General features: G+C 67.9%; 51 protein-coding genes and 3 pseudogenes (2 of these 54 only partly in view). 22 read left to right on the top strand and 32 right to left on the bottom strand.

Annotated features, from left to right (window positions below):
• On the top strand, positions 1-32 hold the 3' portion of the coding sequence (locus tag K309_RS35815; RefSeq protein ID WP_051320303.1) for a LysR family transcriptional regulator. The gene continues 877 nt to the left of window position 1, outside the view; the window shows 32 of its 909 coding nt (coding positions 878-909); its start codon lies off the left edge, out of view; the stop codon is at positions 30-32.
• A gap of 18 nt (positions 33-50) precedes the next feature.
• Here the strand turns inward: K309_RS35815 and K309_RS35810 are convergent, their stop codons facing one another.
• The 8 genes from K309_RS35810 to K309_RS0102685 all read right to left on the bottom strand — a co-directional run bounded on the left by K309_RS35810 (position 51) and on the right by K309_RS0102685 (position 7,947).
• Positions 51-1,088 carry a LacI family DNA-binding transcriptional regulator gene (locus K309_RS35810; protein WP_035876597.1) on the bottom strand — a complete coding sequence of 346 codons (1,038 nt, stop codon included), beginning with the start codon at positions 1,086-1,088 and terminating at the stop codon, positions 51-53.
• 593 nt (positions 1,089-1,681) lie between these two features.
• Positions 1,682-2,674, bottom strand: a complete 993-nt coding sequence (locus K309_RS0102715; RefSeq protein WP_029044984.1) for a tripartite tricarboxylate transporter substrate binding protein — start codon at positions 2,672-2,674, stop codon at positions 1,682-1,684.
• 42 nt (positions 2,675-2,716) lie between these two features.
• Complete coding sequence (locus K309_RS0102710; RefSeq protein ID WP_029044983.1) at positions 2,717-3,820, bottom strand: porin; 1,104 nt, start codon at positions 3,818-3,820, stop codon at positions 2,717-2,719.
• Between the two features lie 101 nt (positions 3,821-3,921).
• A complete protein-coding gene (locus tag K309_RS0102705) occupies positions 3,922-4,263 on the bottom strand; it encodes a cupin domain-containing protein (RefSeq protein WP_029044982.1) in 342 nt (113 codons plus the stop codon).
• Entirely contained in the window at positions 4,260-5,237 is a 978-nt protein-coding gene (locus tag K309_RS0102700; RefSeq protein WP_029044981.1) for a quinone oxidoreductase family protein, read from the bottom strand. Before K309_RS0102700 ends, K309_RS0102705 begins: the two co-directional genes overlap by 4 nt.
• A gap of 42 nt (positions 5,238-5,279) precedes the next feature.
• Positions 5,280-6,164, bottom strand: a complete 885-nt coding sequence (locus K309_RS0102695; RefSeq protein WP_029044980.1) for a beta-keto acid cleavage family enzyme — start codon at positions 6,162-6,164, stop codon at positions 5,280-5,282.
• A gap of 47 nt (positions 6,165-6,211) precedes the next feature.
• Positions 6,212-6,961: an SDR family NAD(P)-dependent oxidoreductase gene (locus K309_RS0102690; RefSeq protein WP_029044979.1), complete on the bottom strand. Its 750-nt coding sequence runs from the start codon at positions 6,959-6,961 to the stop codon at positions 6,212-6,214.
• 41 nt (positions 6,962-7,002) lie between these two features.
• On the bottom strand, positions 7,003-7,947 hold the full coding sequence (locus tag K309_RS0102685) for a dioxygenase family protein (protein ID WP_029044978.1): 945 nt from the start codon (positions 7,945-7,947) through the stop codon (positions 7,003-7,005).
• Positions 7,948-8,423: 476 nt separating this feature from the next.
• On the opposite strand from K309_RS0102685, the gene cqsA reads away from it, so the two are divergent.
• Together cqsA and K309_RS0102675 are read left to right on the top strand one after the other, a co-directional pair.
• Positions 8,424-9,728: an alpha-hydroxyketone-type quorum-sensing autoinducer synthase gene (cqsA, locus tag K309_RS0102680; RefSeq protein ID WP_029044977.1), complete on the top strand. Its 1,305-nt coding sequence runs from the start codon at positions 8,424-8,426 to the stop codon at positions 9,726-9,728.
• 9 nt (positions 9,729-9,737) lie between these two features.
• Positions 9,738-11,060: a sensor histidine kinase gene (locus K309_RS0102675; protein WP_029044976.1), complete on the top strand. Its 1,323-nt coding sequence runs from the start codon at positions 9,738-9,740 to the stop codon at positions 11,058-11,060.
• A gap of 19 nt (positions 11,061-11,079) precedes the next feature.
• Here the strand turns inward: K309_RS0102675 and K309_RS0102670 are convergent, their stop codons facing one another.
• The 3 genes from K309_RS0102670 to K309_RS0102660 form a co-directional block, all read right to left on the bottom strand.
• Complete coding sequence (locus K309_RS0102670) at positions 11,080-11,691, bottom strand: uracil-DNA glycosylase family protein (protein WP_369796389.1); 612 nt, start codon at positions 11,689-11,691, stop codon at positions 11,080-11,082.
• 102 nt (positions 11,692-11,793) lie between these two features.
• Positions 11,794-12,933: a DSD1 family PLP-dependent enzyme gene (locus tag K309_RS0102665; RefSeq protein WP_029044974.1), complete on the bottom strand. Its 1,140-nt coding sequence runs from the start codon at positions 12,931-12,933 to the stop codon at positions 11,794-11,796.
• A 91-nt stretch (positions 12,934-13,024) separates the two neighbouring features.
• Positions 13,025-13,783, bottom strand: a complete 759-nt coding sequence (locus K309_RS0102660) for a BON domain-containing protein (RefSeq protein ID WP_029044973.1) — start codon at positions 13,781-13,783, stop codon at positions 13,025-13,027.
• Positions 13,784-14,469: 686 nt separating this feature from the next.
• Between K309_RS0102660 and K309_RS0102655 the strand changes: the two genes are divergently transcribed.
• From K309_RS0102655 to K309_RS0102645, 3 genes are all read left to right on the top strand, one after another.
• Positions 14,470-16,929, top strand: a complete 2,460-nt coding sequence (locus K309_RS0102655) for a DUF3772 domain-containing protein (RefSeq protein WP_035876657.1) — start codon at positions 14,470-14,472, stop codon at positions 16,927-16,929.
• Positions 16,930-17,116: 187 nt separating this feature from the next.
• Entirely contained in the window at positions 17,117-17,497 is a 381-nt protein-coding gene (locus tag K309_RS0102650; protein WP_084402334.1) for a mechanosensitive ion channel protein MscS, read from the top strand.
• A 2-nt stretch (positions 17,498-17,499) separates the two neighbouring features.
• Positions 17,500-18,084, top strand: coding sequence for an SAM-dependent methyltransferase (locus K309_RS0102645; RefSeq protein WP_029044970.1), 585 nt, complete (start codon positions 17,500-17,502; stop codon positions 18,082-18,084).
• Between the two features lie 133 nt (positions 18,085-18,217).
• Here K309_RS0102645 and K309_RS0102640 read toward each other — a convergent pair whose 3' ends face one another.
• The 7 genes and pseudogenes from K309_RS0102640 to K309_RS39700 form a co-directional block, all read right to left on the bottom strand.
• Positions 18,218-21,334 carry an efflux RND transporter permease subunit gene (locus tag K309_RS0102640; protein WP_029044969.1) on the bottom strand — a complete coding sequence of 1,039 codons (3,117 nt, stop codon included), beginning with the start codon at positions 21,332-21,334 and terminating at the stop codon, positions 18,218-18,220.
• A gap of 6 nt (positions 21,335-21,340) precedes the next feature.
• Entirely contained in the window at positions 21,341-22,501 is a 1,161-nt protein-coding gene (locus tag K309_RS0102635; protein WP_029044968.1) for an efflux RND transporter periplasmic adaptor subunit, read from the bottom strand.
• Positions 22,502-22,503: 2 nt separating this feature from the next.
• Positions 22,504-23,979, bottom strand: coding sequence for a TolC family protein (locus tag K309_RS0102630; protein ID WP_029044967.1), 1,476 nt, complete (start codon positions 23,977-23,979; stop codon positions 22,504-22,506).
• A gap of 213 nt (positions 23,980-24,192) precedes the next feature.
• A complete protein-coding gene (locus K309_RS0102625; protein ID WP_029044966.1) occupies positions 24,193-24,597 on the bottom strand; it encodes a hypothetical protein in 405 nt (134 codons plus the stop codon).
• Positions 24,598-24,834: 237 nt separating this feature from the next.
• Positions 24,835-26,472, bottom strand: coding sequence for a rhodanese-related sulfurtransferase (locus K309_RS0102620; protein ID WP_035876595.1), 1,638 nt, complete (start codon positions 26,470-26,472; stop codon positions 24,835-24,837).
• Positions 26,473-26,477: 5 nt separating this feature from the next.
• The gene (locus K309_RS0102615) at positions 26,478-27,086 is read right to left on the bottom strand and encodes a cysteine dioxygenase family protein (RefSeq protein WP_029044964.1); all 609 of its coding nucleotides are present in this window, start codon (positions 27,084-27,086) and stop codon (positions 26,478-26,480) included.
• A 133-nt stretch (positions 27,087-27,219) separates the two neighbouring features.
• Positions 27,220-27,557: pseudogene (locus tag K309_RS39700) on the bottom strand (acyl-CoA dehydrogenase family protein); the annotation flags it as partial.
• Between K309_RS39700 and K309_RS42795 the strand changes: the two are divergent.
• Together K309_RS42795 and K309_RS0102600 are read left to right on the top strand one after the other, a co-directional pair.
• Positions 27,558-27,662, top strand: a pseudogene (locus K309_RS42795) (ABC transporter permease); the annotation flags it as partial.
• A gap of 232 nt (positions 27,663-27,894) precedes the next feature.
• Positions 27,895-28,806 (top strand): DMT family transporter, encoded by a 912-nt coding sequence (locus K309_RS0102600; RefSeq protein WP_029044962.1) that lies wholly within the window; start codon positions 27,895-27,897, stop codon positions 28,804-28,806.
• A gap of 56 nt (positions 28,807-28,862) precedes the next feature.
• Here the strand turns inward: K309_RS0102600 and K309_RS35805 are convergent.
• Positions 28,863-29,708, bottom strand: a pseudogene (locus K309_RS35805) (sugar phosphate isomerase/epimerase family protein); the annotation flags it as partial.
• Between the two features lie 134 nt (positions 29,709-29,842).
• Here K309_RS35805 and K309_RS0102590 point away from each other — a divergent pair.
• Complete coding sequence (locus tag K309_RS0102590; RefSeq protein WP_029044961.1) at positions 29,843-30,610, top strand: IclR family transcriptional regulator domain-containing protein; 768 nt, start codon at positions 29,843-29,845, stop codon at positions 30,608-30,610.
• A 5-nt stretch (positions 30,611-30,615) separates the two neighbouring features.
• On the opposite strand, the gene K309_RS0102585 is transcribed toward K309_RS0102590, so the two are convergent.
• On the bottom strand, positions 30,616-31,569 hold the full coding sequence (locus tag K309_RS0102585) for a LysR family transcriptional regulator (RefSeq protein WP_029044960.1): 954 nt from the start codon (positions 31,567-31,569) through the stop codon (positions 30,616-30,618).
• 94 nt (positions 31,570-31,663) lie between these two features.
• Between K309_RS0102585 and aroQ the strand changes: the two genes are divergently transcribed.
• On the top strand, positions 31,664-32,137 hold the full coding sequence (gene aroQ, locus K309_RS0102580; protein WP_029044959.1) for a type II 3-dehydroquinate dehydratase: 474 nt from the start codon (positions 31,664-31,666) through the stop codon (positions 32,135-32,137).
• A 100-nt stretch (positions 32,138-32,237) separates the two neighbouring features.
• On the opposite strand, the gene K309_RS0102575 is transcribed toward aroQ, so the two are convergent.
• The 3 genes from K309_RS0102575 to K309_RS0102565 all read right to left on the bottom strand — a co-directional run bounded on the left by K309_RS0102575 (position 32,238) and on the right by K309_RS0102565 (position 35,639).
• Positions 32,238-33,302: a porin gene (locus tag K309_RS0102575; protein WP_029044958.1), complete on the bottom strand. Its 1,065-nt coding sequence runs from the start codon at positions 33,300-33,302 to the stop codon at positions 32,238-32,240.
• Between the two features lie 63 nt (positions 33,303-33,365).
• Positions 33,366-34,694: an MFS transporter gene (locus tag K309_RS0102570; RefSeq protein WP_029044957.1), complete on the bottom strand. Its 1,329-nt coding sequence runs from the start codon at positions 34,692-34,694 to the stop codon at positions 33,366-33,368.
• A 111-nt stretch (positions 34,695-34,805) separates the two neighbouring features.
• Positions 34,806-35,639 (bottom strand): shikimate dehydrogenase family protein, encoded by an 834-nt coding sequence (locus K309_RS0102565; RefSeq protein WP_029044956.1) that lies wholly within the window; start codon positions 35,637-35,639, stop codon positions 34,806-34,808.
• A 337-nt stretch (positions 35,640-35,976) separates the two neighbouring features.
• Here K309_RS0102565 and K309_RS0102560 point away from each other — a divergent pair, with 337 nt between their 5' ends.
• The 4 genes from K309_RS0102560 (at position 35,977) to K309_RS0102545 (ending at position 41,207) form a co-directional block, all read left to right on the top strand.
• Positions 35,977-37,047 carry a 4-hydroxyphenylpyruvate dioxygenase family protein gene (locus K309_RS0102560; protein ID WP_029044955.1) on the top strand — a complete coding sequence of 357 codons (1,071 nt, stop codon included), beginning with the start codon at positions 35,977-35,979 and terminating at the stop codon, positions 37,045-37,047.
• Positions 37,048-37,420: 373 nt separating this feature from the next.
• Positions 37,421-39,187, top strand: coding sequence for a sulfoacetaldehyde acetyltransferase (gene xsc, locus K309_RS0102555; protein WP_035876651.1), 1,767 nt, complete (start codon positions 37,421-37,423; stop codon positions 39,185-39,187).
• A gap of 221 nt (positions 39,188-39,408) precedes the next feature.
• Positions 39,409-40,440, top strand: a complete 1,032-nt coding sequence (gene pta / locus K309_RS0102550; RefSeq protein ID WP_029044953.1) for a phosphate acetyltransferase — start codon at positions 39,409-39,411, stop codon at positions 40,438-40,440.
• Entirely contained in the window at positions 40,437-41,207 is a 771-nt protein-coding gene (locus K309_RS0102545) for a sulfite exporter TauE/SafE family protein (protein ID WP_029044952.1), read from the top strand. The genes pta and K309_RS0102545 overlap by 4 nt, the downstream gene beginning before the upstream one ends.
• Before the next feature lie 47 nt (positions 41,208-41,254).
• Here K309_RS0102545 and K309_RS0102540 read toward each other — a convergent pair whose 3' ends face one another.
• On the bottom strand, positions 41,255-42,559 hold the full coding sequence (locus K309_RS0102540) for an MFS transporter (RefSeq protein WP_029044951.1): 1,305 nt from the start codon (positions 42,557-42,559) through the stop codon (positions 41,255-41,257).
• Between the two features lie 35 nt (positions 42,560-42,594).
• Complete coding sequence (locus K309_RS0102535; protein ID WP_029044950.1) at positions 42,595-44,091, bottom strand: amidase; 1,497 nt, start codon at positions 44,089-44,091, stop codon at positions 42,595-42,597.
• Positions 44,092-44,343: 252 nt separating this feature from the next.
• Between K309_RS0102535 and K309_RS41515 the strand changes: the two genes are divergently transcribed.
• On the top strand, positions 44,344-44,529 hold the full coding sequence (locus K309_RS41515) for a hypothetical protein (protein ID WP_035876594.1): 186 nt from the start codon (positions 44,344-44,346) through the stop codon (positions 44,527-44,529).
• 150 nt (positions 44,530-44,679) lie between these two features.
• Here the strand turns inward: K309_RS41515 and K309_RS0102525 are convergent, their stop codons facing one another.
• The 7 genes from K309_RS0102525 to K309_RS0102495 all read right to left on the bottom strand — a co-directional run bounded on the left by K309_RS0102525 (position 44,680) and on the right by K309_RS0102495 (position 51,128).
• Positions 44,680-45,387, bottom strand: coding sequence for a GntR family transcriptional regulator (locus tag K309_RS0102525; protein ID WP_029044949.1), 708 nt, complete (start codon positions 45,385-45,387; stop codon positions 44,680-44,682).
• 72 nt (positions 45,388-45,459) lie between these two features.
• Positions 45,460-46,461 carry a 2Fe-2S iron-sulfur cluster-binding protein gene (locus K309_RS0102520; protein ID WP_029044948.1) on the bottom strand — a complete coding sequence of 334 codons (1,002 nt, stop codon included), beginning with the start codon at positions 46,459-46,461 and terminating at the stop codon, positions 45,460-45,462.
• A gap of 27 nt (positions 46,462-46,488) precedes the next feature.
• Positions 46,489-46,968, bottom strand: coding sequence for a GlcG/HbpS family heme-binding protein (locus K309_RS0102515; protein ID WP_013953475.1), 480 nt, complete (start codon positions 46,966-46,968; stop codon positions 46,489-46,491).
• Between the two features lie 27 nt (positions 46,969-46,995).
• Positions 46,996-48,441 carry an aldehyde dehydrogenase family protein gene (locus K309_RS0102510; protein WP_029044947.1) on the bottom strand — a complete coding sequence of 482 codons (1,446 nt, stop codon included), beginning with the start codon at positions 48,439-48,441 and terminating at the stop codon, positions 46,996-46,998.
• Between the two features lie 25 nt (positions 48,442-48,466).
• Complete coding sequence (locus K309_RS0102505) at positions 48,467-49,198, bottom strand: iron-containing redox enzyme family protein (protein WP_029044946.1); 732 nt, start codon at positions 49,196-49,198, stop codon at positions 48,467-48,469.
• A gap of 175 nt (positions 49,199-49,373) precedes the next feature.
• Positions 49,374-50,306, bottom strand: coding sequence for an ornithine cyclodeaminase family protein (locus K309_RS0102500; protein WP_029044945.1), 933 nt, complete (start codon positions 50,304-50,306; stop codon positions 49,374-49,376).
• Positions 50,307-50,372: 66 nt separating this feature from the next.
• Positions 50,373-51,128, bottom strand: coding sequence for a sulfite exporter TauE/SafE family protein (locus K309_RS0102495; protein ID WP_232232301.1), 756 nt, complete (start codon positions 51,126-51,128; stop codon positions 50,373-50,375).
• 382 nt (positions 51,129-51,510) lie between these two features.
• Between K309_RS0102495 and K309_RS0102490 the strand changes: the two genes are divergently transcribed.
• The 7 genes from K309_RS0102490 to K309_RS0102460 form a co-directional block, all read left to right on the top strand.
• Complete coding sequence (locus K309_RS0102490; protein WP_029044943.1) at positions 51,511-53,049, top strand: hypothetical protein; 1,539 nt, start codon at positions 51,511-51,513, stop codon at positions 53,047-53,049.
• A gap of 57 nt (positions 53,050-53,106) precedes the next feature.
• Positions 53,107-53,442 carry a 2Fe-2S iron-sulfur cluster-binding protein gene (locus K309_RS0102485; RefSeq protein ID WP_029044942.1) on the top strand — a complete coding sequence of 112 codons (336 nt, stop codon included), beginning with the start codon at positions 53,107-53,109 and terminating at the stop codon, positions 53,440-53,442.
• Position 53,443: 1 nt separating this feature from the next.
• A complete protein-coding gene (locus K309_RS35795) occupies positions 53,444-53,797 on the top strand; it encodes a hypothetical protein (protein WP_051320301.1) in 354 nt (117 codons plus the stop codon).
• Positions 53,794-54,123, top strand: coding sequence for a 2Fe-2S iron-sulfur cluster-binding protein (locus tag K309_RS0102475; RefSeq protein ID WP_029044941.1), 330 nt, complete (start codon positions 53,794-53,796; stop codon positions 54,121-54,123). Before K309_RS35795 ends, K309_RS0102475 begins: the two co-directional genes overlap by 4 nt.
• A gap of 386 nt (positions 54,124-54,509) precedes the next feature.
• Entirely contained in the window at positions 54,510-55,400 is an 891-nt protein-coding gene (locus K309_RS0102470; protein ID WP_029044940.1) for an MBL fold metallo-hydrolase, read from the top strand.
• An 84-nt stretch (positions 55,401-55,484) separates the two neighbouring features.
• Positions 55,485-56,399, top strand: coding sequence for a LysR family transcriptional regulator (locus K309_RS0102465; protein WP_029044939.1), 915 nt, complete (start codon positions 55,485-55,487; stop codon positions 56,397-56,399).
• Positions 56,400-56,515: 116 nt separating this feature from the next.
• Positions 56,516-56,649 carry the beginning of a 3-oxoacid CoA-transferase subunit A gene (locus tag K309_RS0102460; RefSeq protein ID WP_029044938.1) on the top strand. It continues 565 nt past the right edge of the window, so 134 of the gene's 699 nt are visible here — the first part of the coding sequence; it begins with the start codon at positions 56,516-56,518; the stop codon falls past the right edge of the window.

The raw sequence follows: 56,649 nt of genomic DNA, 5'->3' as shown, positions 1-56,649 counted from the left end.
TCATGGCGGCACTGGTGGCGGCGGCACGCTAGAGCTGCCGTCCTCCCAGGCTAAGAGGCGCTGTCGTGCGGCGCAGCGGTGGAGCCGCGCACGATCAGCTGCGGCGTCAGCTGCACGGTGACGGCATCGGATCCCGGCTTGTCGATCTGGCGGAGCAGCAGCCGCGCAGCCTCCTCGCCCATTTCATGGACGGCGATGCGCACCGTGGTCAGCGGCGGGGTCAGCGCATCGGCGAACGGCATGTCGTTGTGGCCCACCACCGAAATGTCGGCGGGGCAATCCAGTCCGCGTTCGCGCAGCAGGTCGTAGCAGCCCATCGCCACCAGGTCGTTGCCGGCGGCGATGGCGGTAACCGCCGGAAAGGCTTCCAGCAGTTGCGCGCACGCCAGCTTGCCGGCCTCGCGCGAATAGCTGGCGGCCTCGATCACGTGCCAGGCGTCACGGCGCAGGCGATGCCGCCTGACCGCCTGGACAAAGCCCTCGCGCCGCAGGAAGCCGGTCGACAGCGCGGCCGGGCCCGCGATATGGCCGATATGGCGATGGCCGAGGCCGACCAGGTGGTCTACCGTCAGCCGCATCGCCAGCAAGTTGTCGCTGACCACGCACGAGACCCGTCCCGCCTCTTCGCCGCGGTTGACCGTGACGACCGGGATATGCTGCCGGATGCAGTAGTCGAGCACCGCGTCCTCGCGCTCCGCCGTCGCCAGCACCAGCCCTTCGACCTGCCGGCCGATCATCTGGTCGATGATGAAGCGCTGCCGGCTCTTGTCAGTGCCTGCGTTGACGACGATGGGCACGTAGCCCTGTTGCGCCAGCACCGACTCGATCCCCGCCAGGATTGGCGGGAACACCGGGTTGGCGATATCGGGCAGCACCACGCCTACCAGCCCCGAACGCTGCGTGCGCAAACCCGCGGCGATGCGGTTCGGGCGGAAGCCGCGCGCCTCGGCCACCTCCAGGATGCGCGCCGCCACGTCCTGCGCGACCAGGTGCCGCGTGGCCGGATTCATGACCCGCGAGACCGTCGAGTAATGCACGTCGATCTCGGCGGCCAGGTCTTTGAGGGTGAGGCGCTTGCGCTCGGACATGACGGCAGGTGGCTGGGCGGCGGCCCGGGAATGGTGGGATGCGACATTTTACGGTGCATTAGCCGTGGGAATGAATTCCAGCGCTTCACTTGTAGGACATGGTCTGCTCTTGCGTCCTGGCGTCGCTGCGGGTGGGCATCTGATGGCTATTTGATATGCCCAGGTTTCGCCCCTGAAGGGGCGAGTCACTTTTGCCCGAGCGGCAAAAGTAACCAAAAGCGCGTTTTTTGCCCTGGGCGGGCGGCCACTTTTATCGTCTTGTGCCCGGGCTTTCGTACGGGGCTGGGCTTCGTCGCGTGCAGGGCTGCCTGCCGCAAGGTGCACCACGGCGCTTGGGATTGACGCGGTGATTGAACGAGCCCGGAGCTGTGCGTGGCCCCTGCTGCTGATGTCAACGTAGGAACGCCTACGGCTGCGCTGCGCACCGGCAGTATCTCAGGTCACTGGCCCTGGCACGGAACGCATCGCTGCGCTCGCTAGGCGCTATCGCTGGTGAACCCAACAGCTTGTCCTGACTGCTTGTTTGCTCCCCTCTCCCGCTTGCGGGAGAGGGGCCGGGGGTGAGGGCCGGGGCTTCCACGAAGTGCAGCGCGTTACTCTCCCGCCCTCACGCCGGACTGCCGCACCACCGGCGCCAGCTTGCCGATTTCCGCCTGGATATGCGCGGCAAACTCCTGCGGCGACGAACGCCGCGGCTCGGCGCCCTGCGCGGCCAGGCGCTCGCGCACGTCGGGGGACGACAGCGCCTTGCCGATCTCGGCATTGAGGGCGTCGACGATCTCGCGCGGCGTTCCGGCCGGCGCAAGGATGCCGAACCAGGAATCGAAGGCATAGGCGGGGAAGCCCGATTCCGCGACGGTCGGGATATCCGGCAGCGCGCTGGCCCGCCTGGCCGTGGTCACCGCCAGCGCGCGCAGCTTGCCTTGCCTGACGAATGGCATGGCCGAGACCGTCGGCGCAAACATCATGTCGCCGCGGCCGGCCATGACGTCGGTCAGCGCTTCGCCGGTGCCCTTGTACGGGATATGCGTGATGTCGATACCGGCCTGCATCTTGAACATCTCGCCGCTCAGGTGCGTGGAGCTGCCGGAGCCCGCGGAGTCGAAGTTCAGTGCGCCCGGCGTGGCCTTGGCCGCCGCCACCACGTCGCGCACCGACTTGTACTTGCTGGCCGCATTGACCACCAGCACGTTGGGCACGCTCGCCACCAGCGAGACCGGCGCGAAGTCCTTCACCGTGTCATAGCCGAGTTTCGGATACAGCGTGGCGTTGATCGCGTGCCCGACCGACACCAGGATCAGCGTGTAGCCGTCCGGCGCCGCCTTGGCCACGCCGGTGGCGCCGACGGTGCCGCCCGCGCCGGGCCGGTTGTCGACGATCACCTGGTAGCTGCCGCCCTCGGCCATCTTGCTGCCGAGGATGCGCGCCAGGATATCGGTGGCGCTGCCGGCGGAAAACGGCACCACCAGCCGGATCGGCTTGCTGGGGTACTGGGGCTGCATACTGGCGGCGGAGGCGGCGGGGGCGGCCGCCAGCATCAACGTCGAAGTCAGCGCCAGCACGGCGCCCTGGATGGATCGAATCATTCTTTGTCTCCTCATTGCCGGTTGGGGCGCGTGTGCCGCGCCTCAGAAGAAATGCCGCATGCCGAGCGCGACGGTCTGCGGGTCGGCGCCCGCGCTTACGCCCAGCTCATTGATGGCGAAGTCATAGATGGCGTTGCGCTTGTTGTTGATGCGGCTGTAGTACGCATACAGCGCGGTGCGCTTGGACAACGGATAGTCGTAGCCCACCGTGACCTGCGTCGCGCCCGTCTCCGCGCCGCTGCGAAAGAAGCCGACGGTCTCGGTGGCATTGCCGGCGCCGTTGCTGGCCAGGCCAAAGCCGACCCGCACGCTGCCGGGCCCGAGCTTCTGCACGACCGACGCGTAGTAGCCGTTGCGCGTCAGGTCGCCGGTGGCGGTGCGGTAGTGCAGCCGTTCATAGAGCAACGCGACGGTGGTGCTCGGGAACTTGTAGGAAACGCCCGCCTTCATCGCATCGTCGTTGCGGCCCGCGGTCTGGTAATGCTGGTGGATCTCATAGGCCAGCACCACGTTGAGCGGACCGTTGTCGTAGGCGGCGGAGAACGAGTACAGCCCCGGATTGCGCGGCACCGTGGTCTTTTCCTCGTTGATGCCCCACGCGGCCGCGCCGCTGAAGCCCGCCAGCGACGGCGTCTTGTAGACGATGATGTTTTTCTGCCGGCGGTCGAACGCGCTGGTGTCCTGCACGTTGTCCGAGCTCGACGTGGAGCCGTTGCCGATCAGCGCCATATAGCCGGCGGTGGTCGGGTAATACGGATCGTAGGTCGACGTCGCCTCGGTATAAGGCGTCTGCCAGTGCCCCATGAACAGCGTGCCGGCGCTGCCCTGCAGCCCGATGCGCGAGTTGCGCCCGGCAATCTGGCCCTGGCCGGTGTCGAGCGAGACGTTGCTCTCGATCTGCCAGATCGCCTTGAGGCTTCCGCCCAACCCTTCCTCGCCGCGCATGCCGAACACGGAGCGGTTGTTGGTCAGGCGGCCCACGCCGCCAAGGCGCGTGCCGTCGGTCGCCGTATTGGCATAGGAATACTCCAGCGCGGTGTTCAGGCGCCCGTACAGCGTCACGGACGACTGCGCGCCAGCGTGGCCGCTGCAGGCCGCGCCCATGGCAAGCAGCAGCAAGCGGTACCGCTTCGGAACGGATGTCATTGGTCTACCCCTTTGGTTGTGGTCATTCTTCTTGTAGTCACTTCTGTGGTCAGTACTGTGTACGTTCGGCACTGCAATCGTTTGCATTCCGGGGCAAGGAATCACGCCTTCGGATATGGCATCGCCAGCAGCAGCATGGCAGGCCGGTTGCCGGGATTGGACACCTGCCGCGCCTCGCCCGGCGCGAGCCGCACCGAGTCGTACTGTCCCAGAGTGACGGCCTGTTCCGGCGTGCGCACGCAGACTTCGCCTTCGAGCACGACGTAGTGCTTTTCCACCGGTGAGGCATCCAGCGCGGTATGGCCGCCTGGCAGCAGCACCGAGACCCCGAGCCACAGTGCCTCCGACGGCCCGGCCTCGTGCCCCTGCAGCCGCAGGCAATGCATGCCGTCGTGGTTGGGCGGGAAATACGCCGGCGCCTGGACAAACCGGGTCGTGTTCATGGCTTGAGCACCACGCGCTCGGTGGCGCCTTGCAGGACCGCGCGGTACGCGTCCTTGGCATTGGCCAGGGCATAGGTGTAATCGGACAGCACCGGGAACGGCCGCAGCGCGCCCGAGGCGAACATCGGCGCAAGCTGGTCCAGGATCTGCGCGCAGGCGCCGCTGTCCAGCGCCAGCGTGTCGACACCGACATAGGTATGCTGGCCACGGTAGAAGGCGAAGATGTCGAACGGCACCGGCTTCTCGATGGTCGAGATGAAGATCTGCGTCGCGCCGACGGCCATCGCCTGGTTGGCCTGTTCGAAGTACGGGCTGCCGACGGTGTTGTACACGATGTCGGCACCATGGCCGCCGGTCTCGTCGCGCACCACCTCGGCGATCGCTTCGCGGCTGGCATCGATCATGCGCACTTCGCCGCTGGCATGGCCGCGGTAAGTCTCGGCCGTGCGCTCGACGGCAAAGACGCGCGCGCCCAGTGCCGTGGCGATCTGGATGGTGGCCTGCCCGACCTTGCCGTTGCCGCCGCAGACCAGCACGGTGCTGCCGGCCTGCGGCATGCCGGCGCGGCGCAGGCCCTCATAGGCCGTGATGAACGGCACGCCGACGGCTCCGGCCTCCAGCAGCGACACCGAGGCCGGCTTGGCGCGCACCGCGCTGGCCTGGATGCGCAGGTATTTGCCATGCGTGCCGTCGCGGCGGATGCCCAGCTCTCCGCCGCTGCCCCACACCTGCAGGCCCAGCAGCGCCGCGGGCCCGTCGACCACCAGGCCGGCATAGTCGCGGCCCGGCGTGCGCGGCCACACCGCATGCGGCATCAGGCCCAGCGTTGCCTTCACGTCGCTGGGATTGACCCCGGCACTGGCGACTTCAATGATGCATTGGTCCGCCGCGGCATCGGGGCGCGCCACGCCGAGCAGTTCGATCTGTAGCGCTTCGATGTCGGCGGCTTTCTGGTTCACTCGGATGGTGTTCATAAGGTTTGTCCTTTCAGGGTTCGGCAATACGGTTGGCGGGACTCAGGCTTCGCGCAGCCCCAGCGTGCGGCGCGCCTCCGCCGGCGACGCGATTTCGCCGCCGAGCGAGCGCACGATGTCGCGGGCCTTGGCGACCAGCGCGGCGTTGCTGGGTGCCAGCACACCCTTCTCCAGGTAAATGTTGTCTTCCAGCCCGACACGCACGTGGCCGCCGGCCAGCCATGCCTGCGCCACGACGGGGAACTCGGCGCGGCCGATGCCGAAGGCAGACCAGTGCGCGCCGGCGGGCAGCATGTTGCGCGCGTAGAAGATCGTCTCGGGCGTGGGCGCGAAGCCGTACTTGACGCCCAGCACGAAGGTCCACAGGCCGGGCCCTTCAAGCACGCCGTCGCGGATGAAATCGAGCGCCATGTTGAGGTCGCCCGAATCGAAGATCTCCAGTTCCGGCATGACGCCGGCGGCGCGGATCGCGGCAGCCATCTTGCGTACGTTGGCGGGCGTGTTGATGACCACGTCGCCGCCGGAATTCATGGTGTTGAGGTCGAGCGAACACACGTCCGGGCGCAACGCGGTGATGTGCTCGACGCGCTTTGCCGGATGCAGCAGCGTGGTGCCCGGCGCCGCCACGCGTGGCTCGTCTTCGCTGGGCACGAAGCGGCCGCCGGGACCCGTGGTGAGATTGATAATGAGCGTGCGGTTGCGCGCGCGGATGCGGTCGATGACATCCGCGTAGTACTCGAGCGCCATCGACGGGCGGCCCGTTTCGGGATCGCGCACGTGGATGTGGGCGGCGGCGGCGCCGGCTTCGGCGGCTTCGAGCGCGGCATCGGCGATCTGCGCCGGCGTGACCGGCAGGCCGGGATGCTGCTCGGGTGTGACGATATTGCCGGTCACCGCGCAGGTGATGATGGTCTTGCGTGCGTGCATGAGCGAACGTTGGTTAAGGACAAGAGAAAAAGGAGCGTGGCGCCGGCCTAGCCGAGTTGCCGGCCGCCGTCGACGACGATGGTGGTGCCGGTGGCAAAGCGCAGCGAGGTCGCGCACGCGGCGATGGCATCGGCCACGTCCTGCGCCTGGCCGATACGCTGCAGCGGCGTCGTCCTCGCGGCGCGCTCATTGAAGCCGCTGTCGCGGCCGGGCACGAACGCGCTGTCGACCACGCCGGGCGAGACATTCAGCACGCGGATCTGCGGCGCCAGTGCGCGCCCGAGCGACATTGCCATGACGTCGAGCCCCGCCTTGGCCGCGCAGTACGCCACGTTGCTGCCCTGCCCGTTGCGCCCCGCGATGGAGCCGACATTGACCACCAGCCCGTCGCCGTTGGCGCGCAGGTGCGGCGCAAAGGCGCGGATCGCGGCGAACTGGCCGCGCCAGTTGATGGTGAAGAGTTCGTCGATCAGCGCGTCGTCGAGCGCGTCGAGGTCGGCATGCGGGATCGCCCGCGTAAAGCCGGCGGTATTGACCAGCATGTCGACGCGGCCGTAATGGCACATGACTTCGTCGGCCAGCGCGCGCAGCGAGGCGCTGTCGGCGATTTCCGCGACGGCGGCAAGGTGGTTGCCGGCCGGCAGCGCGGCCGCCGCGCTGGCCGCCTTGTCGGCGCCGCGGCCAGCCAGGACGATGCACGCGCCGAGGCGGGCCAGCGTTTCACCGGCGGCAAAGCCGATGCTGCCGGTGCCGCCGAGGATCACGGCAACCTTGCCGGAAAGTGGGGATGGGCTCATGTTCGGAGTTGAAATTCACGTGAAAGAAGATCGGCCGACGCTCAGTCGATCGGCGGCTTGGGGAACGTCTGCTGCCCCGGCTCCAGCGTGAAGTCGAAGTCCAGCGTGTAGAACGGCGCCGGCACCTCGCCCCACGGGCTGCGGCCCTGGTCGTGCAGCTGCAGGGTGCCGACCAGTTGCCGGTGCACGCCGAAGGTGACATCCGAGGCGAGCTTGTCGGGCTCGTCCGCAAACACCTGCGTCACCAGGGTCCGATAACCCGGCGCCGCGACGATGAAGTGGATATGCGCCGGCCGGTACGGATGGCGCTGTTGCGCGGCCAGCAGCGCGCCGACCGGGCCATCGGTCGGCACCGGATAGCCGGCCGGGCGCACGGTGCGGAAGCGATAGCCGCCGTCGGCATCGGCATGGAAGCAGCCGCGCAAATTGCGGTCGGGCTGGGTCGGGTCCTGGTTGTCGTACAAGCCCACCGGAGAGGCCTGCCATACCTCGACCAGCGCGCCGGCCAGCGGTGCGCCGTCGGTACCACGCACGGTGCCGCTGACCAGCAGCGGCAGGCCGGGCGCATCGTCCTGCACTACGCAGTCGCCGCAGGCATAGCGCGGCGCGTTGGCGCGGTAGAACGGTCCCAGCAAGGCACCCGGCGTGCGGCCGTCGCGGGTGCTGTTGTTCATCACCGTCACCAGCGTCGACAAACCCAGCACATCGGCCGCGAGCACAACCTCGTTGTGCGTGGCGTGCGTAGCCTGGCCAATGCTGGCGAGCCATTCCAGCGCGAACTCGAACTCTTCATCGGTCAGGCGCGCCTCGCGCAGGAAGCCGTGCAGATGCCGGACCAGCGTGTCCATGACGAAGCGCAGGCGCGGGCTGGCGGTGCCCGCCATCGCCGCCTGGACGATGCCGGTGACCGAATGCTCGTCGTCTATCAGCGTGGGGCGCGGGGCCGGCCATACCGGCGATCCCTGCCGCGCGATCGATGTCTCCATGTCATACCTCCTTTGCAAACGTTTGCAGTGATTTGCAGCATTATCGGCGGCCGGCGCCGGAGGTCAAGGCAAAAGTTCGGCCAGGTGGCCGCCCGAGGCCCCTCGCGTCGCCAGAAATCGCAATCAAAACAAGCCGCTACGCGTTGTTTTCAGGACAAACCCTAGGCGGGTTCCGCCTGGGCGGAGGGTGGTATTTGTGAGTACAACTGCCTATATATGCCTTAACAGGCACTCATTGACGAATCGGGATGAACTGACATGCCAGCGAGCGCCGGCCGCGCCACAATGCAACGGCAGCGTGGCCCTTCCCGCTCAAACAAGCGTTGAACTGGTGGAAGCCGGGTCACAATCGACACCGAGGACTTGCCACAGTGATCGCTGACGTGCAGACGCCCCGACTTGCCTGCAATCCCCAGGTCCCTGGCAATGCCGCCAGCGATCCTCTCCGACAAGCCCTACCTATCAGAGGAAATCCGATGTTCTCTGCCGTCCAGCGTCCGCAGCCGACTCACCCCGTTCCCTGCTCCCCCCGCAGCGTGGCCACGCCGCCGCTGCCGCAGTGGATCGCAGCCCGCATGTCAGAGCACTTCGATGCCCGGCTGGGCAAGCTGTGGGGCGGCGACCACCTGCTGCACGGGCGCAAGCCGGGTTCCGACGCGCTGCACCTGAGCAGCAACGACTACCTGTGCCTGCTGGGCGAGCGGCCGCTGCTGGAGGCGCAGGCCCGCGCGCTGCTGGATGAGCCGCCCGAGCTGCTGATGTCGTCCGTGTTCCAGTACGGCGAGACGCCGCAGCGCCACGTCGAGCGCAAGCTGGCCAACCTGATGCAGGCGGAGGATGGGCTGATCGCGCAGTCCGGCTGGGCCGCCAACGTCGGCCTGGTGCAATGCATCGCCGGGCCGGGGGTGCCGGTCTATATCGACATGAACGGCCACGCCTCGCTGTGGGAAGGCATCACCGCCGCCGGCGCGCAGGCCGTGCCGATCCGCCACAACGACGTGGGCCATGCGCGCCGCCAGGCCGAGCGCTTTGGCCCCGGCGTGATCATGGTCGACGCGGTGTACTCCACCACCGGCAGCGTAGCGCCGCTGGAGGAATACGTCGCGGTGGCGGAAGCGTCGGGTTCGGTGCTGGTCGTGGATGAGTCGCACTCGCTCGGCACCCACGGGCCGTCGGGCGGCGGGCTGGTGCCGGCGCTGGGGCTGTCGGAGCGGGTGCATTTCCGCACCGCGTCGCTGGCCAAGGCCTTCGCCGGGCGCGCTGGCTTCGTCACCTGCTCCAGCATGTTCAAGGACTTCTTCGCGGTCGAATCGCGGCCGGCCATTTTCAGTTCGGGGCTGCTGCGCCACGAGATCGCGTGGTTCGACGGCGCCATCGACTTCATCGCCGCGGCGGACCACCGGCGCGAACAGCTGCATGCGATCACCCGCGCAACCCGCGAAGCGATCAGTGCCCTGGGATACAACATCAGCGACGGCTCCGAGCAGATCATCGGGCTGGAGGCCGGCACCGAGCCGCAGGTGATGGTCCTGCGCAACGCGCTGCAGCAGCGCGGCATCTTCGGCGCGGTATTCTGCTCGCCGGCAACCCCCAAAAATCGGGCATTGATGCGACTTACCCTGCATGCGAAACTTAGCGCCGGTGAAATCGACCGGCTGGTCAGCGTTCTCGCCAGTATCCGCGACGAGGTGCGTCTGGAAGAATGGTCATCGACGCGCCGCAGCCGGCGCAAATCCCCCAATCCCAAGGAGGAGCTCGCCGCAAGCTCCCGCGAGGAGTAGCCGTTGGAGATGGAAGCAGAGTTGGCGGACCCGGGCGGCCGCAAGCGCCGCGCCGGCCTGTCAGGACTTGCCGGCCTCGCCCGCCGGACCTGGCAGTTGGTGTTCGATACCGCGGCACGGGCCATCCTGCTCGACGAGGAGAGCGTCATCCGCCTGCGGCGGATCCAGATGGTGGGCGCGCTGGGGGTCATCGGCCACCCGCTCTACTACCTGATCTGGTCGTATGTATTCCCGCAGCCCTACGAGAACCTGTGGCTGCGCCTGGTCTGCACCGCGCTGTTCGTGCCGCTGCTGTTTGCGAGGGCGTTCTCGCACCGGCGCTGGCTGCCGCCGTACGCGCTGTTTGCGATCACGGTGGGCATGCCGTTCGCCTTCATCTTCCTGTACCTGGAGAACGGCGGGTCGATGGCCTGGGCGGAGTCGGTCATCATTGCCGTGGTGATCCTCTATCACTTCAATACGGCGTTCGCGACCATCTCGCTGCTGTCCGGCGCCGCGGCCGCGGTGGCGCTGTTCGTGCTGGCCGGCAATTCCATGGGCGGGATCCCATGGCAGCCGGTGCTGCTGCAGCTGCCGATCATCGGCTTCGTGATCTCGGTGCTGGTGGTGATCAAGCTCGACCGCCAGTTGCTGGTCGAGCAGAAGCGGCGCGGCATGGCGGCGGCGCTGGCCACCGTCGCGCATGAGCTGCGTACGCCGCTGACCAGCCTGAGCATCAGCGCGAGCGGCCTCAAGGCGCGGCTGCCGGCAGCGCTGGACCAGGACGCGCCGCGCCGCGAGGGGCTGATGCAGGCGGTGGCGCGCATGGAGTCCGACATCGCGCACATCAGCAACAGCATCGAACTGCTGGTGGCCAACTCCAAGAATCCGGAAAAGGCCACGCGAGAGCTGTTCGATCTGGGGGGCGTGATCCGCGACACCATCGCCCGGTTTCCGTTCGATGAACCAGGCCGCGACATCGTCACGTTCGATCTGCCCGGCCCGGTGCGCGTTTTCGGCAACGCGCAGCTGTTCGGGCTGGTCATGACCAACCTGCTGAAGAACGCGCTCGAAGCGATCAAGCGCGCCGGCAAGGGTGATATCCGGATCCACTGCGAGGTGCGGCCGGACGGGGTGCACGTCACCTTCCGCGACACCGCGACGGGGGTGCCGCCGAAGGTGCTGGCGCGCATGTTCCAGCCCTTCTTCTCCTACCCGGCGCACCGTGGCACCGGCATCGGGCTGGCGTTCTGCCAGAACGTGCTGACCAGCTGGGGGGCCGGCATCAGTTGCCGTTCCGTCGAGCACGAGTTCACGGAGTTCGACATCCGCTTCCCGCACAAGGACTACTGAGAAGGACCACTGAGCGGCGTCAGCCGGACAGCGCCAGCGCCACCTGCTGCCGCAGCAGTGGCAGCACGTCGGTGTCGAACCACGGGTGGCGCCGCAGCCAGAAGCGGTTGCGCGGGCTGGGGTGCGGCAGCGGGAAGAATGCCGGCAGGTAGTCGGCGCAGGCGGCGACGGTATCGGCCAGCGTCGCTCCGGCCCGGCTGCCGAGGTAGCAGGCCTGTGCGTGGCGGCCGACCAGCAGCGTCAGCCGGATATCCGGCATGGACGCCAGCAGCGGCGCATGCCACAGCGGCGCGCATTCGCGCCGCGGCGGCAGGTCGCCGCTGGCACCCTTGCCCGGATAACACAGCCCCATCGGCACGATCGCCACCTTGCCGGCGTCATAGAACTGCTCCGGCGTCAGCTGCAGCCAGCTGCGCAGCAGGTCGCCGGAAGGGTCGTTCCAGGGGATGCCGGTTTCATGCACGCGCCGTCCGGGCGCCTGGCCGACGATCAGCAGGCGCGCATGGGCGCCGGCCTGCACCACCGGCCGCGGTTCGTGCGGCAAGGCGCAGGCGCGGCAGGAAGCGATGTCGGCGAGGAGCCGGTCAAGCCCGGCGGATCGGGGTCGAGGCAAATCGGAGGGCCGGGTCAATGCGGGTCAATGCGGGTCAATGCGAAAGGCTTCCCAGTGTAAGCGCGTCTCCCGCCAGGGCACGTTCGCCCGCCACGGTGCGCTGAGCGCACCAGGCAAGCATCAACGGCTGAGCCCGCGCGCTTCGATGGCCCATACCGCTTCCACGCGCTCGCCGCGCACGCAGGCATAGGCATCGTGCAGGTTGGCGGTGGGATCGCAATGGCCCGGCACCAGCCACAGCCGCTCGCCCAGCAGGTCACGGCTGTCGGCGCCGGTTACCGCCAGCACGCCGTGCTCGTCGTTGGCGGCAACGTACTCCAGCCCGCCATCGGCATCGCGCGGCCACACGTGCGGCAGGCCGGAATCGACCGCGACCGACTTCAGGCCCACATCGCACACGGCCACGCCAGCGCGCGCCGCGCTCATCACGGTCGATGCCACGAACAGGGAATGCAGCGGCCGCAGCGCGCCTTCCCATTCGAGCGAGCCGTAATGGCCGTCGAGAAACAGGTACGAGCCCGGCTGGATTTCGGTGTAGACGCCGCTCTCCAGGTCGAACTCGGCGGTGCCGGTGCCGCCGCCGGTCACCACCGGGCAGCGCAGCCCGCGCCGCTCCAGCGCGCGCAGGTAGCCGGCGGTGGCCTCGGCCGCGCGCTGAGCGGCCTCGCGCCGCTGTGCCCATGCCTCGATATGCTGGATGCCGCCGTGATAGCCCTGCAGGCCGCCAAAATCCAGCGCGTCTTCGGCGTCGATCGCGTCGATCAGCGCCAGCAAGGCCTCGTCGCTGGCCACGCCGCAGCGGCCCTGCCCCACGTCGACCTCAGGCAATACCGCGATGCGAACGCCGGCGCGCGCCGCGGCGACGCCGGCCTGGCTGACCTGGCGCACATCGTCCACGCAGATCGACAGGCGCGTGTGGCGGGCCAGTTCGGCCGCCATCGCGGCCTTGTCGGCGCCAACGAATTCATTGCTCAGGTGGATGCTGCCGATGCCGGCGGCGGCAAAGGGATACGCCTCGGACAGCTTCTGGCAGCAGATGCCGACCGCGCCCGCATCGACCTGCCGCTGCGCGATCGCCACGGACTTGTGCGCCTTGGCATGGGGGCGCAGCGCCACGCCGGCGCGTTCGGCAAGTTCCGCCATGCGCGCCAGGTTGGCTTCAAAGGCATCGAGCTCGATCAGCAGCGCGGGCGTAGACAGCGCTGACAACGATTGGCCTGGCGCCGCGTGCGGCGGCCTGAGAACGCTGGCTTCATGCATGGTGTGAGGGCCCGGTGGCGGCAGAGCTTGCCGTGAGCCCTCACGATAACACCGGCGTGGCCTTGCGCACAGGCTTGCGCGCGCAGCAGCGCTAGCGGCGCGTGGCCAGCAGGCGGTAGCCGCGTCCGCAGTGCTCGGCGGCAGCGGCGCGGGCCACGTCGGCATCGTCGAACAGGCCGGCCTGCGCGATCGACTTCACCATCACCCCCTCGCCGCGCTCGTTGGCGAGGAACCGCCCGTCCCAGCCTTGCACGATGTACAGCACGTCGCCGGCCGGGGAGCCGACCTGCCGGCGCTCGCCGGTGGACTGGCCGACCCGCTGCTCACCCTGGCCCTGGCCCTCGCCATGCGCTGCGCCGCCGCCCCGCTCGCCGATCTTGCCCATGCCGCCGCTGTCGGCGCTGCTGCCCGGCCGCGCCATCTGGATGTTGTTGCGCACTTCACTGACGCCCAGCACATCCTCGGCCATCTGCTCGATGTGGAACTTGGCGTCGCGGTCCCGGACGGTGCCGGCCAGCGTGACGATGCCCGAGACGACGTCGACGGTGACATCCGAGACATCGTCATCGGCGTGTGCGAGCCGTTCGCACAGATCATCGCGAATGCGGGCGTCGGTGCGCTGGTAGCCCCTGGGCATGCGGCGCGACCCCGCTTGCGCGGCCCAGCGCGAAGGACGCGTGGGCCGCTCGTCGTCTTCATCCTCCATGCCATAGCGGGCCTCGCCATAGCCATACGGCGAGCCGCCGGTGTCGCCACTGCGCCAGTGGCGTGCCTGGCGGGTATCGTCGGGCTCATCGTAGCCGCGGTGGCGCCAGGTTCCCCGGATTTCCGACGGTGGGTAGTCTTTCATGGATTGCCTCCGATCTGACGTCCTAGCCTGATACCGGAAGCAGGAAACATGCCCTTGCGCCGATGCGGCCGCGTGGCGCTCCGGCGAGCGCCGCGGGACGCAGTTTTTACACAATGCGCAACAACGTCATGCGCTTCGTCCGTCCGCGGCGGGCCGGTCGAGATACTGGCCGACAATGCGCACCAGGCAACGGCAGCTTGCCGGTACTCCCATGAATGCTCCTTGCACTGTCGCTGCGGGCCGCCGGCCCGCGAATGCCGTGATGGTAGTGTGATTGTGGCGAACATGCCGCCCGCGTCAGCGCTGCGCCCGGCGCCGTTGCGCAAAATTCTGCCCCGCGGTGCTTCATGCGCCGCCCGTACGGGGCATGTGACCTGAACGCTTTCGTATAATGGCCCGAGCCGCGGCGGCTCCGGGGAACGGACCTGCCGCGATCGGTCAGCACGACCCGTGCCACGCATTGCCGGCTTGCGGCTTCGCCCGCAGGCCTTTCTCGTGGCTGACCCAAATTCGCCGAAGCGATGGACTGTACGCAGCCCTCGCTTCCCGTGTTCATCGCCGGTGTCCCGGCCGTTCCGCAGCGCAATCGCGACGCAGCGCCATGTGGCCCTGCCCGCAACGTGCCTTGCCATTTCCATCCGCCGCCGGAGCGCCCGCAAGCCGTCACCATCCGCCGAGAATCCGCCATGAACAAAGCTTCACGGCTCGCACTGGGCGTTGCGCTCGCTGCGCTATGCCACCTGATGCCGGTCACGCTGCCCGCCGCCTATGCCGCAGAGACCGCATCGGAAGCCGAGGCCGCCGCGCAAGCGCCCGCGCTGACCCACGCCGAGGCCACCGCCGAACTCAAGCGCCTGCAGACCGAGCAGGACAGCGTCAAGCAGCAGGCTTCAGACCCCGACGGGAATACCAAGCTGCATGACCTGCAAGAGACGCTGCGGCAGCTGGATGCCGACGCCGACAAGCTCAGCGCGGCCCTGGCGCCACAACGCGAGCAGTTGCAGGCACAGCTCGACGTGCTCGGTCCGCCGCCGGTCGACGGCACCACCAGGGAAGCCCCCGCGGTGGTAAAGCAGCGCGCCGGACTGAACACGCGCCGCACGCAGCTCGACGCGCATCTCAAGCAGGCGGCGGAGAGCAAGAAGAATATCGCCAACCTGAGCGAACAGCTGGCTCGCCTGGAGCGCGGCCACCTGAAAGACCAGCTCGCGCTGCGCTCGGAAAGCATCCTGAACCCGCAGTTCTGGCAGCCGCTGTTCAGCCCGCCGCCGGAGGACCAGGCGCGCCTGGACGGCTTCCGCGACCAGGTGGTGCCGATGCTGCAGCTGGCGTGGCAGCCGTCGCAGCGCGCGGCCACGGTGGCGCTGCTGCTGCTCGCGCTGGCGGTATGGACGCTGGGACGGCGCCTGGCCGAGCGCGCGCTGGCGTGGTTCTGCCTGACCCGGCTGCCCGAGACGCGCCTGCGCCGCAGCGCGCTGGCGCTGGCGACCACGCTGGCGACGGTCTGCACCACCGGGCTGGCGGTGCAGTTGGTCTACCACGCCTTCGCGCGCAACTATGAATTGCCGCCCGACGTGATGGCAATCTATGCGCAGCTGGTCAAGCTGACGCTGACCAGCGCGCTGATCGTCGGGCTGGGGCGCGCGTTGCTGTGCACGCGGCATCCCAGCTGGCGCCTGCCCGCGCTGGCCGATCCGGTCGCGCTGGCGATGAAGCCATTCCCCGCCGTGCTGGCCGGCCTGTTGCTGCTGGCCGGCACGCTCGAGCAGATCAACCGCATCGCCGACACCACCGTGCAGGTCACGCTGCTGGGCCGCGGGCTGGTGTCGCTTGTGGTGGTGCTGACTATCGGCGCGGCGCTGCTGCGCGCCAACCGCGTGCGCAACGAACTCGCCGCCGCGGGCGAACGCCCGGAGGCGCGCGCCACGCTGGCCGGCATGATCCACGCCGCCGTGACGGTGCTGGTGATTGTGTCGATGGTCGCGCTGCTGGCCGGCTATATCAGCTTCGCGCGCTTCCTGACCTATGAGCTGGTCTGGTTCGACATCGTACTGTGCAGCCTGTACCTGCTGACGCAGGTCACGCGCGATGTGTGCGAGGCCGTGCTGTCGACCAACCACGCCAGCGGCCGCGTCATCAAGCAGCTGTTCGGCGTCGACGATTCGCACCTGGAGCAGGCCTCGACCATCCTGTCCGGCATCGGCGCCAGCGTGCTGCTGCTGGTCGCGGTGGTGGCGCTGCTGACCGGTGGCTTCGGCACCACGCCGGCGGACCTGCTCAACAGCCTGCTGATGGTGCTGGGCGGCGAAAAGCTGCGCAGCCTGAACATCATGCCGGAGCGCATCCTGAATGCGGTGCTGGCGCTCGGCGTGGGCATCTGGCTGCTGCGTTCGGTGCGGCGCTGGCTCGACGCGGAGCTCCTGCCCAAGGTGTGCAAGGAGCCGGGGCTGCGCGCCTCGCTGATCACGCTGTTCAGCAATGTCGGCTATGTGCTGCTGGTGCTGCTGACGCTGTCGCTGCTGGGCGTGCGCTGGGACAACCTGGCCTGGATCGTCAGCGCGCTGTCGGTGGGCATCGGCTTTGGCCTGCAGGAGATCGTGAAGAACTTTGTCTCGGGCCTGATCCTGCTGACCGAGCGCCCGGTCAAGGTCGGCGACATGGTCAGCCTGTCCGGCGTGGAGGGCGACATCCGCCGCATCAACGTGCGCGCAACCGAGATCCAGCTGGGCGATCGCTCGACCGTGATCGTGCCCAATTCGCAGCTGATCTCGCAGAACGTGCGCAACGTGACCATGAGCAACAGCACGCAGGGCGTGGCGTCGCTGCAGCTGACGTTCCCGCTCAATACCGATCCGGAACAGCTGCGCGACCTGCTGATCGATGTCTACAAGGAAAACGAATCCATCCTGGACGTGCCGGCGCCGTCGGTCATGTTCAGCCAGCTGGCGCCCAACGGCATTACGCTGTCGGTGACGGGCTACGTCAGCAGCCCGCGCATCGCCGCGACTACGCGCAGCGACCTGCTGTTCGAGATCCTCAAGCGGTTGCGCGCAGCCGACATTGCGCTGACCGAACCGCAATCGCTGCGGCTGGAGAACCTGCCGCCGTTCGGTGAAGCATCGCAGCGCGCGTACGCGGCGGGATAAGTCCGCCGCTCGCTGTGCCCCGCTGGTCCGGCTCAGAACATCGGTACGCCCGCCCTGCGCGGGCGCGCGCGGGCTGGCCCAAACCCTGAGAGAGGGCTTCCGGACAGGGCCCGTTAGAGGGGGTGTATTACAGCCCGTTAAAAACCGGTCCGGTAAAAAGCCCCTGTTACAAAGCTAACAAGTCGGCATCCGCGGCGAAACACCTCGCCGGGCAGTTTGCATCCATCATTCAGGAACACGAGCTGCATCACTAGGAGTCCGACATGCGCCCCTCCACCCGAATCGTCGCCGCGGCCGCCATCATGGCGGCGGGTCGAATGCCGGCGCGGTCCTCGCCGTCGGCGCACTGGTCGGCCTGGCCTTCGGTGCGGCGCTTGCATCGGCGCCAGTCGTGGCCGCCCCGGTCGCGGTGGCGCCGCCGCCGGTCACCTACGCCCCCGCGCCGGTCTCGTATGCGGCGCCGGCGGTGCCGCCGGGCTATTGCTACCGCGACTACGACCGCGCGTACGTGCCGTGCGGCCCGCAGCCGTCCGGCTACTACCAGCAGGCGCCGTACTACGGCTATTGATCATGCCGGTCGACCGCGATTATTTCAGCCGGCTGTATGGCCGGCAGGACGACCCCTGGGGCATGGGCACGCGCTGGTACGAGGCACGCAAGCGCGCGCTGCTGATGGCCACGCTGCCGCGCGAACGCTTCGCACGCGCGTTCGAGCCCGGCTGCGGCGGCGGGCATCTTACCGTTGAGCTGGCACCGCGCTGCGATGCGCTGGTGGCAATGGAACTGGCCGACAGCGCGGCCGGGCAGGCGCGCCAACGCGTGGCGGAGTTTGCGCACGTGCAGGTGCTGACGGGGGAACTGCCGCAGCAATGGCCCGAGGGCTCATTCGATCTGATCGTGTTTTCCGAACTGGGGTATTACTTCCCGAAGTCCGACTGGCATGAGGTCGCGGCGCTTGCGGCGGGGGCATTGAGCGAAGATGGCGTCGTTGTCGCCTGCCATTTCCGGCACCTGTTCGCGGAGCAGCAGATCACTGCGCAGGCGGTGCATGATGCGATCGGTGCGCAGCCTGGGTTGTATCGGCATATTCATCATCAGGAGCCGGATTTCACGATGGATTTGTGGTCCAGGCGGTTGGAGATGAGGTTGGCTTGAGGGGGGAATTTGGGGCTCGGGCTCGGGCTCGGGCTGCGGCTGCCAAGCCGCAAGGCACCAAAACCCAGCAAAAAAAACGCCCCACACACAACCAGCGCATAGGGCGTTCCACGACATAAACACAAGGCAAACCTTAAACCGGCACATCCCTCGTCGGATCCGGCTTGCTGTCATCGAACCACCGGTACAGCGTGGGCACCATCACCAGCGTCAGCAGCGTCGACGTAATCAGCCCGCCGATCACCACCACCGCCAGCGGACGCTGCACCTCGGATCCGGGGCCGGTAGAGAACAGGAACGGCACCAGGCCCAGCATCGCGATGGTCGCGGTCATCATCACCGGACGGAATCGCTGCGTCGCGCCCTGCACCACCGCCTCGTCGAGCGACAAGCCCGAATCGCGCAGCGAACGGATATACGACACCAGCACCACGCCGTTCAACACCGCCATGCCCCACAGCGCGATAAAGCCCACCGAGGCCGGCACCGACAGGTATTCGCCGGTGACGAACAGCCCGATGATGCCGCCGATCGATGCGAACGGCAGCACCGTGATGATCAGCGTGGCAAAGCGCAGCGAGTTGAACAGCAGGAACAGCAGGAAGAAGATCGCGGCGATGGTGACCGGCACGATGATCTTCAGGTGGCCCATGGCGCGTTCCATGTTCTGGAACTGGCCGCCCCATTCGAGGTAGTAGCCTTCCGGCAGCTTGACCTTGGATGCCGTGGCCTGCTGCAGCTCGGCCACGAAGCCGCCGAGGTCGCGGTCCTTCACGTTGATCATCACCACGACGCGGCGCTTGGCCATTTCGCGGCTGATCTGGGCCGGGCCGTCGTTGACCTCGATCTTCGCCACGCTCTGCAGCGGCACCTGCATGCCGGCAGGGGTGTTCACCAGCAGTTGGCGGATCGCCTGGACATTGTTGCGGAAATCGTCCGGCAAGCGCACCGACGCTGCAAAGCGGCGTTCGCCTTCGAAGATATCCGTGGCGCGCTTGCCACCGATCGCGATCTCGATCACATCGTGGATGTCGGAGACGTTCAGCCCGTAGCGCGCGATCGCCTGGCGGTCGATCTCGATCGACAGGTACTGCTGGCCCGAGACGCGCTCGATACGGATATCCTGCGACCCCTGGATGCCGCCGGCCACGCGCGAGATCTCGCCGGCCAGCTCGCGCAGCTTGTCCAGGTCGTCGCCGAACACCTTCACCGCCACGTCCGAGCGCACCCCGCTGACCATTTCGTCGACGCGGTCCGAGATCGGCTGCGCCATCACGATCTGCACGCCGGGGATGGCCTTGAGCTTCTCGCGGATCGCGTTGGCGATATCGTCCTGGGTCCAGCCGTCGGGCCACTGGTCGCGGTCCTTCAGGCTGGCGATCGGGGTCGATTCGTTCTGGCCCTGCGGGTCGGCCGGGCTTTCGCCGCGGCCCACGCCGGACACCACCGACTTGACGCCCGGCACGCCCAGCACCAGCTTGTTGGCTTCCTTCTCCAGCTTGATCGACTCTTCCAGCGAGATGTTCGGCACGCGGTCGATCGCGGGAACGATCGAGCCTTCCTTCATCTCGGGGATGAACGAGGTACCCAGCAGCGGCACGATCAGCAGCGTGGCGACAAACGCGCCCACCGCGCTGAGCACGGTCTTGCGGCTGTTGCCCAGCGCCCAGTGCAGCATCCGCAGGTAGTGGCGCTTCATGAAGGCAATCAGGAACGTGTCATGCTCGGCGCCGCCCTTGAGCAGGTACGACGACAGCACCGGCGACAGCGTCAGCGACAGGAACAGCGAGATCGCCAGCGCGATCGAGATGGTGAACGCCAGCGGCGCGAACATCTTGCCTTCCATGCCGGACAGCGTCATCAGCGGCAGGAACACCAGGATGATGATGCCCACGCCGACGATCACCGGCGTGGCCACTTCCTGCACGGCCTTCACCAGGATCTCGGTCTTGGTCAGCCCCGGCTCCTTGTGCCCCAATCGCTCGAACGCGTTCTCGACCACCACCACCGAGCCGTCGACCATCAGGCCGATAGCGATCGCCAGCCCCCCCAATGACATCAGGTTGGCCGACAGCCCGACGTGGTTCATCACCATGAAGGTCAGCAATGGCGTCAGCACCAGCGTGGCCAGCACGATGACCGACGAGCGCACGTCGCCCAGGAACAGGAACAGCACGATCACCACCAGCACCACGCCTTCGAGCAGCACCTTGGTCACGGTCCACAGCGCGGCATCGACCAGCTCGCTGCGGTCGTAGTACGGCACGATCTGCAGCTTGCCGGGCAGCATGCCGCGCTCGTTGATCTCGGCCACGCGCGCCTTCACGCGGCTGACCACTTCCTTGGCATTGCCGCCGCGCATCATCATGACGATGCCGCCGACGGCTTCGGTCTGGCCGTTCTTGACCAGCGCGCCCTGCCGCACCTCATGGCCGATGGTGACATTGGCCACGTCGCGCAGGTAGACCGGCGTGCCGTCGACTTCCTTCAGCACGATGCTGCCGAGGTCCTCCACGCCCTTGGCCAGGCCGACGCCGCGGATCAGGTACTGCTCGGCGTAATGCGGCAGCACGCCACCGCCGGAGTTGGCGTTGTTGCGCGCCAGCGCCTGGTAGACCTGCTGGATCGACACACCGTAGTGGCGCATGCGCTCCGGGTTGACCAGCGCCTGGTACTGCCGCACGTAGCCGCCCTGCGAGTTGATCTCGGCCACGCCCGGGATCGAGCGCAGCAGCGGGCGCACCACCCAGTCCTGGGCGATGCGGCGCTCGGCCAGCTCTTCCTGGGTCAGTTCGCGGTTGCCGTCATCGGCACGATCCAGCGTGTACTGGTAGACCTCGCCCAGGCCGGTCGAGACCGGGCCCAGCACCGGCGACACGCCTTCCGGCATGCGCCCGCCCACTTCGATCAGGCGCTCCATCACCAGCTGGCGTGCAAAGTACACGTCGGTGGCGTCGGTAAAGACCAGCGTGATCAGCGACAGGCCCGCCTTGTTCAGCGAGCGCATCTCTTCCAGGCCGGGCAGGCCCGTCATCGCCATTTCCACCGGTACGGTGACAAAGCGCTCGACTTCCTCGGGCGAACGGCCCGCGGCTTCGGTGGCGATCTGCACCTGCACGTTGGTCACATCGGGGAAGGCGTCCACCGACAGCTTGGTGGCAGCGCGCAGGCCGAAGAAGAACAGCACCACGGCCAGCACGCAAACCACCAGCCGCTGCTTGATGGCGGCTTCGACTAGGGATTTCATCATGTCCGATTACCCTTGCTCGATGCGCTTGCGCTCGTTGTCCAGGTGGAACGCGCCATCGACCACGATGCGGTCGCCGGCCTTCACGCCGTTCTGCACCACGCGCATGCCGTCGCTCTCGGCGCCCAGCTTGACCTTGGTCAGGCGGAACTTGTTGCCCGGCATCTCGACATAGACCAGCTCGTCGTTGCCTTCGCGCACCACCGCGGCGGCGGGAATCACCAGCTGGTCCTGCGGCTTGCCGGCGATCAGCATGCTGGCCAGCATGGCGGGCTTCAGGCGCCCTTCGCGGTTCTCCAGCTCGGTACGGACCAGCACCGTGCGCGACTGCGGGCTGACCGTGCGGCCCACGTAGATCAGCTTGCCGGTGATGGTGTTGCCGCCCTTGCCGTTGGCCAGCGACGGCACCTCGATCTCCACGCTCTGCCCTTCGGCGACCTGCGCGGCCTGCTGCTCGGGCACCTCGGCCACGACCCACACGCGCGACAGGTCTGCCACGGTGTAGAGCGCGTCGGCCGGCTGCACCACCTGGCCCTGCGCCACGTTGCGCTCGACCACGGTGCCGCTGATGCTCGAATACACCGGCGAATGCGAGTTGATGCTGCCATTCTTCGCCAGCTCGGCGATCGAGCCTTGCGACATGCCGAGCACGCGCAGCTGGTCGCGGTAGGCGCGCATCTCGGCGGAGGCGATCGCCAGTTCGCTCTCGCGGCGCTGCAGCTCGCCGCGGCCGATCACGTCGGCGGCAAACAGCTGGCGTGCGCGCTCGGCGTTGCGCACCTGCAGGTCGTGCTGCGCCTCGCTCTTCAGGAACGACATCTGCGCCGCGCCCAGCTCGCTGCTGTGCAGGCGCGCCAGCACCTGGCCGGCCTTCACTTCCTGGCCGAGCGTGGCATACAGGTCGGTGACGCGGCCGGTCACGCTGGCGCCGATACGCGATACGCGCTGTTCGTCGAAGTCGATGCGGCCGGCCACGCGCAGCATCTCGCTGAACGGGGACGTGGTGACCGGCGCCACCTTCAGCGACTGCTGCAGGTTGCCTTCCGGCTGGATCACGCCGGGCGGCAGCTTGGGCGCCTCGGCAACGGGTTCAGGCTTGTCGGAACAGGCCGCCAGGCTGAACGTCAGGACGGCAGCGGCCGTCAGCGAAAGCAGGAAATTGGGACGCATGGTTATTTCTGTTCGATGGTGGAGGTCGGCGGCAGGCCTGGCGCGGCGGTGGCGCCCGGGGCGGTCGACATGAGCTTTTCGATCTGGATGGCGGCCAGCTGCTGCTCGTACTGGGCGGCGATCAGCTCGTTGCGCGCACTGCGCAGCACGCGCTGGGCATCGATGAAGTCAAGGATGCCGCGCTCGCCGAAGCGGTAGGCGGCCTCGGCCACGCCCAGCGCCGACTCGGCCTCACGCACGATGCCGGACTCCAGCGCGGTCACCTGCGCCTGCGTGATCTCGTACTGGCGGTAGGCGGATTCCAGTTCCTGCGCCAGCTCGAACTCGCGCATTTCCAGCGCGCTCTGCGCCTGCGTCGCCTGCGCAGTGGCCTCGCCCATCGGGCCGCGGCGGCGGTCCCACAGCGGGATGGTCATGACCAGGCCGATCTGCGAGACGTTGTTGTCGGGCTGGCGGTCGGTGCTGGCGCGCACCGCCACTTCCGGCCAGCGCAGCGAGCGCTGGTAGTCGACGCCCAGGCGGGCGCGCTCCAGTTCCGTGCGGCGCTGGACCAGCTCGGCATTGCTCGCGGTCATGGTGTCGCGCAGCACCGGCAGCGGCGGCACGTCCGGCGACTGTGCCAGCGTGCCGTCCAGCGAGAACTGGCCCGGCATGGCGCCGCCGACCTGCTGGCGCAGCGCGGCCTTGGCCTGGTTCACGCGCAACTCGGCGGTCTGCTGGTTCTTCTGCGAGGCCAGCAGTTCAGTCTCGGCCTTGATCAGTTCATAGCGCGGCGCTTCGCCCACCTCCACGCGCAGGCGTGCGCGCGAATGGATCTGCCGCATCATCGCCAGGTCTTCCTCGGCGGCATGCAGCTCGCTTTCGCGCCGCAGCACGTCGTAGTAGGAGGTCTTGACGCGCGCGGCGAGGTCGGCGCGGAAACCCTGGCGGGCCGCCTGCGACGACTCCAGGCCGCGCGAGGCCATGGCCTCGCGCAGGCTGCGCTGGTGCGGGTAGTCCAGCTTCTGCACCACGGCGTAGCTCGGCGCATTGCCGCTGGTCACGCCGGGTTGCTTGCCGGACAGGCGGCCGTACATCACTTCGACCTGCGGATTGGGATAGGCGCGCGCGCTGCTGATGGCGGCGCTGGCGGCATCGACATTGGCCTCGGCCACGGCGACGCCCTTGTTGGTCGACTGCGCCATGTCGAGCAGTTGCGGCAGCGAGAAAGCGGGGCCAGCCGCGGCACCCGCGGGGCGTGCGGAGGCAGCCTTGGGCACGGCCGTGGCGGCCAGCAGCTCGGCGCCGGGAGTGGGCGCCGTGGCGGCGGAAGTCCTCGAAGAAGGCTTGGAGAGCGGTGCGGCCGGGGCGGCGGGCACGGTGCCCGCCGCCCCCGCGGCCTTCGCCGTGGCGGCGCCCTGCTCACCGGCATGGGCCGGGGCAGCGGCGAACGCGAGCAGCGAAAGCGACGCGATCAGGGTCAGCTTGGTTGTTGTCATGAGTCCGGAATGCAAGCAATGCGACGCCTGCGCCATGCCGCCGCGCGCCCCGGCGCGAGTCACGGCGGGACGAACTACGGCAGCGGCTTGCCCGCGCGCGATGGCGGCGGGCAGGCTGGCGATATCAGGCAAGGGGGCGCGGCCCGCGGCACGGCGGCTGCGGAGGCAGCGCGTGCGTGCGGGGGAGCGGCAAGGCGTGTGAACGCCCGGCGCTCAGGAGCGGGAAATTGGCGGCCGGAAGAAGGCCGAAGGCGGCGGTTCGGCGCGGCCGTGGGGATGTTGCGCGACCTCCCCGGCGGGCAGCAGAAACTTCACCGGGGGCAAGGCAATAAGGGCGCTGGATTCCTCGATTTCATCCAGCAGGTCCAGCGGATCGAGCAGGTCGGCCGACCAGATATTGCAGTACCCGGGCGGCGGCTCTGCGCAGATGTCGTCGTCACTCAGGCCATCGTCGCCAGGAACGATGACGCGGCCCATGTCGTCCACCGACTGCAGCGCGGCCAGTTCGTTACTGGCTGCCTGGACCTCCGGCTGCACGGACGCGCGCGCGTCCGCCACCGCTCCAAAGGAGAGCAGTGACAGGCACATGGCAGTCAGCAGCAGGAACAACAATCGCATGGGTCGGGGGCGTCGGGCACGAGGCGGCCGCGCCGTTTCGGACGGGCGCCGGTCGTGCTGCGGGACAGCATTGTAACGTAGCGATTACGATTGACAGAGAATCGTTACGTTCGTTCCGCAATGCAGCGAAAAGATGCATGTCAATAGGCGAATTTTACCAGCAGATCGTTGGAGGGCCCGGGATAACCCTAGGCCGGGCGTTTCGGACAGCGCGCGCCCCCCGGAGAACCAGGTTTGCTATACCACCCTGAACCCATGTGTGCCGTCGCGCTCCAGTTGCGAGATCAGCCCGAACTCCCAGTCGAGATAGCCCTGCATCGCTTCCCGCGGATTGTCGGTGCCTTCGTACGGCCGGCGATAGCGGTCGGTGCGCTCTGACGCCAGGTGCGTCTCGCCAGACTCCAGCGGCAGCCCGGCCGCGATCCACGCCCGCGTGCCGCCTTCCAGCACCGCCACCTCCGCGTCCGTCAGCCGCTGCAGGTCGGCGGCGGCAAAGCGCGCGAGCAGGCTGGAGCCGCACGTCAGCACATAGCGCCGTGCCTGCGGGATGCGCGCCAGCGCGTCGGCCAGCTGCGCGCGGATGACGAAGTACGCGCCCGGGACATGGTGCTTGACGTAGTTGGCGCTGGCGGTGAAATCGAGCACCACGGTGCCGCCGTCCGCGTTCTTGCCGAGCCACGCCGCCAGTTCGGCGGGCGTCACCGTCGGCACCTCTGGCGGCACCGGCACATTGGCCGCCACCGCGCCGGCCTCGCCGCGCGCGGTGGCATCGACCGGCTCCACCACCCAGACCTCCCAGCCCATCTGCGCCAGCCATGAGCTGGTCATGCTGGCGCGCACGTCGTCGTCATCGGCGAGCACGATGCGCGCGCCGCGCACGGGGGCGTTGTGGTCGGTTTCCTGCACCAGCTGCCCGCCCGGCGCATTGACGAAGCCCGGGAGGTGGCCCTCGGCAAATTCCTCTGGCGTGCGCACGTCGAAGCGGTACACGGTACGGCCGGGCTCCTGCAGCGAAGGCAACGCGGCCAGCGCAATGCGGCGCACGCCGGCGCGGTCGGCGATCTCGCGTGCGCCGCGACGGGCGCTGTCGCGGTTGTCGGCGCCGACCGCGGCAGGCGCGCGGCGGCTGGCGCCGTGGTCGAGCTGCTGCCCCGCCAGTGTCCAGCCGATGGTGCCGTTGCGCAGCGCCGCCACCGGGTTGGGAATGCCGGCGTTGACCAGCGACTGCGTGCCGATGATGCTGCGCGTGCGGCCGGCGCAGTTGACGATCACCTGCGTGCGCGGGTCGGGCGCCAGCTCGCGCACGCGCAGCACCAGTTCGGCACCGGGCACGCTGGTGGCAGTGGGAATGCTCATGGTCTGGTACTCGTCGAAGCGGCGCGCGTCGATGATCACCGCATCGGCCTTGCTGTCGATCAGCGCCTGCACTTCCTCGGCGGACAGGGACGGCGTATGGCGCTTTGCCTCGACCACTTCACCGAACGACTTGCTCGGCACGTTGACGTCGCGGAACACTTCACCGCCGCCGGCGATCCAGGCCGCCAGTCCGCCTTCAAGCCGGTGCACGTTGGTATAGCCCAGCGTTTGCAGCACCGACGCAGCGCGCGGCGCCAGGTCCTCCCCGGCATGTTCGCCGTAGACCACGATCAGCGTGTCGCGGCGCGGGATGCGCGGCCACGCTTCCAGTTCGAGCTTCGACAGCGGGAAGTTCGCGGCCCACAGCGGATGCTCCTGCGCGAAAGGATCTTCCTCGCGCACGTCGATCAGCGCAATCTCGGCGCCGGCCAGCAGGGCCTGGCGCACCTGCGCGCGGGTGAAGGTCGGGAATGCCGTGGTAGCTGGCGTGGCGGCTGGCGTGGCGTGCTGGATGGTCATGACTTCTAGGCTTCGCGGGAACGGTCCCAAAGGTTGGGCAGGGTCGGGTTGGAATACCCGGAAATAAAGGGCTTGCGGGTGCCGTCCTCGGCGTAGACCGAGCGGCGCACCGCGCCGATATTGGCGCCGTACACGTGGATGCTGACCGAGACGCGGTCGTCGTGCACGTTGTTGACGCGATGGATATCGCCTAGCGTCGGCGACACGGCTTCGACCTGCCCGGGCAGCAATCGCACCGGTTCGCCCTTCGGCACGGGGCGGCCTGCGGCGTCGAGCACGAAGGGCTGCGACTCCTCCGCCCCGCGCAGCATGCCGATTAGCCCCCACACGGTGTGGTCGTGGATGGGCGTGCGCTGCCCCGGGCCCCAGACAAAGCTGACGACCGAGAAGCGCTCGGCGGAATCGCAATGCAGCAGGTGCTGCTGGTAATACTCGGGGTGCGGCTCGGCCCATGCCTCGGGCAGCCAGTCGTCGCGTGCCACCAGCCGCGCCAGCAGCGCCCCGCCTTCGCGCAGGATGCGCGGCTCGTCGGGATGCTGGTCCAGCAGTGCGGCCAGGCCGGTGATGAAATCGCGCAGCGGTGCGAGCCCGCTGGCTTCGGGAGAACTGCTCATGGAATGCCTCCGGGGGTGGTTCTGTCTTCGGGCCCTCTGCGGGGCGCTGCCGCTGCAAACATAACACGGCGCGGCGGCCAGGTTCATGCCAGTGGCGCACATCCCGCATGTCCTCCCTGCAAGCCCCGCCCTGCAAGCCCAGGTGGTGCTTGCCGGCGGCGACCAGGATCGAATCGTTCTGCGGCGTATGGATGCGGCTGCACAGCACGTCGCGATAGTGCCGCTCGAGCGGATGGTTGCGGCTCAGGCCGTGGTTGCCGGCCAGCCGCAGCGCCAGTTCCACCGCGCGGATCGCATTGCCGGTCACGGTGAACGTGAGCAGGCCGCTGTCGGGGCGGCGGCGGGCGGCGCATTGGCGTCGGTGCGCGCGGCGGCATCGTCGAGCAGGACCTGGTTGGTCCGCAACAGCGCGGCGATCTCGCCGATGGTTTCCTGCACGCGCGGCGGCGTCGCCAGCGGCGCGCCCAGGCTGCGGCGCTGATCGTGATGGCGCTCCTGTTTTCCGGGGTGATTACGCTGCTGTTCGTGGCGCGGGACCGGGTGTTGTCGTGGCAGAAGGGGACGGTGAAATGGTGAGTGTGGTGGAGCGGTTGAAAGCCGCAGGGACTTACGGAGGCGCTGTTACTGCGCATCGACGCCGAGCCGGTACGCTTCGTCAAGGGCGGATTCATCCATTGAGTGGATTGTTCGCTGGCAGCGAATTCTGACTTTCCAGCCGCAGCCGCCATCGGCCTCGCCCGGGACAGTACCCTCGGCTTCATGAAGGACCAGCCTGGAACGCTGACATGTTGTGGTTGAGGGTGGCGCCATGAGCGCCATGGGAAGTTCGCGGCCCCTGCAGGGCATCGCACTGATGGTTGCCGCGGTGGCATGCTTTGCCGCGCTCGATACGATGACCAAGATCACCGGCGCCGCCGTGCCGGTGGTGATGGCGCTGTGGGTGCGCTATCTCGCGCAGGCAGCACTGACCGGCGCGGTGCTGCTGCCGGCGCGCGGCCGCATCCTGCTGCGCACGCGCCGGCCGTGGCTGCAGGCCACGCGCGCGGTGACCATGCTGCTGTCCAGCGCTTGCGCGTTCTTCAGCCTGCAGGTGCTGCCTGTGGGCGAGTTCACCGCGGTGGTCAGCCTGACGCCGCTGGCGATCGCGCTGGCGGCGGCGACGCTGTTCGGCGAGCGCATGTCGGCGCTGCGCTGGCTCTGCCTGCTGGCCGGATTTGCCGGCGCGCTGATGGTAATCCGGCCCGGCGCCGACCTGGAGCCGGCCATGCTGCTGCCGCTCGCGGCGGTCTGCCTCAATGCCGCCTACCAGTTGCTGACCAGCGTGCTGACCCGGACCGACGGCGCCGGCACCACGCATTTCTATACCGGCTGCATTGCTGCGCTGCTCCTGTCGGCGGCGCTGCCGCTGGCCTGGACCTGGCACGTCGAGGCGCTGCACTGGTGGCTGCTGGCGGGCATGGCGCTCGCCGGCTGCGCCGGGCACATGTTCCTGGTGCTGGCCTATGCGCGTGCGCCCGTTGGCGTGCTGACGCCCTATCTCTACCTGCAGATTGCCTTCGCCATGCTGGGCGGCTGGCTGGTATTCGGCTGGCTGCCCGACGCCTGGTCGCTGCTGGGCGTGGCGATGATTGCCGTCAGCGGCGTGGCCGGCACTGCGGTGGCGGCCCGCGAACGCGCCTTGCCGGCAAGGCCGGCGGCGCAACATGCGGGCGCGGTATAGCGTGTCGGCGTGTTGGCCTTTTAGCGTGCCGCGAGGGCAGCGCCGCCGGCGCGCGCTGCGGCCATGGGCACGCCGTTCGTCACCGCCTCCAGCCATTCCAGCGAGCGCAGCCCGTCCTGCGCGACCGGCAACGGGGGCGCCACGCGGAAGGCATCGTTGAACACCTCGAGCGACAGCGGTCCGCAATAGCCGGCCCGCAGCACGGCACGCGTGAAGCCGACCACCGGCAGGTCGCCCTGGCCGGGGAAATTGCGGTGGTGGCGGCTCCAGGTGCGCACGTCCAGCGACATGCGCGGCGCGTCGGCGAGCTGGACGAAGAAGATCCGCTCGGCCGGCACGGCGTCGAGGCCATGCAGCGTATCGCCCAGCGCGAGCGTGTGGAAGCTGTCCAGCATCAGCCCCAGCGCGGGATGTCCGGCGCGCTGCACGATGTCCCAGGCCTGCCGCCAGCGGCGCACATGGCGGCCCCAGGCCAGCGCCTCGTAACCCAGGCGCTGGCCGCGGCGGGCCGCGGCTTCGGCCAGCGCGTGCAGGTCGGCGGCGGCGCGTGCGGGATCGTCTAGCGCCGCTTCCTGCACGTTGCTGCAGACCAGCGCCAGTTCCACACCGAGTTGCTCCATTGCGTCGAACTTCCGCTCCGCGCGCGCCAGCTCCGCGGCGGACAGGCCGCCCGGCATGGCCTCGAAATCGCGCAGCGGCTGGTAGAGCAGGATCTGCAGGCCGAGGTCGGCGGCCATGCGCCGGACCTCGGCAGGCGTGCCGGGGAATTGCAGCAGGTCGTCCTCGAAGATCTCCACGCCGTCGAAACCAGCGCCGGCAGCGGCTTGCAGCTTCTCCGGCAGCGATCCCGACAAGGTGACGGTGGCGATCGATTTGCGCAGCGGGGCAGGAAAGAGGGTCATGGCGGTCAGTCGAGGTTGCGGCTTGGATGTCCCAAGGTTATGAGCCATCATTGCCTGCAACAACCGTCATTCGCGCGTATGCGTGCGACAATCGCTCCACTACGGTCATATATCGCGCGAAGCAAGGGTTAACCATGGAAAACGAACCGCTGAACCGGCGCGACTGGATCGCCGGGCTGGAGAAAGGCCTGGCCATCCTGGAGGCCTTCGACCACGACCATCCGCGCCTGACCCCGACGCAGGCGGCCGAGCGCACCGGCCTGACGCGCACCGCGGCGCGCCGTTACCTGCTGACGCTGGAGCACCTGGGCTACACCACCAGCGACGGCACGCTGTTCAGCCTGACGCCGCGCGTGCTCAAGGTGGGCTGGTCGTACTTCGATTCGGCGCGGCTGCCACGCACGGTGCAGCCGTTCCTGCAGCAGATCACCGCGCAGCTTGGCGAGGCCGCCTACCTGAGCGTGCTCGATGGCTGGGAGCTGGTGTTCATCGCCCGCACCAGCACCAACCGCGTGATGAGCACGGGCTTTGTGTTGGGAGCGCGGGTGCCGGCGCCGCTGGGCTCGGCGGGCGTGATGATGCTGGCGTCGCGGCCGGAAGAGCAAGTCAGGACATGGCTGGAAAACGTGGTGCTGGCGCCTTACACGCCCTACACCATCCTGCAGCACGACCGGCTGCTGGAAGAGATCCGCAAGGCCGGCGCGCAGGGCTACGCGATGCTGGAGCAGCAGCTGCAGACCGGCGTGCGCGGCGTGGCGGTACCGCTGCGCGATCGCCACGGCAAGGTGATCGCCGCGCTGTCGGTCAACATGCCGATCGGCGACGAGACCCCGCAGCAGGCGCTGGACCGCGTGCTGCAGGTGATGCAGGACACGGCGCTGCTGATCATGCGCGTGCTGTAGCGCGCCTAGCCTTCCAGCGACGTCGCCAGCGCGTGCGGCCCTTGTGTCAGTTGCGCCTTCAGGAAGGCCAGGCACACGCGCATGCGCGCCGAGGCCGATGCCCGCGCGCTGGTCACGGCCCAGATGTCGGACGGATGCTGCCAGCCGGGCAGCACGCGCACCAGATCGCCCGCGCGCACGGCGGCGGCCACGTCCCAGACCGACGCCATGATGATGCCGTAGCTCTCCAGGGCCCACTCGTGCGTCACGTCGGCAACATTCGATGCCATCGGGCCGGTGACTTTCGTGGTCTCCCAGGCGCCGTCCTGTCCCTGCAGCCGCCACACGCCGAAGGCCTGGTCGCGCTCGCGCAGCAGCAGGCAGTCATGGCGCGGCAGGTCGGACGGATGCTCCGGCATGCCGCGCCGCGCCAGGTAAGCCGGCGCCGCGCACAGCACGCGGCTGCCGGTGGCGATGCGGCTGGCGATCAGGTGCGGCTCGTGCACCTCGCCCACGCGGATATCGAGGTCGAACTGCTCGCCGATCAGGTCGACGCGGCGGTCGAGCAGCTCCAGCCACACCTCCAGCCCCGGATGCTGCTGCCGCAGCAGCGACAGCACCGGCGCCACATGCCGGCGCCCCAGCCGCAGGCTGGTGGCGATGCGCAACTGCCCGCGCGCTTCGCCACCGGCACCGCCGACCGCTTCCAGCATGCCATCCACGTCTTCCAGGATCTTCTGCGCCCACGCAAACGCGCTCTCGCCTTCGGCGGTGACGCTGACGCGGCGCGTGGTGCGATGGAACAGCCTTGCGCCGAGCATTGCCTCCAGCATGGCGATGCGCTTGCTCACATGGGCCGGCGAAATGCCCGTCTCCTGGGCCGCGGCGATAAAGCTGGCGCGCCGCGCCACCGTGCAGAACAGCCGCAGGTCGCGCAGGAACGGGTCATTGTTCGCGCTGGGCGCATGCTGAGTTTCCATGGCAGTGGATGATGGGACGAGGGCTAAACGATAGGCTATCGGCCGTGGCCGCGCCAGCATCGCGGCCGATGACACGGGACATGAAGGAGACATGATGAAGACAGTACTGGTGCTCAACGGGCCCAACCTCAACCTGCTCGGCACGCGCGAGCCGGCCGTCTACGGCAGCGAGACCCTGGCCGACGTGGAACGCATCTGCCAGCAGGCCGCGCAGCGGCTCGGGCTGCAGGCCGAGTGCCGGCAAAGCAATCACGAAGGGCAGCTGATCGACTGGATCCATGAGGCGGGCAAGCTGTGCGCGAGCGGCGAGATGGCCGGCGTGGTGCTGAACGCGGGCGCGCTCACGCATACGTCGATTGCACTGCACGATGCCATCAAGGGCGCAGCAGTGCCGGTGATCGAGTACCACGTCTCCAACGTGCATGCGCGCGAGGCGTTCCGGCACAAGTCGTGGATTTCGCCAGTGGCGGTGGGGGTGATGGCGGGGCTGGGGGTGAACGGGTATGGGCTGGCGGTGGCGGCGGTGGCGCAGGTGACGGGGGTGGCGGCGCAAACAGATCCGGCGTGAGCGCTGTCCGGCCGCCGTCGCATGCCGGCGGCTTGCTCCCCTCTCCCGCGTGCGGGAGAGGGAGCACACCCGCAGCGATGGATAGGCTTGCACTGCGCGCTCAGAACTTATGCCTCACCCCCGCCATCACCCCCAGCCGCGTCTTGTTCCCATACGTATTCCCGCTGCTCACAAACCCCGCTCCGCTGTTCAGCGCAATCCACTGCCCCTGCAGGTGGGTGTAGTCCACCTCCACATACACATCGGTACGCTTGCTGAAGTTGTAGTCGAGCATGCCCGCGGTGGTCAGCCGCTTGCCGCCCTGCCCCGCGTGCCGCAGCCAGTCGACCTGGAACGTGCCGATAAACGCCAGCGCATCCGTCAGGCTGAAACGCGTGCCGACATAGCCCACGTTGTTGCGGTAGTCCGCCACGTCGAGCCGGTTGTTGGTGTAGCCCAGGTAGTATTGCGACCGCGCCGCCTTCCACGTCCCGCCCACGCCCCACACCGTCTGCTTGCTCGCCTGCGCCGCCGGCACGGCGCCGAAGTAGGCCGAGGTGACGTTCTGCGTCTGCTGGTAGACCGCGCCGATCTCGAGCGGGCCCGAGCTGTACACCAGCGAGCCGGCCGCTGCGGAACTGGCCTTCATGCTGCCCGGCACCTCGCCGAAGGTATAGGCCGCCGCCACCTGCAGGCCGCCAAAGCTCTTGATGTACTTGAGCGTGTTGTCGTAGCGCAGCCCCGTATAGTTGCCGCCCTGGTAGCCGACGATGGAGTTGTTGGCAAAGGCCATCGCCTCGTACGACGACAGCACTTCATGCGCCAGCGTGTATTGGCGGCCGAGCGCGAGCTTGCCGTAGGGACCGTCGAAGCCGACTACCGCGGTACGCCCGAACAGCCGTCCGCCCTGCTGGCTGGTCCCCGTGTCTGGCGAGAAGCCTGATTCCAGGATGAACCACGCCTTGTTGCCGCCGCCGATATCCTCGGTGCCGCGGATGCCCCAGCGGCTGCCGGTCAGCACGCCGTCAGTCATCTGCGTGCGGCTGTGGCCGGCCGCGTCTTCGTTGGTGCTGTAGCGGATGGTGGTATCGAGCAGCCCGTAGAGCGTGACGCCACCGGAAGTCTGGGCGACAGCGGGCACGCTGCCCGCGCCCAGCGCGAGCAGCGCAATGAATCGTTTATGCATTGGAGTGTTGTCTCGGTCTTTGTTGTCGTCGCGCGGCACGAGCCGTGCCGCCGGGGGATGTGGTCAGACGGCGTCAGGCACCTTGCGCGGCGCGAGGAAGAACATCCACGTCAGCGCGATGAAGTAAGCGCACGGGATCATCGTGAACAGCACCGCATAGTTGTTGTTGGTCACGGTCAGCACGTAGCCCACCAGTTGCGTCATGAACATGCCGCCGATCGCGCCGATCATGCCGCCGAAGCCGAACACCGAGCTGACCACGTGCTTGGGCGTGTAGTCCATCACCATGCTCCAGATGTTCGCGGTCCATGCCTGGTGCGCGCCGATCGCCACCGAGATCGCGGCCACGGCCATCCACAGGCTGCTGGCACCGGCGGCCATCACCACCGAAATGATGCACACGGCAAAGACCAGCATCGACAGCAGCCGCGCCCGCACCGCGGGCATGCCACGCGCGATCAGCCACGACGACAGTGCCCCGCCGCCCACGCTGCCCACATCAGCGCACAGGTAGATCACGATCAGCGGAATGCCCATCTGCGTCACGCTGATGCCGAGCTGGTATTGCTGGTTGAGGAATGGCGGCAGCCAGTACAGGTAGAACCAGAACACCGGCGCGGTAATGGCGTAGGCCAGCGCAAAGGCCCAGGTGCCGCGCATGCGCAGGATCTGCGCATAGCGGATGCGCTGGGCCGGCGGATCGGTGTCGCGGGTGACGTGCGCCAGTTCCGCGGCGGTGACGGTCGGGTGCTGCTCCGGGTTGTGGTAGCGCTTGAACCAGAACGCCAGCCAGATCGCGCCCAGCGAGGCGATCACCAGGAACGCGGCCTGCCAGCCCCATGCCTGCAGGATCAGCGGCAGCATGATCGGCGTCAGCATCGCGCCGACGTTGGTGCCGGCATTGAAGATGCCGGTGGCGATCGCGCGCTCGCTGGCCGGGAACCAGATGCGCGTGGTCTTGACGCACGCCGGGTAGTTGGCCGCTTCCGACAAGCCGAGGAAGAAGCGGCAGATCATGAAGCCGACCGCCGACGCCGCGAACGCATGCGCGCCGCAGGCAATGCTCCACAGCAGCACCGCCAGCGCAAAGGCGCGCTTGACGCCGACCAGGTCGATAAAGCGGCCCTGCAGCGCGAAGCCGATGGCATAGCCGACCTGGAACCAGAAATTGATATTGGCGTAGTCCTGCGCGGTCCAGGCCATGGCCTTGGCCAGCACCGGCTGCAGCACGCCCAGCGCGGCGCGGTCCACATAATTCAGCGTGGTTGCGAAAAACACCAGCGCCAGCATGCCCCAGCGCACCTTGCCGAAGGCAAAGGCGGCACGCACCTTGTCGCCGAGCGAGTTGCCGAACGCGGAAGCCGCTGGCAGCTCCTTGTGAGTCGTTGTCATGTTGTCTGTCTCCACCAATGGAAAAGAAGTCTTGCTTGCCGGCGTGCCTTTTTGATGGTGGCCCGCGCGCGGCTTGCGGCAAGGGCTTGCGCCCCTGCACCAGTCGATGCGTCAGTAACGGATCTGCGCCACCTCCCGCAGCGCGTCGGGCGTTGCCGTGCCATAGCCGAAGAACTCCAGGTAGGCCGGGATCATCTCGAACAGCATGTCCGTGCCCACCTGCACCTTGCAGCCGCGGGCCAGCGCGGACTGCAGCAGCGGCGTGTATTCCTGCTTCATCACCACCTCGCCGACCATGGCGCCGGGGGCGATGCGCGCCACGTCGAACGGCAGCGGATCGCCGGGCTGCATGCCCAGCGGCGTGGCATTGACCACCACATCGAAGCCCGCCGGGTCGGCCGAGCCGGTACTGACGCGCAGCGCCGGGTAGTGCGCGGCGAGGCGCTGCGCCAGGGCGCGCGCGGCTGCCTCGCGGGCGTCGAACAGCGCCAGCTCGGCCACGCCGGCCGCCGCCAGCGAGGCGGCGATCGCGCTGCCCACCCCGCCGCTGCCCGACACGATGGCGCGCGCGCCTTCCAGCCGGCAGCCTTTGCGCCGGATGCCGCGAACGAAGCCCTCACCGTCGAACTGGTCGCCGACCAGCGTGCCGTCGTCGCGCCTCAGCACGGCGTTGCAGGCACCGGCGATGCGGGCGGCGGGCGTCAGTTCGTCGACCAGCTCGACGGTGGCAACCTTGTGCGGCATGGTGACCAGGGCGCCGCGGATATTGGTCATGCGGAACAGCGCCGGGAACACCGTCGCGTAGTCGTCCGGCTTGATCCCCATCGGGATCACGGCGGCGTCGATGCCCTGCCGGTCGAACCAGGGGTTGTAGATCATCGGCGCCTTGAACGATTCCGTCGGGTAGCCGATGTGGGGGATTAGCGTGGTCTTGCCGTGGATCATGGTGTGCCTGGGTTCCGGTGATTCGCGCTTCCCGGACTCCGGCATGCGTGGCCTCTGTATGGACCTGGCAGGGAGGACGGGGGCGCGTCGTTGACCGGAGATTAGTAGCCGCCTCGCGCACAGCCAACTGTCTTATATGGCACTTGGCGCGATTAATGAACGCCCATGCGCGATCAAGGCGCCGAATGCGGGTTTCTACGAGTCCTTGCGCAGGGGGCCAATGCGCGGGTTGCCGCGGCGCCGTTGCTACTATCGGTCGTCGCCGCAAGGCCCGGCACCGCGCCCGCAATGCGCCGCCCCCGCAATACCCCGCAATACCCAGACAGGAGCCCATACCATGAGCGCCGCAACCGACTCTTCCCCGCGCGCCGATGATGTCCAACCGTGGGACAACCCGCTCGGCATCCGAGGCTACGAGTTCATCGAGTTCGCTTCGCCAGATCCCGCCGCGCTGGGCCGGACGCTGGAACGCCTCGGCTTCGCCGCCATCGCGCGGCACCGCCACAAGGCGGTGAAGCTGTACCGGCAGGGCGAGATGAATTTCATCGTCGATGCCGAGCCGGAGTCATTCGCCACGCGGTATGCGGCGCGGTACGGCTTGTCGATTTGTGCGATCGGAATTCGCGTCGACGATGCGGCGCTTGCGTTTGCGCGAGCGCTGGAGGCCGGCGCATGGCCGTTCGAGGGCGGCACGGTGGGGCCGATGGAGCTCAATATTCCCGCCATCCAGGGGATCGGCCAGTCGGTCTTGTATTTCATCGACCGCTGGCGCGGGAAGGAGGGGCGGCCGGGAGATGTCGGGGATATCTCGATCTACGACGTGGATTTCCGGCCGCTGCCGCCAGCCGGCGACATGTCCGACGCCGGCCTTGTCCGCGTCGACCACCTGACCCAGGCGGTCGATCCCGGTCACCTGGATGAATGGCTGGAGTTCTACCGCAAGGTGCTGGGATTCCGGGAGCTGCGAGGCGGCGGCGAGTCACACGCGCTGGTATCGCCGTGCGGCCGCATTCGCATCCCGCTATACGAGAAGGGAACGCCGCGGCACGACCAGATGCGGCATTACCTGTCAGATCAGCATGGGGAAGGCATCCAGCACATTGCATTAGCCAGCGAGGACATCCTGGCCAGCGCCGCGGCACTGGCCAGCCGTGGCGTGCAGTTCGTGCAGCCGCCGCCGGCTTACTATGATTCCGTACCAGCGCGCGTGCCAGGCCATGGACTGGACCTTGCCGCACTGCAACGCTACGGCATCCTGGTGGATGGCACCGGCCCTCGCGAGCGCTTCCAGCAAGCCTTCCTGAAACGCGAGGCAGGCGAGTTTTTCTTCGAGATCGTCCAGCGTGACGGTCATGAGGGCTTCGGCGAGGGCAACCTCCCGGTACTCGAAGCGCTGTCGACGCGCTGACCCCCTGCGCCGCGGCGTAGGCGCGGCACCCTCCTCCCCTGCTTTCCCCCTGCGCCGGCTCCTGCCGGCGCTGTCTTGCTTCCCGCCCCTGCTCTTGCAAACGTCAAAGTGCCCCACACGGCACTCAGTAACGCATTTCGTCTCATTTTTTTGCTCAATTCATTCCGTAAACCAAAACTTCTTATTGACGCCAGACGATCTTCCACCTACATTTCGACCAACGCATCAATTTTCCGGAACGTACTGTTCCACTTTATAACACCCCAACCAGGAGACACCCGCCATGCGCGACCTCGAAACCACCAAGCAGCCCGCCGTTTCCGGTGGCTCGGCCGCCGCGAAGGACAGCCAGGTTCCGGCTGGCCCGCAGACCATGACCCCGTCCGAAGCCTTCGTCGAAACGATGGCCGCCAACGGCGTGACCGACATGTTCGGCATCATGGGCTCGGCCTTCATGGACGCCATGGACATCTTCGCCCCCGCCGGCATCCGCCTGATCCCGGTGGTGCACGAGCAAGGCGCCGGCCACATGGCCGACGGCTATGCCCGCGTGTCGGGCCGCCACGGCGTGGTCATCGGCCAGAACGGCCCCGGCATCTCCAACTGCGTGACCTCGATCGCCGCCGCCTACTGGGCCCACAGCCCGGTGGTGATCGTCACCCCCGAAGCCGGCACCATGGGCATCGGCCTGGGCGGCTTCCAGGAAGCCAACCAGCTGCCGATGTTCCAGGAGTTCACCAAGTACCAGGGCCACGTCACCAACCCGGCGCGCATGGCCGAGTTCACCGCGCGCTGCTTCGACCGCGCCAAGGCCGAAATGGGCCCGACGCAGCTGAACATCCCGCGCGACCACTTCTACGGCAAGATCACCGCCGAGATTCCGAAGCCGCAGAACCTTGATCGCGGCCCCGGCGGCGAGCAGAGCCTGAACGAGGCGGCCGAGCTGCTGGCCAACGCCAAGTTCCCGGTGATCATCTCCGGCGGCGGCGTGGTGATGGCCGATGCGATCGAGGAATGCAAGGCCCTGGCCGAGCGCCTGGGCGCGCCGGTGGTGAACAGCTACCTGCATAACGACTCGTTCCCCGCCAGCCACCCGCTGTGGTGCGGCCCGCTGGGCTACCAGGGCTCCAAGGCCGCGATGAAGCTGATCTCGCGCGCCGACGTGGTGGTGGCCCTGGGCTCGCGCCTGGGACCGTTCGGCACGCTGCCGCAGCACGGCATGGACTACTGGCCGAAGAACGCCAAGATCATCCAGATCGATGCCGACCACAAGATGCTGGGCCTGGTGAAGAAGATCTCGGTGGGCATCTGCGGCGACGCCAAGGCTGCCGCCATCGCGCTGACCCAGCGCCTGGCCGGCCGCACGCTGGCATGCGACGCCAGCCGCGATGGCCGCGCTACCGAAATCGCCAACGAGAAGGCGGCCTGGGAGAAGGAGCTGGACGACTGGACGCACGAGCGCGACCCGTACAGCCTGGACATGATCGAAGAACAGAAGCAGGAACGCACGCCCACCGGCGGCCACTACCTGCACCCGCGCCAGGTGCTGCGCGAGCTGGAAAAGGCCATGCCGGAAGATGTGATGGTGTCCACCGACATCGGCAACATCAACTCGGTGGCCAACAGCTACCTGCGCTTCGAAAAGCCGCGCAGCTTCTTTGCGGCGATGAGCTGGGGCAACTGCGGCTACGCCTTCCCGACCATCATCGGCGCCAAGGTCGCGGCGCCGCACCGCCCGGCGGTGTCGTACGCCGGTGACGGCGCCTGGGGCATGAGCCTGATGGAAACCATGACCTGCGTGCGCCACAACATCCCGGTGACCGCGGTGGTATTCCACAACCGCCAGTGGGGCGCGGAGAAGAAGAACCAGGTGGACTTCTACAACCGCCGCTTCGTCGCGGGCGAGCTCGACAACCAGAGCTTTGCCGGCATCGCCAAGGCAATGGGTGCCGAAGGCATCGTGGTGGACCGCCTGGAAGACGTGGGCCCGGCACTGAAGCGCGCCATCGACCTGCAGATGAATCATGGCAAGACCACGATCATCGAGATCATGTGCACGCGTGAACTGGGCGACCCGTTCCGCCGCGATGCGCTGGCCAAGCCGGTGCGGTATCTGGACAAGTACAAGGACTACGTCTGATCCTGAGCTAGCCCAGAACCCTCGCTTGCGACCGGGGTGCTCCCTCTCCCGCTTGCGGGAGAGGCTTGGGGTGAGGGCCGGCATGTCCACAAAGTGAACCGCTGCCGTGCTTGCCACAGGCCCGCCCTCACCCCCGGCCCCTCTCCCGCATGCGGGAGAGGGGAGCAAACCACCGGCATAGCAAGGGCTTCGGCCCTTTCTTCATTTCTGAAAGAAGAACCATGAAACCCATCCTCCGCATCATCGACCGCGCCCGCGCCGCCCCCCGCCGCATCGTGCTGTGCGAGGCCGAAGACCCGCGCATACTGCAGGCCGCGCAACGCGCCACGCAGGAAGGCATCGCGCGCATCGTGCTGGTCGGCAACCCGCGCCAGATCAACGCGGCTGCCGCTATCCACGGCATCGCGCTGGACGGTATCACGCTGGTCGATCCCGCCACCTCGGCGCTCGCGCCCTCCTTCGCGCAGCAGCTCTACGCGCTGCGCCAGAAGAAGGGCATGACGCTGGACGAAGCCAAACGCGCGGTACTCGACCCGCTGTGCTTCGCCAACCTGATGGTGCGGCTGGGCCACGCAGATGGCTCGGTGGCCGGCGCCGACCACACCACCGCCGACGTGGTGCGCAACGCGATCCAGCTGATCGGGCTGGCGCCCGGATTCCGGCTGGTATCCAGCTTCTTCCTGATGATGCTGTGCGAGCCCTTCCATACGCTCAAGGGCGGGCTGATCTTCTCTGACTGCGGACTGGTGGTCGATCCCGATGCCGATGCGCTGGCCGATATCGCCATGGCCGCCGCCGACAGCGCACGTGCCCTGCTGAACGACGAACCGCGCGTTGCGATGCTGTCGTTCTCCACCAGCGGCAGCGCGCACCACGCCGCCGTGGACAAGGTCGTAGCCGCAACCGAGCGCGTGCGCGCGCAGCGCCCCGGCCTGGCCATCGATGGCGACGTGCAGCTCGATGCCGCCATCGTCGCCGAGATCGCCGCGCGCAAGGTCGCGCATTCGCAGGTCAACGGCCGCGCCAACGTGCTGGTGTTCCCCAACCTCGAGAGCGGCAATATCGGCTACAAGCTGGCCGAGCGCGTCGGCGGCGCCAAGGCCATCGGGCCGATGCTGCAAGGACTGAGCAAACCCGCCAACGACCTGTCGCGCGGCTGCAGCGCCGACGATGTGTTCCATGTCATCGCCGTCACCGTGGTCCAGGCGCAAGCCAGCGCGGAACAGGCCACCAAGGGCGAGCAGGCGGCATGAAAGCGGAGTTGTTATTGCCGCTGCTGGGGCTGCAAGCCCTGCTTGGCGCGGGTACCTATTTCCAGACGGTGACCGGCTTCGGCCTGGGCATGATCGTGATGGGCGCCACCAGCGGGCTGGGACTCGCGCCGGTGGCCACCGTTGCGGCCGTGGTCAGCCTGGTGACGCTGGCCAACAGCGCCTGCGCGCTGCCCGGCAAGCTGGAGCATATCGACTGGCGCGCCGTGGGCGCGGCCGCCATCGGCATCCTGCCGTCGGTGCTGGTCGGCGTGCTGGTGCTGGAATACCTGAGTTCCAGCGCCGCCACGCTGCTGCAACTGCTGCTCGGCGCGGTGATCCTGTACGGCGGCCTGAGCGCCGCGTTCAAACCCGAACCGCTGCCGCAACGCTCCGGCGACGGCAGCTTCTTCATGAGCGGCGTCTTCGGCGGGCTGCTGAGCGGCATGTTCGGCGTGTCCGGGCCGCCGCTGATCTTCCAGTTCTACCGGCAGCCGATGAAACCGGTGGAGATCCGCTGCGCGCTGATCCTGGTATTCACCGTCACATCGAGCGTGCGCACGCTGTTCTCGGCGTGGCAGGGCCAGCTCGATGCCGCGATCTGGCTGCAGGCGGCGCTCGGCGTGCCGGTAGTGGTGGTCGCCACCCTGCTGGGGCGGCGCTTTCCGCCCCCGTTCTCGCCGACCACGACGCGGCGCGTCGCGTTCGGCGTGCTGATCGGGATCGGCGTCAGCCTGATGCTGCCGGCGATCTCGGCATGGGTGCGGTAAGTGCGCTAATTTGCGGCAAGGGCGCCGGCGGCGCCCTTCCCACTCGATCAGGCGACCGTGCCCGCGGGCTGCGCCAGCGGTGCGGCCTCTTCCTTCTCCCCGCTGCCGCCGGCCTGCTCCAGGTCCATGCCGGTGGTTTCCGGCAGCAGCACCGCGGCGACCACGACCATCGCATAGCCGACCCCGGCCACGATCGCGATCGCGATCGGCAGCGAGGTGTGCCCCGAACTCAGCCACCCGACCGAGAGCGGGAACAGCGAGCCGATCACGCGGCCGGCGTTGTACGAGACGCCATAGCCCGTCGCGCGGATATCGTTGGGATAGGACTCGGAGATGGTTGCACCGATGCCGGCGAACACGCCCTGCATCAGCACCCCCAGCGGGAAGCCCAGGAACAGCATCGACGTGTTCGACACCGGGATCACCATGTAGACCAGCGCGGCCACGAACGCGCCCGCCGCGAACACGATGTAGGTCAGCCGCCGGCCCCAGCGGTCCGTGGCGTAGGCCCCCGCCACGTAGCCGACCAACGAGCCGATGATGGTGACCGTCAGGTAGGAACTGGTGCCGAACACCGACAGGCCGCGCTCAGTCTTGAGGAAGGTCGGCAGCCACGTGGCAATGGCGTAGTACGCCCCGAGCATGCCGCCCGAAAGCAGGCTGCACAGCAGCGTCTTCGACAGCAGCGGACCGCGGAACAAGCGGCCGAGCCCGGCCAGCGCAGAGCCTTGCCGGCCCGCCGCGCGGCTCTTCAGGAAAATCTCCGGCTCCTCCAGGTTGCGGCGCAGGTAGATCACCACCAGCGCCGGCAGGATGCCGAGGAAGAAGCAGACGCGCCATGCCGTTTCCGCCGGCAGCACGCTGAAGGTGATCGCATACACGATTGCCGCCGCGCCCCAGCCGAAGGAATAGCTGCTGGCGGTAAAGCCCGAGTACTTGCCGCGATGCGCCGGGTTGCGGATCATCTCCGTCACCAGCACCATGCACAGCGACGACTCGCCGCCGAAGCCCAGCCCCTGGATCATGCGGAACAGCATCAGCTGCTCTGGCGACTGCGCCAGCCCGCACAGGAAGCAGGCACCCGCGAACACGATGATGGTCCAGCGCAGCACGCGCACGCGCCCGTAGCGGTCGGCCAGGATACCGGCGCCGATCGCGCCGACCAGCGACGACACCAGCGTCCACGTGACGATGGCGCCTGCCGTGGATTTGCTCATGCCCCACTGCCCCAGCAGCGTGGAGATGAGGAAGGAATAGATCATGAAGTCGAACACGTCGACGGCATGCCCCAGGAACGCGCCATAGAATCCCTTGCGCTCCATGCGCGACAAATCACGGAACCAATCGAACATGATTCCCCTCCCCAGTGGTGTGTGATGTGGTGTGGTTAGTTGCGGTGGTCCGCTGGCCAGGCGGCTGGCACCGGCGGCGGCCGGCAGGCATGGCCCGCCTGCTCCAGCAGGCTGGCAAAACGCAAGGCAGTGAGATCCTGGTAGCGGCCGGCGACAATCTGCACGCCGACCGGCAGGCCGCTGGCGCCCGGCCCGATTGGTGCAACGGCCGAAGGCAAGCCGCACAGCCCGGAATGGCCGGCCCAGAACAGCTGCGTGGTCATCGGCTGCGGGCGGCCGTTGACGGTGATGGTGCGCTGCCAGGGCTCGCCCGCCTCGTCAAGGGGAAATGCCGTGGTGGCCGCGGCCGGGCACAGCAGCACGTCGTAGCCCGTGAAGAAACGGCGCCACGCGGCGGCAAAGCATTCGCGCGCAACCTGCAGGCGCAGCCAGTCGCGGTGGCTCAGCGTCGCGCCGGTGTACTGCAGGGTGGCATAGCCATGATCGCCCGCCGTAGCCGTGGCGCTGCGGGCCAGCGCATCGGCAAACGCGGCGTCGTCCATGTGCACGGAGGTGGTGGCGCGCAGCAGCGTCACGTAGACATGCCACAGCTCGCCTGCGTCGAAGTCGGGCCGCACGTGCCAGTCGACGCGCGCGCCCTTTCCGGCCAGCCAGTGCCCAAGCTGCTCGATCTGCCCGGCAACCTCGGCGTCGGCTTCCGCCTGGGCATGGGTGGGCAGCACGGCAACGCGGAAGTCGGAAAGCTGGCGATGCGGGCATTCCGGCAACTGCATTCTGTACGGCAGCACCTCGTCGCCGGCCGGTCCGGCGATCGCGCGCAGCACCAGTTCCAGGTCGCGCGCGCTCCGGGCCAGCGGGCCGGCGACATTGATGTCCTGCTCCCCGAAGCGGGCCGCGCCGGTGCCGTGGCCCGCCAGCGGCACCAGTCCGTGGCTGGGCTTGAGCGAGAAGATGCCGCAGTAATGCGCCGGGTTGCGCAGCGAGGAACCGATGTCGGAACCCACGTCGAAGAACGACAGGCCCGCGCACACCGCCGCGGCGCTGCCGCCGGACGAGCCGCCCGGCGTGCGGGACGGATCGTGCGGATTGCGGGTCGTGCCGTAGATGGCGTTGTAGCTCTGCCAGTCGCGCAGGCCGAGCGGGACGTTGGTCTTGCCGAGCAGGATCGCGCCGGCATCGCGCAGCCGTTGCACCACTACGGCATCGCGCCGGGCGACATGCCCGCGCAAGGCGGGATTGCCGCAGGTGGTCGGCCAGCCGGCGACGTCGAACGATTCCTTGACCGAGAACGGCACGCCATCGAGAACGCCGCGCGCCTTCCCGGCGCGACGGCGCCGGTCGCTGTCGCGCGCCGCGGCACGCGCGGCGTTGAAATCCGACAGCACCAGCGCGTTGATGACGCCGTGCCATTGCCGCCAGGCTGCCTCGCAGGCGTCTACGAGTTCCTCCGATGCAATCGTGCCGCCGGCGAGCCGTTGTGCCACCTCCCATAGCGGCGGAAAGCCGCCAGTCGTCCAGTCCGGCAGGTTCACATTGGCTCCTTGTCGTTATCCGCGCGGTTCAGGCGCGGTGGGGGCGTATGGGCTCAGGAGGTGCTGCGCTTGCTTTGGTATACTATATTCCGTTTTTCGCGCAGTGCAAGGGCTAATGTACGTGCGGGTACCGCGCTGGCCACCAGAAGGAAACGGCAGTTGCGGGAAGAGCGGCGCGCAGGACGCGTGCCAGGAGGGAAAGGGGAAGGGAGCGGCGCGCTGCGCCGCCCTGTCATTCAGGCTGGATCAGCAATGGCTTCGGCGCGGCGCGCGGCCGCGCAGTGCCAGCAAGAAACGGCCGATATCGCGCAGGCGCAGCGGCACCAGCGGCGAGGCGTGACGCACGGCGTCGCGCGCTGCAAAGTGGCGCAGCAGTTGCTCGCCTACAGGTTGCGACAGATGCGTTGCTCGGGCGACTGCATGGTAAATCCCAATTGACCTTGAATGCCTACAGTATACACATTCTTGGTGCGATGCGTCATGCGAGGGCATGCAATGCCCTGTTGCGGGGCATGCAATGGCAATGGCAACGCGGATTGGGGAAATACCGGCCGGGAGCGGCTGGCAGCCCGGGGCCGCAGCCTTCGCTCAGGCCGCCTGCGCCGCGCCCTGCCCGCCCACCGGCAGGTCGGCCGCCTTGGCGGCGCTGTAGACATGGCGCGCGGCCAGCAGCGCGGCAAGGTCGGCGTCGCCGGCGATCACGGCCTGCAGGATCTGGGCATGCTCGTCCCAATTCTGGCGCGCGCGCACCACGTTGGCCGGGCCAAACAGCACCGCGGTGCGCTCGCGCAGCGAGCGCATCATTTCCTGCAGCACGCTGTTCGCGGCGATGGTGCCGAGCACCTCATGGAAGCGGGTGTTGAGCGCCAGCAGCTCATCCGCGCGGCCCTGTGCGGCCGCTTCCATGCCCTGGCGCAGCACCGTTTCCAGTTCCGCCACCAGCGCCGGGTCGCGCCGCTGTGCGGCGAGCTTGGCGTTGAGGCCTTCCAGCGTGGCGCGCACCTCCACCATCTCGCGCGCGATCACCGGCGACAGGCTCGCCACGGTCGCGCCGCGGCGCGGCTCGATCAGCACCAGCCCCTCGCTCGCCAGCGCGCGCAGCGCCTCGCGCACCGGGATGCGCGACACGCCCAGTTCCGCCGACAGCTTGTTTTCCACCAGCCGCTCGCCTGGCGCGTACTTGCCGTTCAGGATGCCTTCGCGCACCTTGTCGGTGACAAGGGCGAACAGCGGCGAGTGGCTGGCGCCGAGGCTCAGCGGCTCGGCGGGCGCGGCGGAAGACGGAGTGAGGGACATGGGTCGGCAGAGGCGTAAGCGGAAAGGCTGGCGTCATTGTATACCAGCCTTCTTCTTGCATACCGCCATGTCTTAACAAGGGTGCTGGAAGGTAAAGCTGTCCGCGTAGATATGGTCCGGACTGGCCCCGTGCGCCAGGAAAGCGGCACGGCCGTCACGGATCATGTCGGGCGAGCCGCACAGGTAGATGGCGTGTTCGCTCAGGTCGCCCAGATCAGCCAGCGCCGCGTCGTGCACATAGCCGCGCCTGCCCTGCCAGTCCGCCCCGGCACGCGACAGCACCGGAACATACTGGAAGTCATAGAGCCGTTCGCCCCATGAGGGGATGTCGTCGTGCAGGTACAGGTCCTGCGGCCGCCGCATGCCCCAGTACAGCGACACCGGCGGGCAGTCGGGATCGCCCATCAGCGATTCGAGGATCGCCTTGATCGGCGCCAGGCCGGTGCCGGTGGCCACCATCAGCAGCGGCCGGTAATCGCGGGCGCGATAGAAGAAGTTGCCGAGCGGCAGTTCGACGTCGATCGCATCCCCGGCCTTCATGCGCGGCAGGATGCCGTCGGTAAAGGCGCCGCCCGGAATGCGGCGCACGTGCAGGTCGACGCGGCCGTCGCGAGGCACCGATGCCATCGAAAAACTGCGCACGAGCCCGTCGGCGCTCAGCAGCTTCAGGTACTGGCCGGGGCGGTAGTCGAGCGCGCCAGCGTCCGGCACCTCCAGCTCGACGTGCATGACGTCCGCCGACAGCGGCCGCACCGCCTGCACCACCGCGCGGTGCCGCGCGGGCTCGGCGCAGGCCTCGTCCTCGCGCGCGGTGCTGATGACAAGGTCGGCCAGCGGCTGCGCCTGGCAAGCCAGCGCGTAGCCGGCGGCGGCTTCGTCAGGCGCGAGGCCGAACGGTTCCTCGTCGTAGCGCACCTGCCCGTCGAGCAGGCGGATGCGGCAGGTGCCGCAGCCGCCCAGCTGGCAGTCGTGCGGCAAGGCGATGCTGGCGCGCTGCGCGGCCTGCAGCAGCGTCTCGCCGCGCTCGACAAGAAAGACCTGCTGCGTTTCGGCGATCTGGATGCGGTACGACATGGAACCTCCGCTGAGACTGACTTGGACTTACTTCTTGATGTCGGCCTGCACCAGCACCTTCAGGTCCTGCGGCGCCAGCAGCTCGGCCAGCGCCTGCAGCGCCGCCAGCCCGGCCTGTGTGTCCTGCTCGCCGTTGCCGCCGGACAGGCCGATGCCGCCGATCACCTCGTCGTTGACCACGATCGGGAAGCCGCCGACGAATGCCGCGAACTTGCCCTCGAAGCTCCACTGGATGCCGAAGGCCTCGTTGCCCGGCAGCGCCGGCCCGTTGGGCGGCGTGGTGAACAGGTGGGTGGAGCGCTTGTGGCCCGCGGCGGTAAAGGCCTTGTTCCATGCGATCTGCGGCCCGGTGATGCGGGCGCCGTCCATGCGCTCCAGCGCGAGGGGGTAGCCGCCCTCGTCGACCACGCAGATCGACTCCAGCACGCCGATTTCCTCCGAGCGCCGGATCGCGGCGGCAACCATGTGGCGCGCTTCGCGCAGTTCCAGCTTGATGGCTTTCTTCATGTCTGTGACTCCTTGCGACGGCCGGGCTCAGGCGCCCCGGTAGACCGTCTTGACCTGCGTATAGAACTCCAGCCCGGTGCGGCCCGACTCGCGGAAGGTCGAAGTGCTCGACCGCTTGACCCCACCGAATGGCGCGTTGACCAGGTTGCCGGTGGTGGTGCGGTTGATCTTGACCGTGCCCGCTTCGATGTCGGTGGCGAAGTGGTGGATATAGCGCGGGTTGCGGGTGACGATGGCCGCGGCCAGGCCGTACTCGGTATCGTTGGCCTTGGCGATGGCGTCGGCGTAATCGGTGAAGCCGATGATGGCGATCACCGGCCCGAAGATCTCCTCGCGCGCGATCCGCATCGGTTGCGTCACGTCGGTGAATACCGTCGGCGCGACGTAGTAGCCCTTGTCGAAGTCGCCGCCGGCCAGGCGTGTGCCACCGCACAGCAGCGTCGCCTCGGACTTGCCGATGTCGATGTAGCGCAGCACCGTTTCCAGCTGCTTGTGCGAGGCCAGCGGCCCAAGATCCATGCCCGGCGTCATGCCGCTGCCGACCTTGAGCGTTGCGACCTTCGCCAGCAGGCGTTCGGTGTATGCCGCCTTCACGGATTCGGCCACCAGCACGCGGCTCGTGCCGGTACACGCCTGCCCCGACAACGAGAAGCCACCCTTGATGGTCAGGTCGACGGCGCGATCCAGGTCAGCGTCTTCCATCACGATCAGCGGGTTCTTGCCGCCCAGTTCCATCTGCGTGCGCGTGGTCAGCGGCGCGGCGCGGTGGATCTGCTCGCCGGCGCGCGACGAGCCGGTGAACGAGATCGCGCGCACGGCCGGCGCCTCGGTGATGGTTGCGCCGATCTCGGCGGCGCTGCCGGTGATGAAGTTCAGCACGCCCTTGGGCAAGCCGGCCTTGATCAATGCCTCGGCCAGCCGGTAGCCCGAGAGCGGCGCCTCGGACGATGGCTTGAACACCACCGTGTTGCCGGTCACCAGCGCCGGCGCGATCTTGCGCGCGGGGATCGACACCGGGAAATTCCACGGCGCAATCACCGTCACCACGCCCAGCGACTCGCGCTGGCTGTAGACGAGCTGGTCAGGGTCGTCGTTCGGATACACCTCACCCGTGAAGGTCTGCCCTTCCACGGCGTAGAAGCGCAGCGTCTGGGCCGAGCGCAGCACCTCGTCGCGCGCCAGCGCCAGCGCCTTGCCCTCCTCGCGGGTCAGCTCGGCGGCGATGCTGTCGGCGTTGGCTTCCAGATGCTCCGCCGCGCGGTTGAGGATGACGGCGCGCTTGCCGACCGGAGTCTTTCTCCAGCCGGCAAATGCCGCCGCCGCGGCCGCCACGGCCGCCTGCGCGTCCACCGCGGACGACGCCTGGAAGCGGCCCACGATGTCGGCGGTGTCGGCCGGGTTGACGTTGTCGAAGGTGCGGCCCGACTGGCAGGCCGTCCATTCGCCGTCGATATGGTTCAGGAATATGGTCATCGTCGGTGCGGGTGCGCGGCGCCGCTCAGGCGGCCATCTCCAGTTCGGGCAGCGGCAGCTCTTTCTCGACGTAGTCGTGATAGAGCGCCGTGGTGTACAACAGCCGCATCTGCGCGCCGATCTCGCAGATCTTCAGGCAGCGCTGCTGCAGTTCCGGCGTGTTGGCGTGCTCCAGCACGATCTGGTAGCCGCGCTCGCCGTGGATCTCGTCCGAGACGATATGCAGGTCGAAGAATTCGACCTCTTCGTCGGTGAACTGGTACTTGTCGCGCAGCGTCGGGGTCTGCTTGCGGTAGATCGACGGCACCTGCGACTCCAGCCCGACCACCAGGCCGGCCACCGCCACGATCGGATCCTCGCGCATGGCCACCGCATAGCACCAGCTCTGCAGGCCGCGCGTGGTGGGCGACATGTTGTCCGGGTCGATCACGCGCTCGCGCGTGGTGCCGCAGGCTTCGGCAAAACGGATCAGCAGGTCGGTGTGACGGTCGCCGCCGATCTCTTCCTCGTACATGTTGGCAAGCAGGAAGTCCTTGGCCTCGGTATAGCGGTCCGGCGTGCGGGCGTAGATGTAGCCCAGGTAATCCGCGAACGGGCCGACGTAGTGATAGTGGTTCTCGGCCCAGCGTGCGAGATGGGCGCGGGTCAGCTTGCCGCTGGCCCAGGCCACGCTGAACGGCGCCTTGTTGGCGCTCTTGCCTTTGATGGCTTCTTCAAGGGCGGCACGGAAATCTTCGCGGTTCATCAGTTCGGCCATGACGGGGGCTCCTGGTTGGCGATGTGGGGCGATTCGGTGGGTTGGATGCCGGGCCCGGGTTGCAGACAGATCGGCCTGGCATGGTTGTATACTATATACAGTCAACCAGCGACGACAAGGGTTGTGTTGACTAATCACGTCAGTGTTTACCCGGCGCTGGAGCGCTCGGCGGCGCTCACGCGGCGCGGCGCTCCGCTCCGCCGGCGATGCGCGACCAGGCGAGGCCGGCCAGCGCCACGTCTTCCAGGCCCACGCCGACCGACTTGTAGATCACGATGTCGTCGTCGCACTGCCTTGGCGACACCTTGCCGAGCACGACGTCGGCCAGTTCGACGATCTTTTCCGCCGGCAGCGCCTCGGGATCGGCCAGCACGATATCGCCGGCCTCGCGGGTCGATTGCGGCCGCCACTCCACCACCACCGCGGCGGCGCGGCGCAGCGCGGCGTCATCCAGTTCGCGCGTGTGCGGCAAGCTGGAGCCGATGGCGGCCACGAAGGCGCCCGGCCGGATCGACGCGCCGGCGAACAGCGGCGTGGTCGCGCGCGAGGCCGTGACGATGACGTCGGCCTCGGCCACCGCGGCATCGGGCTCCGCCAGCACGACCGGGATGCCGCACAGCGCCGACAGCCACGCAGGCATGCCGGCGTCCGCATGCGGATCGGACACCAGGATGCGTTCCAGCCCCAGCGTGGCACTGAGCTGGCGCGCGTGCTGCGCGCCCTGCGTGCCCGCGCCGAACAACGCCAGCGTGCGCGCACCGGGACGCGCCAGCCTCTGCGCGGCCAGCGTGGTGCACGCCGCCGTGCGCAGGCGCGTAATGGCGCCGGCGTCGAATGAAGCCAGCGGGCTGCCGTCGTCGGTCGAGAAGATCAGGATGACAAAGGAGAACTGGCCGTTGATGGTGGTGTAGACCTTGGCCCCGGCCACCCCCTGCTGGGGGATCACCGCCCCCAGCGTGGACAGCTTGACGCCGCCGGCCTCGGTGCGGATACGCTCCTGCATCGCGGCATCGCCACGCCCGAAGCTGGAAAACGCCGCCTCCATGACCTGCCGGGCATCTTCCGGGGTGACGTGGGCATCGATCATCGCGTCTGTGATGTGCTGCATGGGAACTCCGCTGGTTAGGTTGACCTGGAAAGCGAAAGAATCGGAGGCGCCGCGGGGGCGGCGGCATCAGGCAAAGGCCGCGCGGCCGAGCACGCCCAGCGCGCCGGCCGCGCACAGGCCCAGCAGCAAGCGGCGCACCACGGTGGGCGACACGCGCCCGCGCAGCCGGTTCGACAGCGCGAAGCCGGCCAGCAGGAATGGCGCAAGCACCAGCGCCAGCACCAGTTGCGGCAGGCCGAAGCGCCCCGCCAGCGCCAGCATGGCGAGCGACAGCACGGCGCCGCCGGACAGGATGCAGCCCATGGTCGCGCGCATCGGCGCGGGCGCCATATGCTGCATGACCAGCGCGAACGGCGGCGCGCCCGCCGAGGTGATGGTTCCCATGAAGCCGGACAGCGTGCCCGCGATGACCACGTTGCGCGCGCCAGGCAGCAGGCGCCAGCCCAGCAGGCTCAATGCCACGGCGGCGAGGATCGACAGCGAGAACAGCACCGCCAGCGGTTCTGGCGCCAGCCATGCGATGGTCAGCACCGCCGCGGCCCCGCCGAGGGCGCGGCCTGTCAGCGCAAAGCCGGCGATGTCCCAGACGATGGCCTCGCGCTCGCGCAAGGCGCCCATCAGCGACAGGCAGCAGCCCATTGCCAGCAGTGGCCCCGGCACCAGGTCCGGGAAGAAGATCGCGCCCAGTGGCGCCGACAGCATGGCAAAGCCGATCCCACCCACACCCTGCAGGCAGGCGCCCGTCAGGATGAGCGCTCCCATCGACAGGTAGGCCGGGACGGACAGACCGGCGGGCAGCAGCGAAAGCAACGAATCGGGCATGGCGGAAGGCACGGTGGCGAGGCCTGGTTGACGGACGGCCGGGCTGGCTTGGAGCACGGTCCGGGACGGCAGGCACGCGTCCTGCTCATCTGGCTCGCTTGTCCGGCCAGAATCAATATTAAACGGTATACAGTCTACATATCGTAGTGATGCCGAGCAACCGGATTGCGCCGCCATGCACCATCGAAAGGAAAGCGGATCGGGCCAAATTCCCAATAAATGTGCGGTCTTGAGCGAATCTGCACCGCCTTCGTCTAGGCGTAATTCCGGATGAGAAATCGCTTGGCGCGGCGACAGGCTGGAATATAGTATACCGAAGCGGATGCAGCACAGTCCGATGGAATCCGCCCTCCACAAACCCCTCCGCCCCCAGGGAGTCTTCATGTCACAACAAGTCGTGATCGGTGCCGCGCACTGGATCTATCTGTCAGGGGTAGCAGTCATCGTGCTGACGATGATCCTGCGCGCCAATGTTGTCGTCCCGTCGATCGTCGGCACCGCCCTGGTCGTCTTTGCGCTGACCGGCAGCCCGGTGTCGGCACTGGGCGGGGTGTTTTCCGCGAGCCTGGTTGCCGCCAAGGAGCTGTTCAATATCTTCCTGGTGATCGCCTTCATGACGGCGCTCCTCAATGCGCTCAAGACGCTGCGCTCCGACATACGCATGGTCGAGCCCTTCCGCGTGGTGATGAAGAACGGGCATTCGGCCTTCTTCATCCTGGCGGGCATCACCTACGTCATCTCGCTGTTCTTCTGGCCGACGCCGGCCGTGCCGCTGGTTTCGGCCATCCTGCTGCCAGCCGCGATCGCGGCCGGGCTGCCGCCGCTGGCCGGCGCGATGGCGATCGCCATTGCCGGGCAAGGCATGGCGTTGTCGTCGGACTACGTGATCGGCGTCGCGCCGGGGATCAGTGCCAAGGCCGCCGGCGCGGCGGTCAGCGCCGCGGTGGTGGCCGACCGCGCGCTGGCGTTGTCGATCATCACCGGCTGCATTGCGCTATGCCTGGCATACCTGTCGATGCGCAAGCACATCGTGCCGGCCTGCGGCACCCTGCTCGACCGCTGGCAGGCGCAGGCCGGCGGCACCGCCGAGGCGATCGACGGCGGCATCACCTTCGACAAGGCCGAGATCGCCAGGGGCACCGCCCACAACGAACCGCTTGCCACCGACTGCAATATCGAGGCAAGCCTGTCGATGGTCGCCAGGCGCCGGGTGAAGTGGTCGAAGTGCTTCGCCATCGTGACGCCGGTTGCCTTCCTCGCCGTGGTCGCCGTGATGGTGCTGCCCAAGCTCGGCGCCGGCGTGCAGGATCTCAAGGGCGGCGACGCGGCCGCGCTGGTCGGCGGCGTCGCGGCGGTGCTGATGATGCTGGCGACGCTGGCCGCCGAAGGCCCGCGCCGCATGCTCGACGTCTGCCCGGAGCACATCACCGATGGCTTCGTCTTCGCCTTCAAGGCGATGGGGTCGGTGCTGCCGATTGCCGGCTTCTTCTTCGTGGGCGCGGGCGAAACTGCCGCGCAGATCCTCGGCCTGCCGCCGGGCAAGGCGCCGAGCCTGCTGTTCGAGCTGATCCAGGCCTACCAGCACATGATCCCGGACAACCACGTGCTGGTCGCCTTCGGGGTGCTGCTGGTCGGCATGATCACCGGCATCGACGGCTCCGGTTTCGCAGGCCTGCCGCTGACCGGCACGCTGGCGGGCGCGCTCGGGCCGGTGGTCGGCTTCGACCCGGCCACGCTCGCCGCGGTGGGCCAGATGGGCGCGGTCTGGACCGGCGGCGGCACGCTGGTGGCTTGGTCATCGCTGATCGCGGTGGCCGGCTTCGCCCGGGTGCCGGTGCTGGAAGCGGTGCGCGCGCTGCTGATCCCGGTGCTGATCGGGCTGGGCTGCTCCACCGTGGCGGCAATGGTGTTGTGGTCGTAGGCGCGCGCGAGCATCGCCACCGCAGCCGGATTTCCCTGATTATTCCCAGACCGAACGATGCCCAAAGTCACCTTCCACAAGCGAGGCGAAACCTTCACCGACGAGGTCAAGCCCCAGACCAACCTGGTTGTCCGCGCCGGCATCCGGCAGTTCCCCTACCCCAACCTGCGCTACGAGTGCGGCATGGGCAAATGCTCCAAGTGCGCCTGCCGCGTGCTCGCCGGCGCCGAGCACCTGCCGCCGCCCAACTGGAAGGAAAAGAAGCAGCTCGGCGAACGGCTGGAGCAGGGATACCGGCTGGCGTGCCAGCTCTGGATCGAGCATGACATCGAGCTGGCCCAGGACGACCTGCCTGCCCCCGCCGCGCTCGCCACGGCAATCGCGGGAGCCTGACATGTTCGTGCTGCTTACCAGCCGCCCCGGCCAGTTCCGCACCGAGCCTACCGGCGGCATGACCGCGGTCGAGGCGTACGACTACGTCTTCTACGGCAAGCGCACGGCCCGCTTTGTCATCGCCGAGCTGGCGGCCGATACCAAGGTACGGGTGCAGGAGGAAACCCCACCCGGCATCATCAACCTGGTATCGACCAAGTTCCTCGACAAGTACGCCACGCTGGAGGCCGCCCGCGCCGCGCTGCGCGAGCTGGCCAGCTTCGGCAGCATGGACATCGCCCTCGTGCCCACGCCGGTCGCCGTGGGGGCCGATCCTGAAGCCTCACGCGCGCACGCTACGCATTCATCGCCATGATCCAGATCACCTTCCTCACCAACCACGGCAAGACGGTCAGCACGCCGGCCAACAGCAACCTGCTGCGCGTGTCGCTGCGCGAACAGGGCGGCATTCCGTTCAAGTGCGGCGGCGGCCTGTGCGGCACCTGCAAGTGCCGCATCGACAAGGGCCGCGAACATACCGATGCGATCAAGCCGAAGGAAAAGAAACTGCTGACGGAAGACGAACTCGCAGCGGGCTTCCGGCTGGCTTGCCAGACGTTCATCGACGGCGATATCGCGGTGTCGTGGCAGCCGAAAGACGCGGTGGATCGAAGACAGGCTGCCGCCGCCGGCGAAGGCTAGAAGGGCGCGGACAGTGCTCGGGCTCACCCGGCAACGTGTCCGACTGTCTCGACACTTCGCGCTATTCCCATACCCATCGGGTATGGGAAACAACTTTTTCTGTCTTGGACGCCTGCAACTCCAGGGCCCATACTCCGGCCGACTGGCAATTTGGTTCAGTCATGGTCGCGAATCCATGAGTGACAGACCTCGCTGCTGTCCTGATCGATCCTCCGCCGCAGTGCTGCAGCGTCATGCATGAAGCTGCCTGAAACCCCTCTTTTGGATTGCGAAATTGGCGAGGCGACGAAGATCGCCGATGCTCGATGCCTATCAAAGCCGGCGTCGGCCATGCCGCAAGCGGCCTCGCCGCTGGGCACTCACAACACCAAACGGAGACAAGCCACATGATGCAAGCGCGCGCCTTCGGCGACCTCAAGATCACCCGCATCCTCGAATATGCGGGGCCGACGCACGATCCCGCGTTCCTGTTCCCCGACATCGACCGCGCCGTGCTTGATGCCCATGCTGACCTGATGGCGCCGCACCATTGGATACCGCACATGAACAAGCTGATCGTGACGATCCAGTTCTGGGTGGTCCATGCGGGGGACAGCATCATCGTGGTCGATACGGGCGTTGGCAACTTCAAGCCGCGTGCCGGCATCGCGCGCATGCACAGGCTGAACACGCTGGTGCGCGAGTGGCTGATCGCGGCTGGCGCACCGCCGGAAAAGGTCACCCATGTCGTGATGACGCACCTGCACGCGGACCACGTCGGATGGAACACCACCTGGCAGGACAATCGCTGGGTGCCTACCTTTCCCAACGCGCGCTATTACATCCCCAAGGATGACTTCACTTTCTGCGACGAGGGCCGGAACAAGGAGCCGGGCGTGGTGGACGTGTTTGGTGAGTCCTTCCTTGACAGCGTGATGCCAGTGGTCAGCGAAGGTCTGGCGGAAATGATGGTGGCCGGGCAGGAGATCGCGGGCTGCCTGCAGGTTGAACCCGCTGCGGGCCATAGTCCCGGCCAGGTGGCGTTCCGCATCCGTTCGCGCGGCGAAGAGGCGATCTTCTGCGGCGATATCCTGCACAGCCCGCTGCAGATCGTTCGCCCTGACGTGAACTCCGGCTATTGCATCCGCCCCGACCTGGCGCGCAGCACGCGCCTGGCCTTCCTGAATGACGCCGCCGAGCGCGAGGCGTTGATCCTGCCAGTGCATTTCGGCGAGCCCTATTGTGGCTACGTCAGGCGCCAGGGCCCAGGCTTCCGCTTCGAGCCCGCCACCTGGTAGCGACGCGGCGGCCGTTATCCCGCCGCCGCATGCCCGCCGACGCGGGTATCGGTGGCACAGTCAGTACGCCGCGAGACCAGCAGCATGGCCGTTCCCTTCGACATCACCGATTTCCGCCTCTTCGTCAATGTGGCGGAAACGCGCAGCCTGACCCGTGGCGCGGAGCGTTCCTTCCTCTCCGTGCCGGCGGTCAGCAACCGCATCAAGAACCTTGAAGACACGCTGGGGGTACGATTGCTGGAGCGCTCGCCCCAGGGCGTGACGCTGACGGCAGCCGGCGAGGTTTATCTGCAGCATGCCCGCGTGGTGCTTGCCGAGCTGGAACGGCTTACGGGCAACCTCCAGCCGTTCACCGCAGGCCTTTCCGGGCAGCTCAAGCTGGTGGCCAATACCACGGCCATCACGGAGTACCTGCCCCCGGTGATCGGTGACTACCTTGTCAGCCATCCGGATGTACGCATCGATGTCCGCGAGCGCCTGAGCGATGACATTGTCCGCCTGGTGCGTGAAGGCGGCACCGACCTCGGCATCATCTCCGGCAATGTGCCCACCGCCGGCTTGCAGGCCGTTCCCTTTGTCAAGAGCGCGCTGATCCTGGTTGCACCGCTAGGCCACCCGCTGCTGACGCAGCGCGAGGTCTGGTTCGAGCAGTCGCTGCAATATGCCTTCGTCGCGCTGCTCGAAGGCAGCGCCTTCCAGATGTTCATGACACGCGCCGCAGGCGCGCTGCACAAGCCCATGACCATCCGCGTGCATGTGGCCAGCTACGATGCCATCTGCCGCATGGTCGCAGCCGGCGCCGGCATCGCCATCATGCCCAAGGCCGCGTTCGCGCGCCTCAAGGGCGAGCAGCCGATCGGCGCCTGCGACCTGCGCGATGACTGGGCCGTGCGAACCTTCCAGGTTTGCGCGCGCGACCTCGACGGCCTGTCCAGCTTCGCCCGTGATTTTGCCAACCGGCTGATCGGCCGCTATGCACCGGGGGTCAGCGGCAGCTAGCTCGCGCGCTCCCTTCGGGGCCTTAAGCCAGCGCTAAGGGTGCTTGCAGAACCCGAAATTGTGAGGCCGCCGGCTGCATGGCAACCTAGTCTCGCCAGACAACAACGAAGCGAGACATGATCGATAAGCTCTGCAGAACGACGCGCGAAGCGGTGGACAACATCCCCGACGGCGCCACCATCGCGATCGGCGGATTCGGTGGCGCCGGCATGCCCGATGCATTGATTGACGCCCTGATCGAACAGGGCGC

This window comes from Cupriavidus phytohabitans (genome assembly GCF_000426345.1).
Classification (GTDB): Bacteria; Pseudomonadota; Gammaproteobacteria; order Burkholderiales; family Burkholderiaceae; genus Cupriavidus.
The sequence above is the reverse complement of the archived record's forward strand: the minus strand, read 5'-3'. Positions and strand labels throughout refer to the sequence as shown.

Coding starts and splice junctions, on each gene's coding strand:
- K309_RS0102510 (WP_029044947.1), bottom strand. CDS start 48,441: ATGACCATATTCCTGAACCATATCGACGGCGAATGGACGGCCTGCCAG.
- K309_RS35795 (WP_051320301.1), top strand. CDS start 53,444: ATGTTCGTGCTGCTTACCAGCCGCCCCGGCCAGTTCCGCACCGAGCCT.
- K309_RS0102485 (WP_029044942.1), top strand. CDS start 53,107: ATGCCCAAAGTCACCTTCCACAAGCGAGGCGAAACCTTCACCGACGAG.
- K309_RS0102570 (WP_029044957.1), bottom strand. CDS start 34,694: ATGACAACGACTCACAAGGAGCTGCCAGCGGCTTCCGCGTTCGGCAAC.
- K309_RS0102525 (WP_029044949.1), bottom strand. CDS start 45,387: ATGTCCCTCACTCCGTCTTCCGCCGCGCCCGCCGAGCCGCTGAGCCTC.
- K309_RS0102645 (WP_029044970.1), top strand. CDS start 17,500: ATGCCGGTCGACCGCGATTATTTCAGCCGGCTGTATGGCCGGCAGGAC.
- K309_RS0102665 (WP_029044974.1), bottom strand. CDS start 12,933: ATGCATGAAGCCAGCGTTCTCAGGCCGCCGCACGCGGCGCCAGGCCAA.
- K309_RS0102635 (WP_029044968.1), bottom strand. CDS start 22,501: ATGCGTCCCAATTTCCTGCTTTCGCTGACGGCCGCTGCCGTCCTGACG.
- K309_RS0102475 (WP_029044941.1), top strand. CDS start 53,794: ATGATCCAGATCACCTTCCTCACCAACCACGGCAAGACGGTCAGCACG.
- K309_RS0102615 (WP_029044964.1), bottom strand. CDS start 27,086: ATGAGCAGTTCTCCCGAAGCCAGCGGGCTCGCACCGCTGCGCGATTTC.
- K309_RS0102590 (WP_029044961.1), top strand. CDS start 29,843: ATGGAAAACGAACCGCTGAACCGGCGCGACTGGATCGCCGGGCTGGAG.
- K309_RS0102620 (WP_035876595.1), bottom strand. CDS start 26,472: ATGACCATCCAGCACGCCACGCCAGCCGCCACGCCAGCTACCACGGCA.
- K309_RS0102600 (WP_029044962.1), top strand. CDS start 27,895: ATGAGCGCCATGGGAAGTTCGCGGCCCCTGCAGGGCATCGCACTGATG.
- K309_RS0102585 (WP_029044960.1), bottom strand. CDS start 31,569: ATGGAAACTCAGCATGCGCCCAGCGCGAACAATGACCCGTTCCTGCGC.
- K309_RS0102490 (WP_029044943.1), top strand. CDS start 51,511: ATGTCACAACAAGTCGTGATCGGTGCCGCGCACTGGATCTATCTGTCA.
- pta (WP_029044953.1), top strand. CDS start 39,409: ATGAAACCCATCCTCCGCATCATCGACCGCGCCCGCGCCGCCCCCCGC.
- K309_RS0102520 (WP_029044948.1), bottom strand. CDS start 46,461: ATGTCGTACCGCATCCAGATCGCCGAAACGCAGCAGGTCTTTCTTGTC.
- xsc (WP_035876651.1), top strand. CDS start 37,421: ATGACCCCGTCCGAAGCCTTCGTCGAAACGATGGCCGCCAACGGCGTG.
- K309_RS0102660 (WP_029044973.1), bottom strand. CDS start 13,783: ATGAAAGACTACCCACCGTCGGAAATCCGGGGAACCTGGCGCCACCGC.
- aroQ (WP_029044959.1), top strand. CDS start 31,664: ATGAAGACAGTACTGGTGCTCAACGGGCCCAACCTCAACCTGCTCGGC.
- K309_RS0102640 (WP_029044969.1), bottom strand. CDS start 21,334: ATGATGAAATCCCTAGTCGAAGCCGCCATCAAGCAGCGGCTGGTGGTT.
- K309_RS0102715 (WP_029044984.1), bottom strand. CDS start 2,674: ATGATTCGATCCATCCAGGGCGCCGTGCTGGCGCTGACTTCGACGTTG.
- K309_RS0102560 (WP_029044955.1), top strand. CDS start 35,977: ATGAGCGCCGCAACCGACTCTTCCCCGCGCGCCGATGATGTCCAACCG.
- K309_RS0102655 (WP_035876657.1), top strand. CDS start 14,470: ATGAACAAAGCTTCACGGCTCGCACTGGGCGTTGCGCTCGCTGCGCTA.
- K309_RS41515 (WP_035876594.1), top strand. CDS start 44,344: ATGGCTTCGGCGCGGCGCGCGGCCGCGCAGTGCCAGCAAGAAACGGCC.
- K309_RS0102690 (WP_029044979.1), bottom strand. CDS start 6,961: ATGAGCCCATCCCCACTTTCCGGCAAGGTTGCCGTGATCCTCGGCGGC.
- K309_RS35810 (WP_035876597.1), bottom strand. CDS start 1,088: ATGTCCGAGCGCAAGCGCCTCACCCTCAAAGACCTGGCCGCCGAGATC.
- K309_RS0102575 (WP_029044958.1), bottom strand. CDS start 33,302: ATGCATAAACGATTCATTGCGCTGCTCGCGCTGGGCGCGGGCAGCGTG.
- K309_RS0102700 (WP_029044981.1), bottom strand. CDS start 5,237: ATGAACACCATCCGAGTGAACCAGAAAGCCGCCGACATCGAAGCGCTA.
- K309_RS0102545 (WP_029044952.1), top strand. CDS start 40,437: ATGAAAGCGGAGTTGTTATTGCCGCTGCTGGGGCTGCAAGCCCTGCTT.
- K309_RS0102500 (WP_029044945.1), bottom strand. CDS start 50,306: ATGCAGCACATCACAGACGCGATGATCGATGCCCACGTCACCCCGGAA.
- K309_RS0102565 (WP_029044956.1), bottom strand. CDS start 35,639: ATGATCCACGGCAAGACCACGCTAATCCCCCACATCGGCTACCCGACG.
- K309_RS0102695 (WP_029044980.1), bottom strand. CDS start 6,164: ATGCACGCACGCAAGACCATCATCACCTGCGCGGTGACCGGCAATATC.
- K309_RS0102710 (WP_029044983.1), bottom strand. CDS start 3,820: ATGACATCCGTTCCGAAGCGGTACCGCTTGCTGCTGCTTGCCATGGGC.
- K309_RS0102515 (WP_013953475.1), bottom strand. CDS start 46,968: ATGAAGAAAGCCATCAAGCTGGAACTGCGCGAAGCGCGCCACATGGTT.
- K309_RS0102630 (WP_029044967.1), bottom strand. CDS start 23,979: ATGACAACAACCAAGCTGACCCTGATCGCGTCGCTTTCGCTGCTCGCG.
- K309_RS0102495 (WP_232232301.1), bottom strand. CDS start 51,128: ATGCCCGATTCGTTGCTTTCGCTGCTGCCCGCCGGTCTGTCCGTCCCG.
- K309_RS0102625 (WP_029044966.1), bottom strand. CDS start 24,597: ATGCGATTGTTGTTCCTGCTGCTGACTGCCATGTGCCTGTCACTGCTC.
- K309_RS0102465 (WP_029044939.1), top strand. CDS start 55,485: ATGGCCGTTCCCTTCGACATCACCGATTTCCGCCTCTTCGTCAATGTG.
- K309_RS0102540 (WP_029044951.1), bottom strand. CDS start 42,559: ATGTTCGATTGGTTCCGTGATTTGTCGCGCATGGAGCGCAAGGGATTC.
- K309_RS0102470 (WP_029044940.1), top strand. CDS start 54,510: ATGATGCAAGCGCGCGCCTTCGGCGACCTCAAGATCACCCGCATCCTC.
- K309_RS0102685 (WP_029044978.1), bottom strand. CDS start 7,947: ATGGAGACATCGATCGCGCGGCAGGGATCGCCGGTATGGCCGGCCCCG.
- K309_RS0102505 (WP_029044946.1), bottom strand. CDS start 49,198: ATGGCCGAACTGATGAACCGCGAAGATTTCCGTGCCGCCCTTGAAGAA.
- K309_RS0102705 (WP_029044982.1), bottom strand. CDS start 4,263: ATGAACACGACCCGGTTTGTCCAGGCGCCGGCGTATTTCCCGCCCAAC.
- cqsA (WP_029044977.1), top strand. CDS start 8,424: ATGTTCTCTGCCGTCCAGCGTCCGCAGCCGACTCACCCCGTTCCCTGC.
- K309_RS0102675 (WP_029044976.1), top strand. CDS start 9,738: ATGGAAGCAGAGTTGGCGGACCCGGGCGGCCGCAAGCGCCGCGCCGGC.